Genomic DNA, 57,459 nt, shown 5'->3' on the forward strand with positions numbered 1-57,459 from the left:
GATGTCCTGTGGGCACTGCTGCGCGACGGCCGCGAATTCAGCGTCGAGACCCCGGCCCCGGCGGCCGCTGCGGCTTGACACGATCATTGAGAGTCCTTTCGTCCCCTGCGTTACCCGGCAGTGCAGTAACGCAGATCACCTTCTGGGTAGCACTCAGCTAATCGGACCACAAACGGGCTGTGAAGGGCCAGTTGGATAAATAAACTTCGGCGGCCTTGTCCGACTGGACAGACCAGGCCGCCGAGCCGGGGATCAGCGCTGGCTGCCCGGTCGCAGCGAGCGCAGGAAGAACGCGACATTGGCCGGGCGTTCGGCGAGTCGGCGCATGAAGTAGCCGTACCACTGATCGCCATAGGGCACATAGACCCGAACGTGGCGGTCTTCGTGGACGAGTCGGCGCTGTTCGGCGTCGCGGATGCCATAGAGCATCTGGAATTCGAAATCGTCGCGGGAGCGCCGGGCTGCTCGGGCGAATTCCCCAGCGGCCTCGATGAGTGCCGGATCGTGGGTGGCGACCATCGGATAGCCGGCACCGCTCATCAGCACCCGCAGACAGTCCAGATAGGACTGGTCGACCTCGGCCCGGCTCTGATACGCCACCGACGCGGATTCGCGATATGCGCCCTTGCACAGGCGAATTCGCGAGCCCGGTCCGGAAAAGTCCCGGCAGTCGGCCTCGGTGCGCCGCAGGTAGGCCTGCAGGACGGTACCGAGCGACGGGAAGTCGGTGCGCAAGTCCTGCACGATCGACAACGTGGAATCGGTGGTGGTGTGATCCTCGGCATCGATGGTGACCAGCACACCCGCATCCGCTGCGGCGGAGCAGATCTGGTGCGCGTGCTCGCGAGCGATCGCATGGCCGTCCGCGGGCAGGGATTGGCCGAGTGCCGAGAGTTTGAGCGAAACCTCCAGCGGCCCAACGGTTCCGGACTGGCGCGAGACCGTGAGCAACGACAGCAATGACAGATAGTGCGCCACTGTATTGCGTGCCTGCTCGATATCGGTGGTGTCCTCACCGAGGTAGTCGACGGTGACATACCGACCCGAACTCAGCAGATTCGCCACGGCCGCAACCGCATTCGGCTCGGACTCACCGGCGACGAAACGGTCCACCAGCTTCTTTGTGGTCGACATGCGAGTGATGGTGCGCTCCATGCGCGGTGAGCGCGAGGCGGCCAGCATGGCGGGGCGAAGCAGACCGGAAATGGTCATCAGATCTCCTCAGGCGCCTGGTGCGGATAGGTGTGCTCGGTCGGCGGGACGAAGGTCTCCTTGATGGTTCGGGCGGAGGTCCAGCGCAACAGATTCTGTGGTGAGCCGGCCTTGTCATTGGTGCCCGACGCGCGGGATCCGCCGAAGGGCTGCTGACCGACGACCGCGCCGGTGGGTTTGTCGTTGATATAGAAGTTGCCTGCGGCGAACCGCAGACTTTCAGTTGCCTGGGCCACAGCAGTGCGGTCGTCGGCGATGATCGCACCGGTCAGGCCGTAGGCCGAACCGCTGTCGACCAGTTCGAGGGTCGCCTCGAAGGATCCGGCCACCGAATCGTCGTAGACGTGGACCGCGAGAATCGGGCCGAAGTATTCGGTGCTGAACGCCTCGTCGGTGGGGTCGTCGCCGAGCAGGATGGTCGGGTCCACGAAATATCCGACGGTGTTGTCGGCACGTCCGCCGACCGCGATGGTCAGTCCCGAGGTGGCCTTGGCGCGGGCGATGGCATCGGCATTGCGATCGAAGGCGCGCTGATCGATGACCGCGCCACCGAAATGCGTGAAGTCGGTGACATCGCCGTAGCTCAGCGAGCCGACCTTATCGATGAGGTCGCGACCCATCTTGGCCCACACCGACTTCGGGATGAAGGCACGCGAGGCGGCCGAGCACTTCTGACCCTGGTAATCGAAGGCGCCGCGGATCAGCGCGGTGGTCAGCACATCCGGATCAGCGGAGCTGTGCGCGAGCACGAAATCCTTGCCGCCGGTCTCGCCGACCAGGCGCGGATAGGTGTTGTAGTCCGCGATATTCATCGCGACCGAACGCCATAAATGCTGGAAGGTCGCGGTCGAACCGGTGAAGTGGATGCCGGCCAGCCGCCGATCGGTCAGCGCGACATCGGAGATCTTCGGGCCCGCGCCGTGCACCATATTGATGACACCGGGCGGCAGCCCCGCGGCCTCCAGCAGTTTCATCGTCCAATATGCGGCCACCGCCTGGGTCGGCGACGGTTTCCACAGGACGGTATTGCCCATCAGGGCGGGCGCGGTCGGCAGATTGCCCGCGATCGCGGTGAAGTTGAACGGGGTGATCGCATAGACGAAGCCCTCGAGCGGGCGGTACTCGACCTTGTTCCAGACACCCGGGGTCGAGATCGGCTGGTCGGCCAGGATCTGCCGGGCGAAATGCACGTTGAAGCGCCAGAAATCGATCAGTTCGCACGGTGCATCGATCTCGGCCTGATACGCGGTCTTGGACTGCCCCAACATGGTTGCGGCGGCAATGGTTTCACGCCACGGACCGGACAGCAGATCCGCGGCCCGCAGGAAGATCGCCGCGCGATCCTCGAAGGACAGCGCCCGCCAGCCGGGTGCGGCGGCGGAGGCGGCGGCGATCGCGTCCTCGACATCGCCGGCCTCGGCGGTGGTCAGGGTGCCGAGTACGGCGGCATGATTGTGCGGCTGCACGATGTCGATGCTCTTACCCGAGGTGCGCCGGTGCGCACCGCCGATGACATGGTGGACCTCGGTCGGCGTAGCGGCCAGTTCGGTCAGTTTCGCCCGCAGTCGCGCGCGTTCGGCGCTCCCCGGTGCGAAGGTGCCGACCGGCTCGTTGGCCGGGCGTGGCGTGGACACGATGGCATCCATGAGTCCTCCTTACTGGTATATGACGGTGAGCCGAAGTCAACACCGCAAAACAGCGCGCAGAATCGGACAGGCGGACAAAGATGGGATGACCGGATTGGCGAGTCGTATGAAAGTGGGCAGTGGTCGTGGCTAGCGAGGGTGAGTTGGTGGCCGTGGACCTGGACTTGGACCTATTCGGATTGGCGCGGATGGTCGCCCAGAACGCGGGCGGAATGGTGTCCATCGAGGACCCGCAATCGCATGTGCTCGCGTATTCGGCGTCCGATCAGGCAGCCGACCAACTGCGGGTGCTGTCGATCCTCGGCCGGGAGGGGCCGCGCGACTATCTACGGGTGTTGCGCGAGTGGGGCGTCTTCGATCGGCTGCGTCGCACCGACGACGTCATCGATATACCGGCCCACGAAGAGCTGGATATCAAGCGTCGCCTGGTGGTGAGCATTCGGGACCATGCCGAGGGAAGTGCGCCGCGGGTGCTCGGGTCGATCTGGCTGCAGCAGGGCGACCGGCCGTTCAAACCGGAAGCCGCGGAGATCCTGCGCGGTGCGTCCGCCATTGCCGCCCGGCTGATCTCGCGCAGTCTGGACGCGCCCTCCACCGAGGCACTCCTGATTCAACGACTGTTCGGAACCGGTGGCGGCACCGCCGATGTGCCCGCGGTGGCGAGCGCGTTGAATCTGCCGCTGACCGGTCCGGCCGCGGTGATCGGTTTCGCGGTCGCTCCCGATGCGAAGTCGCGTGCCGCCCTGGGCAATATGCTTCGCCTGCGCGCCAGTTCATTTCGCGGTGATTCGGTGACCACCATCCTCGGCGACCGGGTGTATGTTCTGCTGCCGCAGTACCGATCCGCACATGCGGTGACCGCGTGGACCCATCAGCTGGTCGAACAACTCGAAGCCGAACTCGCACTGCGCGCCGCCATCGCCTGTCCCATTCCGGATCTGGCCCATGTCGCGGGCGCGCGCGCCGAGGTAGACCGGGTTCTCGACAGTACGGCCGCGACCTATCCGCGCGGCCGAGTGACCACGCTGGCCGAATCGCGTACCGCGGTGCTACTCGGTGAAATCCTCGATCTCGTCGGGACGCGGCCGCAATTGCGTGATCCGCGGTTGCGCAAGCTGCTGGACTACGACCGCAAGCACTCCGCGAATCTGTGCGAGAGTGTGCAGACCTATCTGCGTGAACACGGCGATGTGCGCAATGCCGCGACGGTGCTGCAGGTGCATCCGAATACCCTTCGCTACCGGATCCGGCGGGTCGAGGAAATTCTCGGGATGGACCTCACCGATCCCGCCGATCGCCTGCTGCTCGAACTCCAACTCGCGCTGCATTGCCGATCGTCCGAATAGGCGAGCACGCGAGCAATGATCATTTCGGCTCCAGTCCGTCTGATCTGGTGACGTGGCATCAACCACCTACCAAGGAGATACTGATGCGGAAAATCACTGCGGGACTGTTCATCGCACTCGACGGCGTCGTCGAGAATCCTCAGGATTGGCACTTCCCGTACTTCAACGAGGAGATGGGCACGGCCGTGGACCGTCAGCTCGGCGCGGCCGATACGCTGCTGCTGGGTCGCAAGACCTACGAGAGTTTCGCCGGCGCCTGGCCGGAGCGCGAGCTCGCGGGGGATATGGACGCCGAGATGGCCAAAAAGCTCGGCGACGCGCGCAAGATCGTGGTCTCGCATCAGGATCTCACCTTCACCTGGCGCAATTCCGAAGTGCTGAAAGGTGATCTGGTGGAAGCGGTCACGGCGCTGAAGAACGAGCCCGGCGAGGCACCCATCGGCATGAGCGGATCGGTATCCGTTGTCCGGCGGCTGCTCGAGGTCGGGCTCCTGGACGAACTGCACCTGCTTGTGCACCCGATCGCAGTGCGCAAGGGCATGCGACTGTTCGAGGAGACCGACTCCGTGCTTGCGCTGCAACTGCTTTCGTCCGATACCTTCAGAACCGGTGTCGTTCACCTGGTCTACGCCAAGGTGACGGCCGAAGGCACCGAAGGGTACGACTACGCGAAACAGTTTCTGTCCCAAGAGGATTGATGCCTTGGATGGCACATGGTTTCGTGACCATGTGCCACCCTGGGCGATCATTCTGCGTCGAGCACCTTGCGCGCACGGTCGTAATTCTCATAGCGCTACGGAGGCGTTTGCGGCTATTCGCCGGGAACTGTTGGCACTCTTGGGTCAAGCGTTGGCCGGGGCCTCGGGTTCGTCGGCGGGCGAAGCGTCCTCGACGGTGCGCTTGGGGCCGGTGAACCAACTCTTGGCCGAGACCAGCCACCAGATGCCGATCGCACCTACCACGCCGACCAAGGTGATCGGCGCGTAATTGACGGTGTTCCAGGTGAATTCGTTGTTCCACGGGTAGCCGCGATCATCGGTCGGCAGGATGAACAGCAGGCTGATCAACACGATCCAGATCAACGCGATAATGCCCACCGGTCGATACCAGGAGCCGAGTTGCCATGGGCCGGTGTCGAATCGGCTGCCGTGCAACTGGCGCAACAGGATCGGGATGCCATAGGCGATGTAGAGGCCGATGGTGGCGACGGATGTGGCGGCCGCATAGGCGGTCGGCGCGTTCTCCGCAGGCACCAGCATCGACGGGATCAGCAGGACGAACGAGAAGAACGAGATGAACAGCACTGCGTGCACCGGTACCTTGCGGGCCGAAAGTCGGGACCAGTAGGCCGATCCCGGCACCGCGCCGTCACGGGCGAAGGCGAACAGCATGCGCGAGGCCGAGGTGACCGAGGCGTAGCCGCAGAACAGCTGCGCGATCGCGGCGATGACCAGTAGCAGACCGGACCAGAACGAATTCAGCGAATTCTGCAGGATGTAGATCACCGGATAGCCACTGTTCTTGTTCGGATCCAGCGCATCGTCGAGATTCGGAATGGCGAAGGTCACCGCCATGATGAGTAGATATCCGGCAACGGCCGAGACGATGATGGTATTGATGATGCCCTTGGCCGCCGTGCGCGCGGCATCGTGGGTCTCCTCCGACATATGCGCCGACGCGTCATAGCCGGTGAACGTGTACTGCGCGTGCAGCAATCCGAGCAGGAAGCTGAACGCCACCCCACCGAAGCCCACCGCGCTGTTGTCGACGGTTTCGGTGAAGACGAAGCCGACGCTCTGGTGGTGGCTCGCGCCGAAGCCGAGCACGACGACGAAGATCGTCACCCCGCCAACATGCCACCAGGCCGAGATATTGTTGATGACCGCGGACAGATGCGGGCCGATCGCATTGAGGACGGCGTGCAGGACCAGGATCACGGTGAAGACCAAAAAGATTGCGGTGCGGTCGGTTCCGATATCGATGCCGATCACATTGAGCACCGCGGTGGTGAAGATGGCAGCGCCATAGTCGATGGCGGCGGTCACCGCGATCTGCCCGATCAGGTTGAACCACCCGGTGAACCAGCCCCAGACCGGCCCGCCCAATTCGGACGCCCACCAGTACAGACCGCCGGAAGTCGGGTAGGCCGAGGCCAATTCGGCCATTGCCAGGCCGACGAACAACACCATGACCGAGACCAGCGGCCAGCCCCACGCCATGGTGATCGGGCCGCCGTTGGCCAGACCGATGCCATAACTGGCCAATCCGCCGGTCAGGATGGAGACGATGGTGAAGCTGATGGCGAAATTGGAGAATCCGGACCAGGATCTGGCCAATTCCTGTTTGTAGCCGAGTTCGGCAAGGCGCCGTTCGTCGTCGGATGGTGTGGTCGCTTCGGTCATGATCGCTCCCGGGTGAAAACGCCGCCCTCATACTGCGTTTGCCAGAAGCTCAGTGTGAAGTGAGCGCTGGTCAATCGCAGGGAAATATGGAAACCGGGCCGTAATCTCTCGGCAATCGCGCATTCCGGGCGCGAATCGCGAAATCCGTGGTAGGCAGGACGGATGCGACCGATGCGCTCCTTCTACGACGTGGTGGTGGTCGGTGGTGGTCACAATGGGCTGGTCGCCGCCGCATACCTGGCGCGAGCCGGACGTTCGGTGCTGGTGTTGGAGCGGCGGGAGCATATCGGTGGGGCCGCCGTTTCGGCGCGGGTTTTTCCGGGCGTCGATGCGCGATTGTCGCGGTATTCGTATCTGGTGAGTCTGCTGCCGCGGCAGATCGTCGACGAGCTCGGGTTGCGGTTCGCGACGCGGCGTCGGCGGATCTCGTCGTACACGCCGGTCGGGGACGGCGGGCTGCTGCTCGATACCGGTTCCGAGGCCCGGACCAGGGAGAGCTTCGTGCGGCTCACCGGATCGGATCGGGACTTCCGGGCCTGGCAGGAGTTCTACGGCGCGACCGGGCGGCTCGCACGGCGGGTGTTTCCAACGCTGACGCAACCATTGCCGACGCGGTCCGCGCTCGAGCGGGTTGTCGATGATCGAGCCACGTGGGCGGCGCTGTTCGAGCGGCCGCTGGGGGAGACGGTCGAGTCGACCTTTGCCGACGATACCGTGCGCGGAGTCGTGCTCACCGATGCACTCATCGGTACCTTCACCCATGCGCACGATCCGGAACTGCGGCAGAACCGGTGTTTTCTCTACCACGTGATCGGTGGCGGCACCGGCGACTGGGATGTGCCGATCGGCGGTATGGGCGCGCTCACCGACGCACTCGCCGACGCGGCCCGCGCCGCCGGTGCGGAGCTGATCACCGATTGTGCGGTGACCGAGATCGAATCCGACGATGTCACAGCGCAAGTGCGCCATCGGGACGGCGTGATCGGCGCGCGACATGTGCTCGTCAATGCGGCACCGTATGAGCTCACCCAGTTGCTCGGTATATCGGGGGAGCCGAAACCCGAAGGCTCTCAACTGAAAGTGAATATGGTGCTGCGGCGGTTACCCCGGCTGCGCGACGCTGCGACAGATCCGCATGAGGCATTCGCCGGGACACTTCATATCGCCGAATCGTATTCGCAATTGGAGCAGGCCTACCGCGAGGCATCGCGTGGACGGATACCATCGGCTCCACCATCGGAGATCTACTGCCATACCCTGACCGATCCCTCGATCCTCGCACCAGGTTCCGACTTGCACACCCTCACATTGTTCGGATTACACACTCCGGCAAGACTTTTCGAGTCAGATCCGGAAGGGGCGAAGGCGACAGCCGTGAAAGCCGCACTCGACCAACTGGATGCGGTACTCGCTGAACCACTGCTCGATTGCCTCGCCGTCGACGCGAACGGTGCCCCCTGCATCGAAGCCAAGTCGCCGGTGGATCTGGAACGTGAGGTGGCTCTTCCCGGCGGTCATATCTTCCACCGAGACCTGGCCTTTCCGTATCGTCACGACCACGCCGATACGCCCGCGGCTCGCTGGGGCGTGGCCACGGACGTGCCGAATGTCTTCCTGTGCGGTGCGGGTGCGATTCGGGGCGGCGGAGTCAGTGGCATTCCCGGGCACAACGCCGCCATGGCCGTCCTCGAAACATGACCGAAGTTCTCGGACACTCACTCACTCAGTCGGGGCAGGGCTTCTACTACAGATTGTCGTTGATGCTCCGAGGATCAACTACGCTGTGGGGCATGACAGTCGTCTATAACCTGGTGGTCATCGCCCACCTGCTCGGTCTGGCTGCGGTGATCGGCGGTTACGCGGCCGGTCGGCCGAAGGTGTCGGAAGTGATGGTCTGGGGTGCACGCACGCAGATCGTCACCGGATTGATCTTGGTCGGCATGGCCGACGGCATCGGCTCGCTGGACAAGAATCTCGATATGGCCAAGATCGTGGTCAAACTGGTGATCGCGGTGGCAGTCGCCGGTCTGGCCGAGGTTGCGCACGCCGATGCCAAGCGCGGCAAGACGATTGCGTGGATGGCCGATGCTGCCGGATTATTGGCGATCGCCAATGTCTTCGTCGCCGTACTCTGGCACTGACTTTCGATATCAGTGTGCCGAGAAGGCAAGGTATAACGCCGCATCCGGGTCGAGGCCGATTCCGTTCCCGGTAGCGCCGTACTCCGGCCACCGCCGGAATACGGCACTGCCGACCATGTGGAGGTGATCGCCACTGCGGCATGGTCAGCCTCAGCTCTCGAACAGACTCTGCCCGATGTATCCCCCGGGTGCCGGCACGCCAGGAGGAATCACAAACACCGCCGATCCGACGGGTGTGGTCCAGGCATTGAGGGCATCGAATTCGGCCAGGCGGCGCTGCACCGGCAGATATTGCGTCGCGATATTGCGCTGATATGCCGCGAACAGCAGGCCCGAATTCGAGGTGGCACCCGGGGCAGGCGCGTCGTCGTAGTTGTAACCACGCCGCAGAAACTGCTCGGAATCGGAGGTGCGGTGGGCCCGCGCGATATGCGCCGAGGGTGGAATGACGGTGATGCCATTGGCGTCGACCGCCGCGAAGTCCGGATCATCGGATTCGCGGGTCCCGGTCAGTGGCGCGCCGGTCGCGATGCGGCGCCCGACACTGAGCTCCCGGCCCTCGGGATCGAGTTCGTCCCAGGTGTCGAGATTCATCGCGATCCGTCGCAGCACTATCGACGTCCCTCCGGCCAGCCACGGCAGCGCCGCACCGTCATCCCATACCAGCTGATCGAAGTCGCGCGTAGCGGGATCGATGTTCACCGAGCCGTCGAGCTGTCCCATCAGATTGCGCATCGTCTGCCCAGCAGCAGCGTTGCGGAATCCGCGCTGGGTCCAGTGCACCGTCACCAGCGAGCCCACACTTCTGGTCAGCGCCCGCACCGCATGCGCCACCGTCGTCGCCTCGTCCGCGCACACCTGCAGTAGCAGGTCTCCCTCACAGAACGCGGAATCGAGGCGATCGATGGCGAAAGCAGGCAGTTGAGCCAGCCACGGTGGCCGCGCACGCTCCAGCCCGGCTACCGTGAACAGCCGCGGCCCGAATCCGATCGTCACCGTCAGCCGGGCCGCGCGGGTGGCGAGCTCGGGTTCGGTATCGGCCAGCGGCGGCTCGCCCTGCGTGAGCCGGGCCGCGTCCTCGGACCAGATTCGCAGCAGCCCGGCGATGTCCTCGCGTCCGGTGCCCGGCTTCAGGTCGAGACCGATGAACGCCGCATGTCGTTGCGGTGTCGTGGCGATTCCGGCCTGATGTGGTCCGTAGAACGGTTCGCAGGCTGTCCCCGGATCGGCGGTGCCGCCCCCGCTTGCCCAGCGCTCGGCACCCAGTGTGAGTCCGGCCACCCCGGCCGCCGCAGCGCCGCCGCCCAGCAACCGCCGTCGTGACAGGCGCCGCTCAGCCACCGTGTGCGGGGGTAGAACCGTCCCCCGTCGGTGCGTAGTTCTCCTGGTTGCCGGCGAAATCGCGGACCTGGCCGGTGAACGTGGTGCTGGTACCGTCGGCGAACTTCACAGTGATCGGCGTCTGCGTTCCCGTGCGCAGCGGCGCCTTCAGGTCGATGAACATCAGGTGATCGCCGCCGGGTTTCAGCGCGGCGCTACCGTGTGCCGGGATCACCAGGCCGCCTGCTTTAGGGCGCATCACTCTACTGCCGTTTGCCTCGATGACCTCGTGGATCTCCATGCGTGCCGAGGCTGGACTGGTGGCTTCGACAATGCGGATCTCGTGATCGCTGCGATTGGTGAAATCGGCGAAAGCGGCCGACATCCCGGCGTCGGCCGCCTTGATCCACTGATTGCCGACCGTCACCGAATCGGCTTCGGCGGCAGCGGAATCGGTGCTGGACGAGCATGCGGCAGCAGTCATCGAGATCGCGGCGGCGGCAGTCAGAGCGATCACGCGCGACGATCGATAACGGCCCCGTGACGCGTGCCGGGTGCGGATATCCCTTGGCTCGGTTCGTGACCGGGCGGACATCGCAGGATCGGCACCGATACGGGTGAACGGCACATCGGGGCACTGTGATCGGGAATCCGGCTCGGTGACCCGGCGATGCCGATCGGCGTCGGCGTGACGAGAGTGAGTGAACATGAGTGAACTCCATGACTATTCGAAGTAGATCCACCCTGGTCCGGGCCTGACACCGTGACTGGTGTGTGCGGCGATCAGGAGTCCGTCGATCTGGCGACGCGGCACCGACCATGCGCACATCGCGATGGATCACCGAATCGAGTCGGTCACTGCCGCATGCGAATCCACGCCGGGTCGTTACACCTGGACGGGGTGGGGGAAAATTAGGACATTCGCGCGCGCCGGTGGCCCGCGTCGGCCGGTGCCCGATGCCAGGACGAGTCGCCGTGGCGCTGCCACTGTGTGGTTGCGGCCAGTGCCGATCAGCGGACCGGTAGCGCCGAGATGCGCGCCGACCGCGGTGACCGCGCGCCACACCCGCGAAATCGCCCGTCGCAGAGTTGTTTCCGCGCCGCGGATGAGGAAGGCGCCGACCACGACGGCGACCACATGTGCCAACAGCATCGGCCCGGTGAGTACCGCATTGTGGCAGTGCGGCGACAGCGATAACGCCGCATGTCCGATGATCTGCCCGGCAGCCAGCAATATCATCAGCCGGACCAGACCGGTGCGGGCATGGGCGGTGACGATCCCGATCACCGTGCACGCGGCCACGAGCAACATGACTGCCGACGATCCCGGCGCCACCGCACCGCCACCGGCGGCATGCGCGGCGATACTCACCGCACCCGCTGCCGCACCGACGGATGCGCCACGCAGTCGTGTCGTCGAATCCGTCGTTGGTCGCACCCGGACATCGTATCCACCGTCCGCGGCACCCCTGTCGATCAGGTAGGGGCCATCGGACGTGCCGTGACCCCGGTCACCTGGTCCGATGTGTGCTGCACAGCGCGTGGCGAAGCGTCGGGGCGATCCTGTTGCGGGAAAGGTCTACAGCAGCGGAGCCGACCGTGTCGAATCCGGCCGGAGGCCAGTCGGCGGAGCGTTATCGCCATTGCTCGCGGCGTGCTTGTCTGGAGGTAGGCCAGCACCCGGGCCGACGGGTGTGAATCCGGCCGTCACGACTGTCGACGGTGACACTTGTCCCAGCTTGCTGTTCAGCGCACCTCGCCGAGAATGCGCAACGCCGTATCGGCAGCCTGTTCGACGGTGTCGGCAACGTACATCAGATCGACGAAGAACTCTCGAAACCCGGTCTCGGCGGCCGCTGCCTCTATCGCTACGACGAGATCACCGGGCCCGGTTCCGCGCGCCGCATTGACCCGTACGATCGTCTCGACAGCAGCGGGATCGCGCCCGGCGGCCCGTGCGGCCGTGTCGACCGCGGCACGCCCGCGTCTCAGCGCCCCACCTTGCCCGGCAGGTCCCGGCACCTGCCATGCCGGCAGCCAGCCGTCCGCGCGGCGGCCGACCCGCGCCAACCCCGCGGGTGTGAACGCTGCGAGGTGGATCGGCGGATGTGGTTTCTGCACCGGGCCCAGCTCTCGTCGATGCTCCGGCACCGAGACGTAGCGCCCCTGATAGGAGGCCGGATCCGAACTCCAGATGGCGTGCAGCGCATCGAGTGTCTCGTCCAGGCGCGCCCCGCGCCGGGCGAAAGGCACCTCAGCCGCCGCATACTCCTCCGGCGACCACCCGATACCGAATCCGGCGATCAACCGGCCGCCGCTGATCACATCGATGCTGGTCAGCGACCGTGCGAGCAGGGCTGGTCGATACAGCGGCGCGATCAGCACATTGGTCCCCAGCCGCACCCGCTCGGTCGCAGCCGCGGCCACCCCGAGCGTCACGAACGGATCAAGTACCGAATGGAATTCGGCCGGAATACGATCCGTGCCGCCGTATCCGACAGTGGGATTCGTTGCGGCCAGCACGCGATCGCCCACCCAGAGACTATCCGCACCGGCTGCCTCCAACTCACCCGCGAACCACGCGATCCGTCGGCCCTGATGTGCCTGCGGCCCCAGCTGCGGAACCGCGAAACCGATCCGCAGGCCCTCACCGGCCATCACAGAACCTCCAACTTCGCCGCAGATGAGGTTGCCTGCCACCTCAGGTGTTGAACGACCATTCTCGATTCAGGATGTCGGAGACGATCGTCGCGATCAACACGCCGGACGCCCGCGCGGTCAACGTGAACGCGTACACCACTCCGGTGTCGACAAGCCAGGTGATCGCACCGACGACCGTGAATTTCATCAGCTCCCGACGCTCGTGCAACCGCTCGATAGCGTTCGGGCCCAGCATGTACCAACGACACCAACCCACCATAGCGGCGCACCGTGATACCGGCATCCGTTGGTGATGCCACCAGCACGGGCTTCAGCGCGGATCGAGCATTTTCGGCCGATGCTTCCCCGTTTTACGTTGGAGGGCAGTGCATCTGCGTTCATCGGCACAGAATGTGTACTTCGCCGAAGCGGTGAACATCGATGGCCGACACTGTTCCGGTAGGTGCACGGACGCCACGGTCGCCCAACCTCGGCGGCCCCATGAGGAGCCAGCCCGTCTGCTGGCCGCTTCGCATAACCAGGACGAAAGGCGTTGTGGTGGTGGCTGATTCATGATCGTTACGGCATTGGATATCGGCCCTGCGGAATTCGCCGCGAGCCGGGTGGATGCCGGCGTCGGCCTCCGGGATATCCAGCGAATCCCGATACCGGCGAATGCGGTGTGGGGCGGTTTCCGGGATCTGCTGCATCTTGTGTCAGGCAGCGTGCTGCTGGCATCGAATCCGTCTGCACGCGAATGACATTCGCTCCGGATGGCGGCAATGCTCGCAGGGTGGTTGCTCGATGGATCGCGACGTCGACCCTCGGTTTCACCACTGCCGCTGTCCTGGCTGTGGTCGCTACCTTCGCGGCAACAGCAGTCGAGTGATCAGGGCGGCCAGCTGCGCCTGGTGGCAGCCACCGACACCTTCCGCGCACTCGCCGATCCCACCCGGCTGCACGACGCTATTGGTGCAGGTCAGATGCCGGTTGGGAACAGACCGGACCCATTTGACATCCCGCGGTGCCGGGCCGAGTATGGGTTTGTCAGCACCTCGCTAGGCGAGGCTCCTGTACGAACATAGGCACCTGGTCCCACGACGTCGAGAGACGCCCAGGGCTGAGACAGATTTCCCCGGATTAAGGGGACATCCGAGGTGGCTTCCCCGCCGAGGGATACGTCGTGCAGTGCCGAAGCTCTGACGAGAGGGGTGCCCGGCCCGCCGGTCGGTGGCGGCTTTCCCTATCGTGCGCGGTCCTGACTGAACTGATGATGGTGACGCGTGTGCGTCTCGGCGGCAAGGAGGTGAGGGGCGAGATGAGTTCCGGCGAAAGTCCATATCCGAGTCCGGGGCGATACACCCTATCGTTCCCCGCTTGCCGCGGTCAGCTGACTGCCTGATACCGGAACCGACGTCGACAGCTGTGCCGTATGAGGGGGTCGATGACTGCTGTCAAGGGTTGTTCAGTGTGTCCGAAAACGGTTGTGGCGGCTAACTTCTGCGATGGAGTTACTGATGGCGGCCGTTGACGGTGCTGTCGGTACTGGGCACATCGGCTCGCCGGATGCGGGCCGAGCACCGCCTCACCCCGCATGGCGACACAACCCGTAGGCCACCCGCGGCCGGGCGGTCTTTCGCCGCGCTGGGCGCGCCCATCCACAAGTAGTCCATTTGCGCGACAGGGCGAAACCCCTGTGACGCAACCCGAATCGGGGGCGCCGGCGGATCGCGGGCACGACCCGGCAGGTTCGACATCGACTGCGGGGCGCGCACTCCGGCTCGTCACACCATCTTCGCGGTACCGCGCCACAACTGCCGTGCCACAACAGAATTCACAAGGAGGACGGGCCATGGCCTTCTTCTCGGGCGGCGGGTTCCGCCGCAACGGCTCGATCACCACGACCGCACCCGGTGTCGCCGGTACGGTCGCCGCTTCGGCGACGGCCGCTCCCGCGGCACTGGATTCGGCGCGTGTCGGTGACATCGTCGGCGCGCTGGGGACCATCGGCCGGCACGACAGCCCTGCGGGCGGTAGCCGTTGGCAGCGGCTGCGGATGCTGCTGGCGGTGATGGGTCCGGGCCTGATCGTCATGGTCGGCGACAACGACGCCGGTGGTGTCGCCACCTACGCTCAGGCCGGGCAGAACTACGGCATGGCGCTGTGGTGGACATTGCTGCTGCTCATCCCAGTGTTGTATGTCAACCAGGAGATGGTGGTCCGGCTCGGGGCGGTCGCCGGGGTCGGGCATGCGCGGCTGATCTTCGCGCGGTTCGGCAAGTTCTGGGGCGCGTTCAGTGTCGGCGACTTGTTCGTCGTGAACGCGCTCACCATCGTCACCGAATTCATCGGTGTTTCTATGGCTTTGGGGTACTTCGGGCTCCCGAAGACGATCTCGGTGCCGCTGGCGGCGGTGCTGCTGTTCGCAGTGGTTGCCGGTGGGTCGTTCCGCCGGTGGGAGCGATTCCTGTTCGGGCTCATCGCGATCAATATCGTGATGTTCCCACTGGCGTTGCTGGCGTATCCGAAAGTGGGCACGGCCGCCCAGGGCTGGCTCCCCTCGCTGCCGGGCGGCTTCAACTCGACGCTGCTGCTGTTGATCGTGGCCATCGTCGGCACCACCGTCGCGCCGTGGCAGCTGTTTTTCCAGCAGTCCAACATCGTCGACAAGCGCATCACCCCGCAGTGGATCCGCTACGAACGCATCGACTTGCGTATCGGCATCGTCGTGGTCATGCTCGGCGCGACCGCGATCATGGCCGCCACCGCGTTCGGACCGGCCGGAACCGACGCGGTCGGCAACTTCACCGACGCTGGCACGGTCGCCCACACGCTGTCCGACACCAAAGGCCGGACCGTAGGCACTCTGTTCGCGATCCTGCTGCTGGATGCCTCGCTGATCGGGGCCAACGCCGTCGCTCTCGCGACCACCTACACTCTGGGCGACACCTTCGGCAAGCGGCACTCGCTGCACTGGAAGATCACCGAAGCACCCGCCTTCTATCTCGGCTACGCACTGCTGCTCGGCGTCGCCGGCGCGATCTCCTTCAGCCCCGACAATGTGCTCGGTCTGCTCACCCAGGGCGTGCAGGCTCTCGCTGGTGTGCTGCTGCCCTCGGCCACGGTGTTCCTGGTGCTGTTGTGCAACGACCGCGCGGTACTCGGTCCGTGGGCGAACACCACCCGACAAAGCATCATCGCAGGCAGCATCGTCTGGTGCCTGGTGCTGCTCTCACTCACACTGACCGCGGCGACGTTCTTCCCTGACCTGTCGACCGGCACACTCGAACTCGGGTTCGGCGTCGGTGCGGCGATTGGACTCGCCGGTGGCGTCGCGCTGCTGGCCGCTCGGCATCAGGCCCGGCGTCATGAAGCCGAACAGACCGCCAAGGAACTCGGCGATCTCAACCCCGACCAGGTCGAGCAACTCGACACCACCGCGCTGACCCGCGCCGAACGCAAGACCATCCTGCAGCAGGACCGCGACGCCTGGCGCACTCCCGCGCTGGACACCCTCGAGCGCCCGGAATTCTCACCGCTGCGCAAGATCGGCCTGCTCACCCTGCGTGGCTACCTGGTCATCGCGGTGGTCCTGGTCGCCGTCAAGATCTGCCAAACCATCGGCCACTGACCGACACCGTGCGGGCGGCGGCGCGGAATCCGCACCCTCGGGATCGAAACCAGTCACGCGGTGAAGGAGCGCGCGGTCGAGTGAGGCCACGTTTCGAGTGATATGCGATACGGGGCGTGTCGTTTCTAAAAACCTCGCTCAATGGTGGTCAGCCTGCTCGCGGCCGCCCGCGTGACGAGCACTTGGAGCAGCGCATACTTGCCGCTGTCGAGTCGGTCCTGTCGGAGTGTGGCTACGACGGCGTCACGTTCGAGGAGGTGGCCCGTCGGTCCGGCGCCTCCAAGGCGAGCTTGTACCGGCGGTGGAAGTCCAAGCGGGACATGGTGATCGCCACGCTGAAGGCTGGGCCCGCTCGTCGCGACGGAGCCGACCCTGTCGACACGGGCAGCCTGCGCGGCGACTTGCTGATGCTGTGTCGTCGGCTCGACCGCACCATGCGAGCAGCCGACAGCCAGACCGCCATGCTGCTTCTGCAAGCAGGGCTCGAGGACCCTGAGCTATGCGAGGCCATCGAGACGTCTGTCGGACCGACCGGAGCCCGCCTGCCGCCGGAGGTGATCGACGCCGCCGTGCTTCGAGGTGAGCTTCCCCATGGCATCGACCTCTTCCCGTTCGAAGAAGTCGTGGGCGCCGCCCTGCTGATTCGCAGAGTCAACGGGCTGCTGGTCGACGATGAGTACCTTGACGCCCTGGTCGACACCGTCCTGGTGCCGTCCCTGCGAACGACCTCAGGACATGGCCGGCCACTGCCTGCCGGCATCTTCTCAGGCCGCCCGACACCCCTGCCGCCGCAGCACCCACTCCCCGAGCGAAGGAGAACCAGTGAACACCCCTGTCATCGAGGGCTTCGAGTACCGATTGATTCCAGGCGCCGACCAAGTCGGGATCAACGTCGCCGTCGGCGGCGATGGCCCGGCTGTCGTCCTATTGCACGGTTTCCCGCAAACCCATTACATGTGGCGCCATGTCGCTCGGAAGCTTGCCGACGCTCACACCGTGATCGTGCCGGACCTGCGCGGATACGGCAGCAGCGACAAGCCATCCGGCATCGATCCGGCGACGTACTCCAAGCGCACCATGGCCAATGACATCGTGAAGATCACCGGTTCCCTCGGGTTCACCCGGTTCGGCCTCGTCGGACACGACCGCGGTGCTCTCGTCACTGTCCGGGCCGGCTTGGACCACCCAGAGGCGGTCGAGTACCTCGGCATTCTCGACGTTCTGCCCACTCTCGACACGTGGGCGGTTCTCCAGGGCGTGAACGCCAAGGTTGCCTGGCACCTGTACCTGATGGCCCAACCCGTCGGCCTCCCCGAGAAGATGATCTCGGCCGTCGCCCCCGAATTCTTCGCATCCTTTCTGGATGCCTGGGACAACGACGGCGCGACCTTCACGGCGCAGGAGCGCGACTATTACGTCGAGAGTTCGGCCGCGGCCGTCGATTCGATCGTGGCCGACTATCGGGCTACCGCCAGCGTCGACCTCGAGATGGATCGAGCCGACCGTGCCCGCGGTGCTCAGCTCACCATGCCCGTTGCCGTCATCTCACAAGACTGGGGCTCACAGCTCGGCTTCGACGCCGCAGCCCTCTGGAAGGCATGGGCCCCCGACATGACCTACGAGGCCACCACCGCCGGCCATTTCATGGCTGAGGAGAACCCGGATGAGATCGCCGCATTCATCAGCGGCCTCGCCGCTCGCGCCAATCGCCAGCACTGAACCGGCATATAACCGCAGGCCCCGCCGATCGCATCGTCGGCGCCCGCGCACTGTTGCGGGGACCGTATGCCGCACCCCGACGCCGCTCACCCTGAAGCACCGGTTGCTCGTCGCCAAGCTCGTCGTCGATGATGGCTGGCCGATCGGCGAGGTCGCCGCCCGCTTCCAAGTTTCGTGGCCAACTGTGAAGCAATGGGCCGACCGCTACCTCGCTGGCGAGTCCGCCATCCGGCATTGGACGATCACTGGGTGCGTCAGCGCCGTCGGCGACGCAACCAGCGATGAGGTCGGCCCACCCCAGGGCCACCGCGGCGGCCGCCGAGCACAACCCAGAGCGTCAGGGCGATCAGGATCACCAAGAACAGGCCGGTACCGATCCATACCCCGGTTGGGGTGTAGGTGGGAACCGTGTCGGGACGGCCGCTGAGTATCACCGCATTCAGCGCGATATTCGTGTGCAGGCTCATTGCCTCGGGCCTTCCCCGCAGTGTCGGAATCGGTGACCAGACGATGGGGGTGTCATCGATACTCCGCCCTGTGAACCAGGGTATGCGTTGCGGCAAGATCGGCGTCGCGACTGGGCTCAGAGCCATGTGTTGTGGCGGAAGGCGATGGCGAACACCGGCCGGACCGGACCTCGAGGTCGCGCCGACATCGAAGCCGACCATATCCAGCACGTATGATCCGAGACAGATCGATGCGTACCGGGCGCGGGCCCGGGAGGTAATACGGGCGGAGGTCTGAGCCGATGAGTTTCTCCGATTTCGCCGCGCCGCTGTGGTTCGCATTCGCACTTGTCGTTCTCGCCCTCACCGTTGGCTACCTGCTCGTGCAATGGCACCGGACCAGGCAGACGCTGCGGTTCGCCAACATGGAACTGCTCGAGACCGTCGCCCCGAAACGGCCGGGACCGGCGCGGCATATTCCAGTGGCGTTGGGGCTGATCGGGCTGCTGGCATTGACGGTCGGGCTGGCCGGGCCGATGGCCGACAAACGCGTGCCACGCAACCGCGCCACAGTGATCCTGGTCATCGATGTGTCGTTGTCGATGCAGGCCACCGACGTCACACCGAGCCGGTTGGCGGCCGCGCAGAAGGCAGCCAAGGGATTCGTCGACGACCTGACACCGGGCATCAACCTCGGATTGGTCACCTTCGCGGGCACCGCGTCGCTGATGGTGTCTCCAACAACCAACCATGATCAGGTCACCACTGCGATCGACCACCTGCGTCTGGCCGAACGGACCGCCACGGGCGAAGGGATTTTCACCGCGCTGCAGGCCATCGAAACCTTCGGCAACCTCCTCGGCGGCGGGACCGAGCCACCGCCGGCGCGGATGGTGCTCGAGTCCGACGGCAAACAGACCGTTCCAGCCAACCAGGACGACCCCCGTGGTGGTTACACCGCCGCACGACTGGCCAAAAGCAAGAACGTCCCGGTATCGACGATCTCGTTCGGCACGACCTGGGGGAAGGTGGAAATCCCCCGCCAACAGGGCGACGGCGTCGACGAGGTACCGGTGCCCGTCGACGATGCCGCATTGCAGCAGATCGCGAACCTCTCGGGTGGGAATTTCTTCACCGCCGCCAGCCTGGCCGATCTGCGCTCGGCCTACAGCACCCTCAGCGATCAGATCGGTTACGAAACCGTACGCGGGGACGCGAGCCGCCCCTGGATGATCCTGGCGGCGGTGCTGATCGCGGCCGCCTACACCGCGTCGCTGGTCCTGCGGCAGCGAATTCCTTGACCCGGCAACCGAACTCCGCGGAGCGGTCAGCATGCCGACGATTCAGTTTGGTGTGGCTCGACCCGCCACCGATTACCGCATCGACCTTCCCGGACAAGGCACTAGCATTCTGATCTGTCACCAACCGACGAAGGGACGAAGTGATGTCCGAATCGAATTCCACGGTGTGGCCATCGTTGCGAGTCTCGGATTGGCAGGACACCCGCGAGACGTTGCACATGTGGTTACAGGTGGTCGGGAAAATCCGGATGGCGTATGCGCCGCTGCTGAATCACTGGTGGCAGGTGACGCTGTATGTGAGCGCGCGGGGGCTGACGACCTCGGCGATCCCCTACGACAATGCGGTCTTCGACATCGAATTCGATTTCGTCGACCATCGGCTGGTGATCCGTGCCGATGGCGGAAGTACGCGGTCCGTGGCGTTGGCGCCGAAGTCGGTGGCGCAGTTCTATGACGAGACGATGCGGGCGCTCGACGAACTCGGACTCAGCACCCGTATTCAAGGGCGACCCAACGAAGTCGAGGTGTCCATCCCGTTCGCCGAGGACACCCAGCACCGGTCCTATGACCCGGATGCGGTGTGGTTGTTCTGGCGCCAGCTGGTGCGGGCGAACAAACTGCTGAACGAATTCCGTGCCGGCTATGTAGGTAAGGTCAGTCCGGTCCATTTCTATTGGGGCGCAATGGATCTGGCATGCACCAGGTTCTCGGGCCGGCCCGCGCCCAGACATGGCGGCGGTGCGCCACACTGCGCCGACTGGGTCATGGAGGAGGGGTATTCGCACGAGCTCAGCAGTTGCGGATTCTGGCCGGGCGGTGGAGCGGAAGGCGCGTTCTACGCATATGCCTACCCCGAACCGGCAGGCTACGCCGACCATCCGGCAGGGGATGGGTACTACGACCGTGACCTGGGTGAATTCGTTCTTCCCAACGAAGTGGTCCGGAAATCGAACGATCCGGACGCCGTGGTTGCCGAATTCCTGCGCCGGACCTACGAGGCCGCGTCAACGCTCGGCGACTGGGATCGGGACGCACTCGAGTGCGATCCATATCGTTGGGCACAGCGGCGCGCCGCCACTCGCTGGTCGCGGCGATAGGGGCCCGTGCCAGTCGACGCTGTCCGGGTGCGACACGCTACGGGCCGGTTGCCTGACCGACCGGATCGAACACAGATGCGCGTGCTACTCCGTATCCGCTCGTCCGTGATTAGCGATGGGGTCGCGGTCATTGTCGGCGCGGTTCCAGTCGGATCTCGCTACGAACAAGTGATCGATCTCGACTCGGCCAGCCTGCAAACTTCGATGATTGACGGTGTCTCCCGTTCGGGCGGTGCAGCCCGCGAACTGGCCTTGTGGCGGGTCAGCCCCGCCGGGCGCACAGCAACCAGGCGGGAACCGACTTGCGGCCACCGGGTTCGTCGCGGATGCCCTCGAACCGGAACTTGGAGCCGTCGGGAGTCAATCCGATGTCGCCCTCAGGCAGGTCGCCATGGATTCGCGCCGGCCTGATTTCATCGACCACCCAGTACTTCTCAACCGCCTCGCGAAGCTCGTCGGCGGTGACCGGCGCCGGCCCGGGTACGGGGACTTCCGGCAGGGCGGTCCGGTCGAACACCAACGCGAAATACGACGCGCCGGGCGCGGCGGCGCGCGCGATCGACTGCTGATAGCCCGCCCGCGACTCGACCGGGATCGAGTGGAACAGCGTGCTGTCGACGATGGTGCCGAAGCGGCCGTCGTAACCGGTGAAGGAGCTGATATCGGCAACCTCGAAGGAGGCGTTGGTGAGGCCGCGCCTGGTCGCCTCGGCGCGGGCCAGCTCGATCGCGGTCGGCGACAGGTCCAGTCCCACAGTGGTGTAGCCGCGCTCGGCCAGATACAGCGAGATCGCCGCCTCTCCGCATCCGACATCGAGGACATCGCCATGGAACTTGCCCTGCTCGATCAGCGCGGCGAGTTCCGGCTGGGGTTCCCCGATACTCCACGGCGGTTTGACGCCCGGCCCGAACGGGCCACCCGTGCCTTGGTAGACGGCTTCGAACTCGAAATCATCCGGCGCAGTCATAGCATATGAGTATCAGTGACCGTGGCGTCTGTCAACGTCGTCGATGGCGGCTGAACAGGAACGGTAGTTCGCCCCCCTGGTTCTGTGGGGTTGGCGCCTCCCAGGGCTTGGATGCGACGCGCGACACCGCCTCTCGCATCGGAAGGCAAAGTCGAGACCTGCGTCGAGACCGTCTATGCCGTCACCTCGCTGTCGGTCGGCGATCGTCTCGGACTCGAACTGCGGCCGTCCTCAGGTTATGGCACCCCTGCGAAACATGGTCATCGGCATGCTCCCGCTGGCGGATGCGACAGCATCGCGAAGTTCTCCGGCCGGACGCGACCTTCAATGCCCCATCAAACTACTTCTGGCCAGCTGAAATGTGAATTTGCCTCGGCATGCAGCAGCCTCGAGCGTTGACTTGAAGCCCTTTGGAGGCAACAGCGCTGGAGGCATCAATCGTGAATGGTATATTCCACCAAACGGAAGGTAGAATTAATGGAGGCCGGCACTCGAGTCGGTCCGCTCGTCTTGCAGCCGAGAGGGTTGAACCATGGAGGAGACTGATCCGCGACCTCGCGTAGTCGCGCGAGATGGAGACGTATTCGTCGTAGGCAATCGATGTACAGCGTGTCGGTATCCCATGACATCGACTGCGCCCAGGTGTCCCATCTGCGCAAGTCCATTGGAGGTGGCCGAGTTCGCCCCCGAGGGGGAGATCTTCGCGTCGACGCGTCTGCATATAGCCGTACCGGGATACACCCCACCGTTCTCCGTGGCCTATCTCGTTTTGGACGACGGCCCTCGGGTGCTGGTCCACACATCTTCGGAGAGCCCGCTTCCGGTGGGCTCGCGGGCCCGGTTGATCGGTGTCACCGAAGGCGGTAATCCGTTGGCGCGCGCGATACACGCAGGAGTGGGCGAATGAACGCAGCGATACACGGGGTCGGCACGTCGATGTTCGGGCGCCAACCCCACATGAGCGATGTCAGCCTGGTTCAGCAGGCCGTCGTGGAGGCTCTCGATGACGCCGAAGTCGATAGGGTCGATGCAGTCTTTGCGGGAACGGTCTTCGGAGTGACCGGGACAATCCAGCGCTGCCTGCAGACTCTCGGCATCGTCGGAGTCCCGATCGTCACTGTTGAGAATGCGTGTGCAACCGGATCGACTGCCCTGTTCGAAGCCTTCCATGCAGTCGAGTCGGGGAGATACGAGAGCGTCTTGTGCCTCGGTGTCGAGACCATGAGTGCGCACTTCAGAGGTCCGATCACACCTGCCTACAACGACGCCGAGGGTGCAGCCGGCCTCGCGATGCCAGGAATCTACGGTCTTGCCGCCAGTAGGTACGGCTATTTATACGATGTCGAGCTCGACGATCTCGCCTTGATCGCGGTCAAGAACCGAGCACACGGTTCGTTGAACCCGCGCGCCCAGCATGGGAAGCAGACAACGGTCGAAGAGGTGCTCAACAGCCGAATGGTGGCAGATCCGTTGACACTGCTGCAATGCTGCGACATCTCGGATGCCGCGGCAGCCGCGGTGGTCGGACCTAAGCGAAAAAGCAAGCGGGACATCACGATACTCGCCAGCGCACTGCAGTCCGGGCAACTGTGGGATCACCGGTCGCTCCACCCGTGGGGGTTCGAACTCATGCAGTCCGTCGCACGACAGGCTTGGGAGACGGCCGGACTCGGTCCCACCGATATGAGCCTGTTCGAAGTCCATGATGCTTTCACGATCGGCGAGGTGACAGCCACCGAAGCGCTCGGACTCGCTCCGGCCGGACAGGGCCTCGAGCTGGTCAAGGCTGGTCACACGAGGCTCGGAGGTCACCAACCGGTGAACCCGTCCGGCGGGCTTTTGAGCAGAGGGCATGCCCTCGGTGCGACAGGACTTGCGCAGATCGCAGAAGCAGTGTGGCAGCTCCGGGGGGAGGCCGGAGCACGCCAGGTCGACGATGCCCGAACCGCTGCCGTGGAGACGATGGGCGGCGGTGCCGCCGGAATCGATGGAAATGGTTGCGTTGTCACCATTTTGGGAGGATGAGGAACCTATGGATCACGATATCCTGAGCCCGGACAGGCTTGCGGACCCCTACCCGTACTTCGCCGAGATGCGAGCAACATGCCCGGTGCACTGGAACGAGCAATACCGGGCTTGGTTCGTGTACCGGTACGACGACGTGGTGGCGGCATTGCGCGACCCTGCCTTCTCGTCGGATCGTGTGCGGCCTGTGTACAACGAGCGCCTGTCCGGCGAGCAGCGGCAGGCGAGGAAGGCCACCTACGACGTTCTCCAGCATTGGATGGTCTTCCTCGATCAACCTGATCACACGCGCATCCGGAAGTTGGTGATGCCCGCCTTCACGCCGAAAGCAGTTGCCTCGATGCGCCCGCAGGTTGAAAAGGTGGTCGAGGAGGCCGTGGGCGCGATCACCGATCGGGGCGATTTCGATCTGGTACGTGATCTCGCTTATCCGATCCCCGCAGTCGTGATCGCCGAGTTGATGGGGGTGCCGGCCCAGGACCGGGAGCTGTTCAAGCAATGGTCGGACGAGATCGTCGTGCTCGTCTTCGGCGCGAAGTCGACCCCGGATCGGCACGAACGTGCCCAGCGTGCCCTTACGGAGCTGACCGAGTACCTCCGTTCGCATATCTCGCGGCTGCGAAAGCAACCCGACGACAATCTGATCAGCCGCATTCTCGAATCCCGCGAGCAGGATCCGCCGCTGACCGACGACGAAGTGGTTTCCACCTGCGCGCTGCTCATATTCGGCGGGCACGAGACGACGACCAACATGATTGCCAACGGGACGCGCGCCTTCCTACAAAACCCGAGCCAGTGGGAGTTGCTGAAAGCGGATCCGGCCATGGCGAGATCGGCAGTCGAGGAAGTTCTCCGTTTCGACGGTCCGGCCAAGATGGCCATGCGCAGAGTTGCGAAGGATGTCGAGTTGCGCGGCAGCCGGATGCGCGCCGGCGACACGGTCTACCTGGTACAAGCGTCCGCGAACCGTGACCCTGCGGTGTTCGACCATCCCGACACGTTCGACATCACTCGCACCTCGAACCGGCACGTCGGATTCGGTTTCGGTCTACATCACTGCCTGGGTAACTTCCTGGCCCGACTCGAAGGCCACCTCGCTTTCGAGGCTCTGGCAACCGGGTGCCCTGACATCGAGATCGCAGACTCGGCGCAGCAGTGGCATCCGACCCTGATCAGCCGCGGCATGACGTCGTTCCCGGTCACCAATCGCTGAAGCAGTCCGTCCAGCGCGTCCAGGTGGGGGTGTCGAGATTCGATACCCCCACCGTTTCGTCAGGGTGCCGTCACAACGATGCCCGCATCCCTGCAATTAGAGTTGGTCACTGCACGCGGATCGCTTGGCATATCCGAGGATCTTGCGTTGGGTAACCCGGAGTGGAGACGACGCACTCCGCAATAGTTCGGCTACGGCCGTCGATGAGAGGGGACACGATGGTCCAGAAAGCGGCGAAGCGGGGCCGTCCGCGCCGTGGACCGGATGTCGAACGAGTTCAGGAAGTTCTCGACGCTGCGGCCGATGCTTTTCTGGCGAACGGATACGACGCCACCAGCATGCAGGACATTGCCGATGCGGTCGGCATCATGAAAGGCAGCCTGTACTACTACGTCGCATCCAAGGAGGACTTTCTCTTCCAGATCATCGAGCCTGCCTACATTACCGCCCTGGACGCAGTGGCACCGCTGTCCGAGGATCCCCGCGCATCGCTCGACCGTCTGACGGATTTCGTCCACTCACATGTTTTGTTCGTGGCCGCCAACCTGCGGACATTCCGGATTCGGCTACGTGAGTTCAGCCAGCTGTCGCCACTGCGCCAAAAGCAACTGAGCAGGAGCGAGGACGAGTATTACGCCGTGCTCATGGGGATCATGCGTGACGGTGTCGACTCCGGTGACATCGATCCGGATATCGATGTGAGGCTGTCCTCAGTGGCCATCATCGGGATGCTGAACAGCATGACCGAGTGGTACTCCGCCGGTGGCAAATACTCAGCACAAGAACTCGCCTGCCAGCTTGCCGGCATGGTCTTGACCTCGCTGGGCTCCGACGCGGCGGTGCTGGCCACGGGTGGCCCCGAAGCGCTGCGCCGCAGCCCACGCAAGCGGCTCCGGAGTCAGCCCGCGACCGACGCCGCGGACAACGCGTAGAGCTGCTCGCCGATCCACGTGCGGTAGTGCCCGCTGCGGCGGGGCATACCGATCAACACGACCCCGACCGGACGTCCCGCACGGTAGTAGCCGACCGCACACTCTCCGCTCAGCTGGCCCTCGAGCACCTCGCAACAATCGGCGATGCCGGGTGACCCGAACGAGTCCACTCGGACCGTCCCCTGGTCCGACCAGAAGGAGGGAAGTGGTTCAAAGGCGGGCAGTGCCGCTATCGGCGCCTCTGACAGATCGTGGATGATCGTGCGGGCCGCCTGACGAGCGGTGTCCACCGCCATCTGCCAGTGCTCGAATCGACGCGGCACGGTGTCGAACAATGTGTTGGGGAACCGTGCGACATCTCCGACCGCTGCGGTCGCCGCGACGCCCCCCAGTCGAAGCCATGAATCACACATCACTCCGTCGCTGGTATCGAGCCCGTTTCCGTCGAGCCACGTCACGTTCGGAGCCGAACCTACTGCTTCGACGACCACGTCCGCCGACAAGTAGAACCCGTCGTCGAGGACGACCCCCGACACTCGGTCGATGCCCTCGTAGCACTGGACCGTTCTACCTGGGTGGAAACGTATCCCGGCCGCGGTGTGTCTGCGTTGAATCGCGTGACCCACCGCGCGGCCGAGTGGACGGAGCATGGCGACCTCGTCGGCACAGACAACGTCGACCTCGCACCCCTTCGCGCGCGCGGCGGCGGCAACCTCACACCCGATGAATCCGGCACCGATGACGACCACCCGCCGACCGGGTCTTAATTCTCGGTGCACCGCTCGTGCGTCGTCGAGTGTCCGCAACGTGTGCCGTCCGGCGTGCGGTCCCGAGATCGGCAACGTCCGGGGAGTCACACCGGTCGCCGCGACGAGTGCATCGAACTCGACGACCTGCCCGTCCGACAGGTGCAGCCGCCTCTCGGCGAGATCCGCCTTGGTGACTGAAATGCCGAGCCGCCAATCGACGTCGTCGTCCGCTAACCGAGGGCGTAGTCGTACATTGTCGAAAGCGCCATCATCCGACAAGATCTTCTTCGACAACGGTGGCCGCGTGTAGGGCATACTCGCCTCGGATCCGATCACGATGACGGACTCTGTCCACCCTGCGCTGCGAAGGGCCTCGGCTGTGCGAAGGCCTCCGAGCGATCCACCTGCAACTGCCACGGTGCGCATATGCAGCCTCAATCGACAATCGTGATTGCTTGCATGGGGCATGCATCCGCTGCCGCCTCCACCGCTGCACGCTGATCATCGGCTGCTTCGACTCGGTACTGCAGCTTGCCGTCGCCGTCGAGATCGAATACCTCTGGCGCGGCGAAGACACACTGCCCGTAGTGCTGGCATGAGCTCATGTCGACGTTGACTCGCATGGGTCCTCCTCTGATTTCACGGTTAATACACCTTCCGTTTGGTAGATAGAATAACACGGTGCTTGACATCACACTTCGAGTGCGTCCATATTTCTACCTACGGTTTGGTAGAAATAATTCATCGGGAGAGTACGGCATGACCGACAGGCGAGACGAAGCTCAGCGACGCGCCCGCTCCACACGGTTCTGGGATGAAGCGCGCGAGACGATGCCCCGTCACGAACGCGACCAGCTGATCCTCGACCGGATTCAGCACCAGCTGCACTACGTGTACGAGAAATTGCCGTTCTATCGACGGCATTACGACGACCACGGATTCAAGCCCTCCGACGTCAAGTCCTTGGCGGACTTCACCGCGAAGGTGCCGGTGATCACCAAGAAGATGTTGGTCGAGAATCAGCAGCAGCACCCGCCGTTCGGCGACTACCTCGGTGTCCCGCGCAATCAGCTGGCCCGCATCCACGGCTCTTCGGGAACGATGGGTAAGCCGACGATGTATGGCGTCTCCCGCCGCGACTGGGACCGGGCCCGCGAGGCGTCTGCCATGGCATTGTGGAGCGCTGGCGTCAGGCCCGACGACATCGTCCAGATCACCTTCCCCTTCGCCCTCTTCTTCGGCGGATGGGGGATCTTGCAGGCCACTGAGCAGATCGGCGCGACGACCTTCCCCACCGGCTCGGTTGTCCCGACCGACAAGCAGATCGAACTCATGCACACTCTGGATTGCGATGTTGTCGTGGGAACGCCGTCATACCTCGTACACCTGGCCCAGCGCTCTCGCGAACTCGGCCTCGATGTCCGCGACAGTAAGGTCTCCCTACTCGTTGCCGGAGGCGAACCCGGTGCCAGCATTGCGTCTGTGCGAGAACTGCTGATGCAATTGTGGGCAAACCCCCTGATCGTTGACGCTTCCGCCGGCTCGACATCCGAGATGTACCCGTTCCTGTCCAATATCGGATGCACCGAATCGGACGGTGGAGTACACCTGTTCCAGGACGAGAACTACACCGAGATCGTCGATCGAAATGACCCGAACATCCTGGTACCCGCAGGAACGTCAGGAGCCACGGTGGCAACCCATCTGTGGCGAGAGTCCCAGCCGATGATTCGATTCTGGATGGGCGACGAAGGCGTCATCGACGACACTCCATGCCCGTGCGGACGCACCTATCCCCGTCTCCCGCGCGGCGTGTTCGGCCGGGTCGACGACATGCTCATCATCCGAGGAGCCAACGTCTATCCCAGCGCCATCGAGGCCGCGGTCCGCGGTGTCGACGGCGCTGGCGCCGAGTTCCGCATCTTCGTCGAGCGCGAGAACGCACTCGACGAACTTCGCGTCGAGGTCGAGCATGAACCCGACATGGACACCAAGGGCCTCGAGCAGTTGCGCCAATCGCTCGAAGCCGCGATCAAACTGTCAATTCAGATCAGGGTGCCGGTGAGCGTAGTCGCTCCGGGAACTCATGAACAGCAGACCTTCAAATCCCGCAGGGTCGTCGACAACAGGCCGAAGGCTTGAGGTGCTCGACCAGTCGCCGTCCGCGCAACATTCGCTGGTCAGGCGGCGGTGACGTGTGTTCGGGGCCGGCCCCGACGTTGCTGGCGTTCGCTGCGGATCCGGGCTCGTTCGCGGCGTTGGGCGGCGAGCACGTCGGGGGTGGCGGGCGTTGGCGTTGCGCCAGCGCAGGTAGTCCTGCAGGCGTCGGGCGAGCATGGTGTGGTTGGAATCGTCGGAGTCGCTCATGACGAAGGCGCGCAGCGGTCCGAACTGGGCCTCGGTCACCAGCCGCGCTTTCGCCGGCACCGGTGTTCCGGACGCCGACGACACCACCGTATGCTGCGGCTGTTCGAGAAATCGGCGAGGAACTGGGTCCGCATGTTTCACCTGTGGCGGATGTTCGGGATCTGGCGCATTCCCCGTACCTCGCTCGGTAGTGCGGCCGATGCTCCCTTCGGCCGCGCTGCGCCGAAGGGGCATCGGCAAGGCCGTGGCTTCAGATGGTTTTCAGTGCGCCTCCGTCGATGTACAGGTCGGTGCCAAGGATGCTGCGTGCGTGGTCGGAGACCAGGAAGGCGACCTGGGAGGCGATTTCGTCGGGCTCGATCAGCCTGCCGGTGGTCATGCCGACCGCGGCGGGTAGCTGGGGAAGGAAATCCTCGATTCCGACCCCGTTGGCAGCGGCTATTTTTCCGCCGGGTCCATCCGGCGATTCCCAGAATGCGGTGCGCACCGGGCCGGGGGAGATGGTGTTGACCCGGACGCCTTGCGGCCCGAATTGTTCGGCGAGTGCCTTGCTCAACGCGGTGAGCGCGGCCTTGGCGACGCCGTAGTCGGCGGTCGCCGCACCGGGTGCTCGGCCGACGATCGATGACATGTTGATCACCGTCCCGCGGCGTTCGATCAGGCTCGGCAGCGCGGCTCTGGTCACCCGGATCGCGCTGAAGAGGTTCACATCGAAGGTCCGCTGCCAGGTTTCGTCATCGATGTCGAGGAAACCGTTGATCGCGTTGAACTCCGCGCCCCCGACGTTGTTGACGAGGATATCGACGCCACCGAGCGTTTCGAGAGCCTGGGTGACGAGCTCGGCCGCGCCGGTGGGAGTTCCGAGGTCGACGGCGACCGTCGCCGCACCGGTCTCCCGCAGCTCTTCGGTGACGGTGCGGGCGGCCCCGATCACTCGAACGCCTTCCGCGATCAACCTCGCCACGATGGCCAGTCCGATGCCGCGGCTCGCGCCCGTGACGATCGCGGTACGTCCGTTGAGTCCCAGATCCATTTGTACTCCCTGTTTCTCAGTAGCCGACGGTGAAACGGCGCTGAACGAACCGCGGCTGCTCGACCTCGTCGAGCAGAGCGATGGCGAGGTCGGGTGCGGAGATATGGCTGGTGCCGTCCGGGCGTACCAGGATTTGGTCTCCGCCGATCCGGAAACGACCGGTCCGCTCGCCGCCTGGACGGATTCGCAGCGCCGACGGGCTGAGGTAGGTCCAATTGCGGTTGGACTGCCGGTAGAGGTTGAGCGCGTCCCGCAACGCCCGCACCACCGCCCCATACTCGACGGGTACTTCGAGGTCCTCGATCAGGCTCCGATCGAATTCCGCTCCGCCGTCGACGATCTGCTGTCCCGGCGCGATCTCCAGACTGCCCGCGCCGCCGACCATGATCACTCGCACCGACGGGTGCCGCTCCATCGCGCCGATCATCGCCTCGGCCCCGGTGACGAAGTTGCCCGCATGGGCAATGGTGTCTGGGACGCCGTATCCGGCGTTCACAGTGCTGATCGCCACATCGAGTCCGGCGATGGCCGCGGCGATGCTGTCGGTGTCCAGCCAGTCCGCGACCTGCCAGTCGACTTGGCCGCGGTCGGCGGGGAAGCGGGCTGCGTCGCGGGCAAATGCGGTGACCCGATGTCCACGCCGTTCGGCCTCGCGCACCGTCTCGCTGCCTATCACCCCGGTCGCGCCGAAGATTCCGATGTCCACGATACTCCTCTGGCTACACTGCGTTCATTTACTACACGCCGTTCAGTGACGACACTGCAGATATTAGTCGAACGGGGTAAAGTGTCAACCGTGGCCGAAGTTGTACAGCGTCGCCGGGAGCGCCTACGGGCGCAGACCGCCGAGGACATCAAGGCAATCGCGCTGCGGCTGTTGGCCGATGGCGGTCCCGACGCAATCTCGTTGCGCGCCATCGCGCGTCACATGGGCATGACCGCCGGTGCGATCTACGGCTACTACGCGACCCGCGACGACCTGATCACCATGCTCATCGGCGATGTGTACGGCAGGCTGGCGGATGCGGTGGAGGCCGCGCGCGACCAGGTTCCGGTGGATGATCCGGCCGGCCGCGTGGTGGCTTGGGGCGAAGCGGTGCGCGGCTGGGCCTTGGCGAATCCCGAAGGCTTCCGGCTCATCTACGGCGATCCAGTCCCGGGATATCAGCCACCACCGCGCGGTCCGGCGGCTGCGGCCGGGGCGCGAGCCTGCAACGGACTGGTCGGCCTGGTAGCCGCGGCCTGGCCCCACGCTGCCGCGCTGCAGGATGACCCCGCCGTCACCTGGTCCGATTTCGACGCCGACCTGGTCACTCACGTCCGCGCCGATTTTCCCGAACTGCCGCCCTCCGCCGTGGCGCTGGCGTTGCGGATCTGGGGTCGCATGCACGGCCTGATCGCACTGGAGATCTACGGTCATCTCGGCCCGCAATCCCACGATCCCGCAAAGCTCTACCACGCTGAGATGGTGGACCTGGTGCGTTCCCTGGGCCTGTAATCCCTCGGATCGCTACGGGCAGTGCGTTCGCCACGAACGTTTGCCTGTTCAGGCGAGTGTGGCGAACGTTCGTGGTCAGCGCACTAAGGAACGCTGACGGTTTGGTCGCAACTATCGGGTGGATCGACCAACCCGCAATCGACCGGTGCGCGGGTCGGACGATAGCCGGTGGGGACGCCGCCGGATTGGATGATGCCGCGGTAGGCGTCGACCGCATCGGTGGGTTTGCGGGCAAGGGTGGTATCGGTGCGGACGTCGACCGTGTACAGGCCGAATCGTGGTGTGTAGCTGCCCCATTCGTAGTTGTCGGTGAGGCTCCAGTAGTTGTAGCCGATGATGTTCATACCGTCGGCCTTGGCGCGCTGGATCCAGTAGACGGTGTCGCGAAGGTGATCGCTGCGGGTGTAGCCATCGGCGCGCGGTTTACCGTCCTCGGTGGGCATGCCGTTCTCCACGACAAATAGTGGGCGGTCGGGAAACAGCCGCGCGTAATGGCGCAGTGCATAGTAGATGCCCTCGGTGTGAATCGGGAGTTCCCACATTGCCGGACCCTCGTTCGAACCACCCTGTACCGCTCTATTCGCTTCCGGTACCGGCGCGAAATAGTAGTCGACGCCGATGAAATCGAGCTTATCGGCGATCCGGTCCACGATCGGCTGATTCACCTCGGTCTCGGCGCCCGCGACATAGCCGAGATTGCTGGTGACCTGCGCATCGGGCAGGTTGTGATGGATGGTGTCGTAGATAGCGTTGTGCGCCTCGGCGATTCGGTCCAGCATGGCCGGCGCCTCGTCCGGCGTAATGGCACCGATGCGCAGTTCGGTGCCGATATAGGCGGCAGGTTCGTTGAAGGTGACCCACAGTGGATTGCGAGAAGCATAGCGGTTCACCACCTTTCGCATATTGGCCAGCCAATCCTCGACCATGCCCGGATTGCGCCAGCCGCCGCGATCCGCGGCCCAGCCGGGATATACCCAGTGATCCAGGGTGAGCATCGGTCGCATACCGGCCGCGAGGATGCGCACTATCACATTGTCGTAGAAGCCGAATGCCGCCTCGTCCCAGGTATCGGGTTGCGGCTGTATTCGCGCCCATTCGATGCCGATCCGATACACCCGGGCCCCGAGATGTGCGGCCAGGTTGATGTCGGAGATGTAGCGCTTGTAGAAGTCGACGGAATTCTCGTAGTCGTCCCCGGCCTGGCCGGTTTCGATATAGCGGGTCCAATTGCTGCCCGGCGCATGGCCTTCGGATTGGAAGCCCGATGATGCGACGCCCCACAGGAATTCCCGGCCGAACGGTGTGACGGTCGCCTGTGCGGACGGCGTCGCGAGGCCGGACAGTAGTAGCGCGGTCGCGTTGATCGCGAGCCCGACCAGGGCGCGTCGGCGCCGCGGTGTTCGCATCGAACTCCTGTCCCCGTCCGGCACTGTCGGTCGTGCGCCACCGGGTGGGCATTGGCCGCATCCGGTGATCTGCCAGCGTAGCTGTCGGGTTGCTGAAATATGGGCAGCCGGTCGGCGTGTCGCGGGTGAGGTCGAAAGACCTGGAAAACCTACGCATGTACGCGTGGCTGCTATCAATTCGCGACAGAAGCGCGTCGTCAGCTCGCCCGCTCACCGATGCGGCGGGTGAGCTCATCGGCGGTGGACCGCACCCGCACGGCGAGACCGGACCGATCGGCAGCACAGGGATCTGCTCGCAGTGGTGCCGCAGCGCCATACTGATCGCCGCGATCGGCCGATGGTCGTGATCGAATGCCGGATAGGCGACCGGGGCGGATCCGGCGGTGACATGTCCGTCCTCGCCGGGATATCGCGGCTCGTTCCCATGCCACTGCCTCGGATTGTCTCGTATACCAGACAGAACCTGGCTCAGCCTCTTTCTCCACCCGCCCCGTGGCGGTGGAATGGGCATATGCCGGATACCACGCAGTCACCGCCCGTGGAGCTGGACGGGCCGCTGACCGTCGAACGCATCGTCGCCGTTGCCCGCGACGGCGCCCAGGTTCGATTCAGCGAGGCCGCCGAGAAGCGGCTGATCAACGCGCGCCAGCACGTCGACGCGCTGGCCGCGGGCACGGTCCCGACCTACGGCGTCTCCACCGGCTTCGGCGCACTGGCCACCCGGCACATTCCGCCGGAGAGCCGGGCCGCGCTGCAGCGGTCGCTGATCCGCTCGCATGCCGCGGGCGCGGGCGCCGTGGTCGAGACCGAGTTGGTGCGCGCCATGATGTTGCTGCGGCTGCGGACCCTGGCCACCGGACACACCGGGGTGCGGCTGGTGACTGCGCTCACCTTGGCCGAGTTGATCAATGCGGGCATTACGCCGGTGGTGCACGAGTTCGGATCACTCGGCTGCTCCGGCGATCTCGCGCCCTTGGCCGCGGTCGCGCTGGCGCTGATGGGGGAGGGCGAAGTCACGGACTCTTCCGGCAAGGTGACGATAGCGGCGGAAGCCCTGCGCGCCAAGGGAATCAAGCCCGTGACTCTCGCCGAGAAGGAAGGGCTCGCGCTAACCAACGGCACCGACGGCATGCTGGGCATGCTGGCGCTCGCCATCGATGACCTGCGCCAACTGCTCGATGTCGCCGACATCACCGCCGCCATGAGCGTGGAGGCACTACTCGGCACCGACCGGGTCTTCGCCGATGATCTGCAGGCGCTGCGCCCGCATCCGGGACAAGCGCGCTCCGCACGGCGCATGGCGGCCGCGCTCGCCGGATCGGAAATCGTTGCCAGCCACCGGGGTCCGGACTGCAACCGGGTGCAGGACGCGTATTCGTTGCGTTGCGCGCCGCAGGTGCACGGCGCTGCCCGCGACACCCTCGCGCACGCCGAATTGGTGGCCGAACGTGAAATGGCCTCGGCGATCGACAATCCCGTCGTGCTCGCCGATGGCAGGTTGGAATCCAACGGCAACTTCCACGGTGCTCCGGTGGCGTATGTGCTCGACTTCCTCGCCATTCCGGTCGCCGATGTCGCGAGTATGGCCGAGCGGCGCACCGATCGAATGCTGGATGTCGCACGCTCACACGGTCTTCCTGCCTTCCTCGCCGACGATCCGGGCGTCGACTCCGGCCACATGATCGCCCAGTACACCCAGGCGGGAATCGTCAGCGAACTCAAGCGCCTCGCGATGCCCGCATCGGTGGATTCGATTCCGAGCAGTGCGATGCAGGAAGACCATGTCTCGATGGGCTGGTCGGCCGGACGTAAATTGCGCAGGGCTGTCGACGGTCTGGCCACCGTTCTCGCCGTCGAATACCTCACGGCTGCAAGGGCATTGGACCTACGCGCACCGCTACGGCCGGCCCCGGCCACCGCGGCGGCACTCGCCTTGCTCCGCACCGAGGTCGACGGCCCCGGACCGGACCGACACCTCGCCCCGGAAATCGCCGCCGCCGCCGAATTGGTCCGCTCCGGCGAACTGCTCGCCGCCGTCACCCCTTACCTCGGCACCACAGGAGAGTGAGCTCCCTTGCCTAACCCGAAGCGGTCCGGTTCCCGCATAGCGAATCAGGCTCGCGCACAGGGTTTGCCTCGTGCGAGTCACCAAGAGCCATGCGACACCGACCTGCGGGCGGACCCGTTGATATGGAGGTAATTCGATGACACGGACGGTGCGCGCGGCGCGTGGCACGCAACTGACGGCCAAGAACTGGCAGACCGAGGGTGCACTTCGGATGCTGCAAAACAATCTCGATCCCGAGGTGGCGGAGCGCCCGCAGGACCTGGTGGTCTACGGCGGCACCGGTAAGGCGGCGCGGAACTGGTCCAGCTTCGACGCGATCACCCGCACCCTCACCACACTCGAGGCCGATGAAACCCTGCTGGTGCAGTCCGGTAAACCGGTCGGCGTATTCCGGACACACGAGTGGGCGCCGCGGGTGCTGATCGCCAATTCGAATCTGGTGGGCGATTGGGCGAGCTGGCCCGAATTCCGCAGGCTGGAATCGCTGGGCCTCACCATGTACGGACAGATGACCGCGGGTTCGTGGATCTATATCGGCACCCAGGGCATCCTGCAGGGCACCTACGAGACCTTCGCTGCCGTGGCGGATAAGCGTTTCAGCGGCACACTAGCCGGAACCCTCACGCTCACCGCCGGATTGGGTGGCATGGGTGGTGCGCAGCCGCTGGCCATCACCATGAACGACGGGGTCGCCCTGGCGGTCGAATGCGATCCGGCGCGTGCCGAGCGGCGAGTGCACGACCGGTATCTCGACGAGATCGCCACCGATTTCGATGATGCGGTGCGCCGGGTCGCCCAGGCGCGCAAGGAGCGAAAAGCCTTGTCGGTCGGTCTGATCGGCAATGCGTCCGAGGTACTGCCGAGATTGCTGGCGGCGGGTGTCGAGATCGATATCGTCACCGACCAGACCTCGGCGCACGACCCGCTCGCCTATCTGCCGCGCGGTGTCGCACTCGCGGACTGGGCCGACTACGCCGCGAAGAAGCCCGACGAATTCACCGACCGCTCCCGCGAATCCATGGCCGAACACGTCGACGCGATGCTCGGGTTCCTCGACCGCGGCGCCGAGGTCTTCGATTACGGCAATTCGCTGCGTGGCGAGGCGAAGCTCGGCGGCTGCGAACGCGCCTTCGACTTTCCCGGCTTCGTGCCCGCCTACATCCGGCCATTGTTCTGCGCGGGTAAGGGGCCGTTCCGCTGGGCCGCGCTGTCTGGTGATCCGGCGGATATCGCCGCGACCGACCGGGCCGTGCTGGAACTGTTCCCGGAAAACGGATCCCTGCGCCGCTGGATCACCATGGCCGGGGAACGCGTTGCCTTCCAAGGACTTCCGGCCCGCATCTGCTGGCTCGGCTATGGTGAGCGGCACCTGGCCGGGCTCCGATTCAACGAGATGGTCGCAAACGGTGAGTTGCGGGCTCCGGTGGTGATCGGCCGCGACCACCTCGATTCCGGCAGTGTCGCCTCGCCGTATCGCGAAACCGAGGCCATGGCCGATGGATCCGATGCCATTGCCGACTGGCCGCTGCTCAATGCGCTGGTCAACACGGCTTCCGGCGCGAGTTGGGTGTCCATCCACCACGGCGGTGGCGTCGGCATGGGCCGGTCCATCCACGCCGGGCAGGTCTGTGTCGCCGACGGGACCGCGTTGGCCGGACAGAAGATCGAGCGCGTGCTCACCAATGACCCCGGTATGGGCGTCATTCGGCATGTGGATGCCGGATACGAGCGCGCCGTCGCGGTCGCTGCGGAGCGTGGCGTGCGAATCCCTATGCAGGAGAACAAGTGACAGCGAATAGTCTGCTCACCGACGGCGGAATCCACCATGGGAGGGACAGATCATGCAGATCGCCATCGTCGTCTATCCGGGTATGACCGCGCTCGATGTGATCGGGCCCTACGAGGTGCTGCGGCTGCTGCCCGGCGCGCGGCTGCGTTTCGTCTGGCATGAGCCGGGACCGATCACCACCGACAGCGGTGTGCTGCTGCTCGGCGCGACGCATTCGCTCGACGAGACACCGTCGCCCGATATCGTGCTCATCGGCGGCTCGGGTCCCGCGACCGCGGCCACGGCCGCCGACGAGAAGCTGCTCGCCTGGCTGCGTCAGGTGCACGAGACCTCAACCTGGACGACCTCGGTGTGCACCGGATCGGTGATCCTCGCCGCCGCCGGAATTCTGCGGGGCAAGCCCGCGACATCGCACTGGGCCGGTTTGTCGGCGCTGAAAGCGTTCGGCGCTCAGCCACGCGCCGAGGAACGGGTCGTGCACGACGGCAAGATCGTGACCGCCGCCGGCGTCTCCGCGGGAATCGATCTCGGGCTGTGGCTGGCCGGTGAGATCGCGGGCAAAGATCAGGCCGAGGCAATCCAGCTGATGATCGAATACGATCCGCAGCCGCCGTTCGACAGCGGCCATATCCGCAAGGCGAGTCCGGCGACGCGGCGCAAGGTGGCCGGGTTGGTCGGTCGCGAGGGCGCCGATCAGCTCGTCGCCGACCCGCGCACCGTGGTGCGGGAGGCGAGCGCCATCGCGAAGCTGTCCTGGTCGATGGCCATCGAGCGAGCCCGCGCCCGTCGACGGCTCGGCAAGCGTTAGTCGCTGCCCGCGATCAGCACGGCGACCAGGGCGATCGCACCGGGCAGCGCTTGGACGAACAGGATCCGGCGGTTCGCGGTGGCCGCACCGTAGATTCCGGCGACGACAACGCATGCGGTGAAGAAGATCATTGCGGCGAATCCGACCGGATCCGAGGCGATGATGCCCCAGATCAGACCGGCCGCCAGGAAGCCGTTGTAGAGGCCCTGGTTGGCGGCCAAAACCTTGGTCTGCTCGGCGAATTCGGCGGTGTTGCCGAAGGACGCGCGCACCCGCGGTGTGGTCCACAGGAACATCTCCATGACCAGGATGTAGATGTGCAGCAACGCCACCAGGCCGACCAGCACCTCGGCTACTACGCGCATTCGATTGATCCCTTCACGCGAATTCGGCTCGTTGTCGAACCGGTGGTCCACAGGATGGAAGATCGGCGTCGAGTGTGTCGGAAGGCGCGCCCGATGAATCTCTCGCGCTAATTCTTGTGCAGAGTGCCGGTGATATCGCCGAGTAAACCGCTGAATCCGCCAGTGAAGCTATAGGTCACCGAACCGTCCGGTTGCAGGATGACCTTCGATGTCGACCCCGCGTCCATACACCCGCTCGCACCGCCGGTGAGCCGTGCCACGAAGGTGATCTGGGTGTCGGTGACGGCCGTCAGATGTTCGGCGCGTTCACACCGGCTGCGCGACGCCTGGCCGGTATTGGCCGAGGTGGCGACTTCCTCGCCGATCTCGCCGTCGCGAATGGTCAACTCGATATCGAAGGTGGTCAGCGCGTCTCTTGCGGTGCCGGTCCATCTGCCGACGAATGCTTCGGGTATCACGGACTCCGTGGGCGCCACTGTGGTGCTCGTCGCGGAGGTTTGCTCCACCGAGGTGGTCGTGGGCGCTTCGGAGGTGGCCACCGCCGAATGGTGCACCGTCGCCGCGGTATCGGCGGACTTGTCGGTGAGCTGCGCACCGATGATGAATGCGACGACCGCGACGGCCGCGACGATCAACGCGGTCCGACGGGAACGTTTCTTCGGCGCTGACTTGGACTGCCGGTAGTAGGCGGGTTGCGGTCCCGGCCGGTTCTGCGCGGGCGGAGATGGCGCGTACTCATGGCTCGGATTGGCTTGCGGCCGAGGGGGTCCGGATTGCCATGCCGTATTCCTGGACTGCCAGGCCACGGTATCCGGTGCGGGCCGGGACAACGTCTGAGGCGGTGTACGCGGCCCCGAATTCGATTGTGGCACCGGCCTGGAAATCGTCGGCGCCAGATCCGGCCCGATCGCCTCGACCGGCCCGGATTCCAGATCGAGCAGCGCGACCGCCCGCCGACTCACCTCTTCGAGCACCGGCGCGGGTAGCCAGCCGACGCGTTCCGGAACTCCGAGTCCGGCCAGGTGATCGAGTAGCTGATGCGGAGTCGGGCGCGCCGCCACATCCTTGTTCAGACATGCCGCGATGAGCGGCCGCAGCCGGTCCGGCACCGCCGCGAGCCGCGGCTCCTCATACACCACCCGATACAGCATCTGTACGGTCTCGCCGCCGCCGAACGGCCCCTGCCCGGTTGCCGCGTAGGCGAGCACACCGCCGAGTGCGAAGACATCGCCCTCGGGTCCCATGGTCGGCCCGACCACCTGCTCCGGACACATGAATCCCGGTGAGCCGATGACACTTCCGGTGGTTGTCAGCGCGCTGTCCTCGGCGGCCCGCGCGATGCCGAAGTCGATCACCTTCGGACCGTCCACGGCGAGCAGCACATTCGACGGTTTCAGATCGCGGTGCACGATCCCGGCGCCGTGCACGGCGATCAATGCCTCGGCCAGACCGTGCGCGAGCACCAGCAGTGTGTTCTCGTTGAACGTGCCGAACTGCTCGACCGCATCAGTCAGCGAGAATCCGGCGACATAGCCGGTCGCCAGCCACGGCGGCGTTGAATCCACATCCGCATCGAGCACCGGCGCGGTGAATTTCCCGCCGACTCGCCGCGCCGCGGTGACCTCGCGCCGGAACCGCTCCCGGAACTCGTTGCCGATCAGATCCGGTCGGATCACCTTCACCGCGACGGTGCGCCCGCCCGTGCTGCGTCCGAGGTACACCCGGCCCATACCGCCCGCACCGAGCAGGCCGAGTAGCCGGTAATCCCCGATCCGCGTGGGATCGTCTGTGCCGAGCGGTCGCATCGCGAACTGAGGTCCTCTCACCTGACGTTGAACACGCAAAGGCTACCCATGTCCGCGCTCGGCTGCCCTAGCCGGTAGCGGCCGGAACCGGTGTGGCAGCCGTGCGGCGCAGTTGCCGCGCCAACAAGTATGCGGCGATAGCGGCCGGAATATTCATCAGCACCCCATAGACCGCGGGCGGCACTGCCATCTGCGAATCGTGCAGCACACTGGTGGCCACCGCGATCGCCAACGCGCCGTTATGGATGCCGATCTCCATGGCCGAGGCGATCGCCTGATCGGTCTCCACTCGGAACAAGCGCGGCACGGTGTACCCGATGACGAAGCTCAGTGTCGACAGCAGCAGACTGAGCGTGGCGAGCTTGCCGATGTTCTCGGTAAGTGTGTCGAATTCGCGCCCCACCGCCGTCACCACGACCAGCAGCAGCACCACCGCCGAGACGATCTTGACGTTCTTGCGCATCCGCTCGGCCCATTCGGTGAACCGGCAATGCACCAACATGCCCACCGCGACCGGGACCAAGACGATCGCGAACACCTGGGCGAACTTATCCGGGCGCAGCCCGATCGCCGCGTTTTCGTCCATGAACAGCGTGAACGACAAGGTGATTACCAGCGGCAGGGTGAACACGGCGAGAATCGAATTGATCGCGGTCAGCGTGATATTCAGGGCCACATTGCCACCGGCGATATGGCTGAACAGATTCGCCGACGGCCCGCCCGGCGAGGCGACGAGCAACATCACCCCGACGGCCAGCGCACCCTCGAGTCGGAACAGGTAGACCAGACCCAGGCAGATCGCGGGTAGCACGATCATCTGGCATACCAGCGCGACCATCGCAGCCTTGGGATATCGCAGTACCCTGGCGAAATCGTCGACGGTCAAGGTCAATCCGAGTCCGAACATCACCAGCGCAAGGGCCAGTGGTAGGAACACGGCGAAAAACATTGAACCCATTCAGATCTCCTCATCAGGACTCGGACCGATATCGACGTTATCGACTCACCGTCCACACGACGACCCCACCTGCGGAGTCCGGATGGGCATGCGGTTCAAAGGATTCGGCGGCGCGATGATGATCGCAGGGCGATCGAGACAAAGCGCGGCGCTGCACGTGCGCCACGCGATGATCTGATCGGGGCGCACCCGGAGTGCGCCGGTAGGGAAGAGGCCGACGGTTTCGGGTCAATCCTGGTCCAGCTCATGGATTTCCAGCGGGAACGTCGACCCCGTCGAATGGACACTGACCAGTCTGCTCGACGGCATCACGGATCGTCGCGGGCTGCCGAAGTAGCCGCGGCTCAGTTCGCGGTGTCGAGCGGGACGTAGCGCACGAGGATGTTGTCGGAGTCGACGACCTTATGGATGGCGTTGTAGCGCTTCCCCGCCGGCGTGTACCCGTTGGTCGGAGCGCGGATCGGCGTTTCGACATAGTTCGACATGCGGTTCGGTCACGGTTCGATATCGCCGCATTGTTGGTTCGACGAGTCGGCGAGCGCATCCGACGAACCGAACGGACCGTGGCTAGCGGGATATTCGCCAAGGGGTTGCTATGGTCGTCGCGCGTCGATCAGCCGATCGTGTCTACATGCTGCGTACGAGTCGAGAAGGGATCATGTGTTGTCGGGGCATGGAGTGGCAACTGGGCTTTTGCGTGCGGTTCGACTGACGACTGTTGTCGCCGCCGTGGTGGCACTGGCTTCAAGTGGCGGTGGCTCCGCGACCGCCGAGCAAAGCGCCGGTAGCACCCTCGGTGAGCGGTGGACCGCTATGCACGACGGCCCGCAGGAATACGCCGATATCCATATCGACTGGGATGTGCCGATTCGTATGAGCGACGGCGTGATACTCAAGGCCAATGTGTATCGGCCCGTCGATGCGGCACAGCGGGTGGTCGACAAGCCGTTGCCGACGATCGTGAACCTCACGCCGTACACCAAGCTCATGAGCAATCTGGTCGATTCGGCATTCGCCACGCCCGGACTGCGGCCGTTCACGATGGATATGGTGCGGCGCATCAATTTGTCCGGTACGCCGATCAGCGGATTCGGCGAACTGATGCACGCTCTCGACGGCGGCATGATCCAGACCGTGCTCGGCATCGACCGCAATCTCATCCGTAGCGGGTACGCGCTGGTGGTCGCGGACGTCCGGGGCACAGGCTTCTCCCAGGGCAAGTGGAACACCCTCGGTGCGCGTGAACAGTTGGACACCCGCGAGGTGATCGACTGGGCAGCCGAGCAACCATTTTCCAACGGCAGTGTCGCGATGAGCGGCGGCTCCTATGCGGGCATCAATCAACTGCGCGCGGCCGAAAACGCCCCTGCCGCACTGAAAGCCATCTTCCCGGTGGAGGCGGGGAGCGATCTGATGCGTGATGTCGTCGCGCCGGGTGGCGGTGTAGGCACGACGTTCCTGCCGCTGTGGCTGAGCAATGTGAACCAGACGAAGGTGATTCCCGACGTGCAGTCGATGCTCAACGGCACTTTCGACTGGAAGTGGCTGCAGTCCAGGGTGGCCGATCCGGCAACCAATTCCGACCTGCTGGCCCAAGCGCTGCTCACCCCGTCGCTGGACCGGGTGCCGACGACGCTGGCCGCCGCACTCGACGACGACAGTGACTTCCGGCAGGGGATTCTGGGGCATCCGGACCGAATTACGGTGCCCACCTTCATGTATGGCGGCTGGCACGACATCTTCGCCAATAGCGCGTCCAAACTCTACAACGTGATTCCGCTGCCGCAGGCCAAGAAGCAGTTGCTGATCGGCGATACCTACCATGCGAATCCGGGCGCCGGTACCGGTGCGGCCGGTGCGCCACCCCGGCTGGACGTGCTGCAGCGGGTGTGGTTCGACAAGTGGCTCAAGGGCATCGATAACGGCATCGACAACTTCGGGCCGATCACGCTGTGGGAGCAGGGCTCGGGCTGGAAGACCATGGGGCAGTTCCCGGAAAACGGGGTCACACATCGCCGCGTCTATCTGTCCGCGGCGTCGAGCGATACCGCCGAGCATGCGGTGCACGACGGATCGCTGTCGGCGACGAAGCCGGAGGACCACATCGCGCTGCAGGTGGCGCCCGGGGTGACCATGGCGTGCTCACGCGATGCCGCACAGGGTTCCGCCGGTATCGCCGCGCCATTCGATGTCTGCGCCAAGGACTCTCGCGTCGCCGAGGGCAATGGGCTGACCTTCACCAGTGCGCAGGTGCGTCAGCCGACGGTGATCTCCGGGCCGATCAATGTGCACCTGAACGCGGTTCACGATGCGACGGACGGCTATTGGAACGTCACCGTCAACGATGTCTCGCCCGACGGCACGTCGACCGTGCTGACCACCGGCCAGCTCACCGCGTCGCTGCGCGCGGTGGACGAGGCGAAGAGTGTGCGCTCGGCGAGCGGCGATTACACCGCGCCGTACAACCCGATTACCCTGGACAGCATGCTGCCCGTCGCGCCGGGAAAGCCCGTGACACTGGATATCGCGGTCATCCCGACCCAGGCCGTTCTGCTGCCCGGCCACCGGCTGCGGGTGGATGTATTCGCCGGAAACGCGCCGAAGGCATTGGCTTTCGGGCCGATGCTCAACAACACCGAGCTCAAGCCGCAATACCTGCGACTCGATCCGGATGCGCCGAGCTTCGTCAATCTGCCGACGAACCTGCCCATCGCCTGACAGTCGAAATGCGGCCGAAATGTAGATCCTGACGCCGCACTACCTGGTCGACGACAAGATCCACGCCCGTTCGACCGGTCCGTACTCGATGATCACCCAGCAGCCGCTCGGTGGTAAGGCGCAGTTCGGTGGTCAGCGTTTCGATGAGATGGAGCGCTGGGCCATGCGGGCCTACGGCGCCGCCTACACGCTGTAGGAGCTGCTCACCATCAAGTCCGACGACGTGGTCGGTCGCGTGCACGTGTACGAGGCGATCGTCAACGGCGAGAGCATTCCGGAGCCGGGCATTCCGGAGTCGTTCAAGGTGCTCCTGAAGGAACTCCACTCGCTGTGCCTCAATGTCGTGGTGCTGTCCTCCGACGGCGCCGCCATCGAAATGGGCGGCGCCGACGAGAATGATTTCGATCGCGCGGCTGCGAACCTCGGCATCGACCTGTCCCGCAACGAGGCCGCCACCGTGGACGATCTAGAGCTGTGACATCACCTGGGCCGCAATGAGTTCCAGGTGCGCCAGATCGTCGAGGTCGAGGATCTGGAGATAGATACGGGACGCGCCGATCTCGGCGTAGCGGGCGATCTTGTCGACGACCTCGGCGGGGGTACCCGCGAGCCCGTTGGTCTTCAGTTCCTCGACCTCGCGGCCGATGGCGGCGGCCCTGCGCGCCACCTCGGCGTCGGAGGCGCCGACACAGGCCACCAGGGCATTGGAGTAGATCAGATCGTCGGGGCGGCGGCCGCGAGCCTCGGCGGCGGCGCGCACGCGATCGAACTGGCGGGCGCTGTCTTCGAGCGAGCCGAAGGGCATATTGAATTCGGTCGCGTAGGTGGCGGCCAGGCGCGGGGTGCGCGTCGCACCATGCCCGCCGATCAGCACTGGAACCGGATCCTGCACCGGCTTCGGCAGCGCGGGGGAGTCCTTGATCTGGTAATGCGCACCATCGAAGGTGAACGTATCGCCGACCTTCGTCGCCCATAGGCCGGTGATGATCGCCAACTGCTCCTCGAACCTGGTGAACTTGTCCTGCGGGAACGGGATGCCGTAGGCGGCATGTTCCTGGGCGAACCAGCCGCTGCCCAGTCCGAATTCGACTCGGCCGCCGGACATCTGATCCACCTGGGCGACCTGGATGGCCAGCGGTCCTGGCAGCCGGAAGGTGGCGGCTGTCACCAGAGTGCCGAGCCGGATGCGCTCGGTTTCCCTGGCCAGCCCGGCCAGGGTGAGCCAGGCATCGGTCGGACCGGGCAGGCCATCGATGCCGCCCATGGCCAGATAGTGGTCGGAGCGAAAGAACGCGTCGAAACCCAGATCCTCGGTGGCTTTGGCGACGGTGAGCAGCGTGTCGTAGCTCGCACCCTGCTGCGGTTCGGTGAAGATGCGTAGTTCCATGCCGACCATGGTGCCCGCTCGAGATTGATCTTGTTGATAGGGGCTGATGCACGCTATGTTGCTCGCCTCGGCGGGCGAGGACCGCACCATCCGACTGTGAGACCTCACCGATCGTGCGCGCCCGCAACTCACCGGCACGCCTTTGAACTGGGATGCCGCGGCGACCTCGGTGACATTCAGCCCTGACGGGAAACACCGCCCACGCCGGGCGAAGGTATCGGCGGTGCGGCGGCCTTGCTCCGCTGGGCGACGCTTGTGCCCTCGAGCGTGCTGTGCGGTATCTGGGGTGTGGCCTGTGCGGGTGTCGCCGTATTTCGATCATGTCACCCGGCAGGGGCTGGCATGACAAGGTAGCCAAGACTTTCGTCCTCGCGGCTTCATAACGCGGCTGCCGATAAGGGTCGCGGGGTTCCCGGCGAGTCACTGGAGGCCACATGGCGGCAGCACCGCGCAGCGATTCGATGACGGGTGGACCCGATCGGCCGGTTGTCGTCGTCATGGGCGTCTCCGGATGTGGCAAGTCCACGGTCGGTGCTCTGCTTGCCGAGACTCTGCGGGTCGAATATGCCGAGGGTGACGATTTCCATCCGGCCTCGAATATCGAGAAGATGGCGGCCGGTGTGCCACTGACGGATGCGGATCGCGCGCCGTGGCTCGATATCGTGGCCGCATGGCTGGGGGAGCGGCGCGAGCACGGTGGGGTGGTCAGCTGCTCGGCGCTGAAGCGCGGCTACCGCGACCGGCTGCGGGCAGCCGCACCGGAGACATTTTTCGTTCATCTGTCCGCGTCGCGCGCGGAACTGGCCCATCGAATGCAGACCCGTCGTGGCCATTTCATGCCCGCGACATTGCTGGACTCGCAGCTGGCCGCATTGCAGCCATTGGCCCTGGATGAATTCGGCATCACTCTGGACGCGACCACGGATCCCGCCGAACTGGTCCGCGCGGCGATAACCGCCTGGGAGTCGAGCTGACTCAGCTGTTCGTGCGTCGCCGCACCACTCGGGTCGCCAGCCAGGCCACACCGAGCACGAGCAGCGGGGTGAGCAGCAGCAGCGGCACCGTCGCCGCGCCCGCGATCGGATGCAACCAGCCCGCGATGGTGTCGCACATCGCGTCGATCAGGGTGCGAGCCAACGCCGCCACTGGCGAGTGCTCGTCCGGTCCGGTGCTGGCGTGGTCCGGCCATCGATTCACGGCCAATACCCTACGACATCGGATCGGTATGTTCGGTAGTTCCGCCGCGGGACACTCAGTAACCTCACAGCCTGGGGCTGGCATCGTGGGGGTATGACGAATCGCCAGCTGCCGATATGGGGCATCGCGGTGCTGACCGCGGCGGTTGTCGGCATCATCGGCAGTGTGCTCGGGCACGGTGGCATCACTGCGATCGATCAGCCGGGGATCGATTGGGTGGTCCAGCGGCGTACCGGGCTGGTGACACCGCTCGCGATCGGGATCAGCGACTTGGGTGGCACGCCGGCGATGACCGCGCTGGCGGTGGTCCTCTGTCTGGTGCTTGCCTGGCGTCGGTGCTGGCCGGAGGCGGTGCTGGCCGGTGTCGCCTCCATCGGTGCGGGCGTGCTCGTCGTGGTCGGTAAGCATGTCGTCGGGCGTACTCGCCCGCCTGCGGCGGACCACCTCGTCACCGCGACCAATCAGGCTTTTCCGTCCGGACACAGTCTCGGATCGACGGTGGTGGTCGGACTCCTTGCCGCACTGGTGCTTTCGCGATTGCACCGCCCGGCCGTCCGGCGCATCGCCGTGACCGCCGCGGCGGTATTCACTGTGGCCGTTGGTCTTTCCCGCTGGTATCTGGGCGTGCACTGGCCGACCGATGTGCTCGGCGGCTGGTGTATCGGCGCGCTGTGGCTCGCGCTGTGTCTGGCGGTGTACCGGCGCTATCTGGTCGGCAGGGCCGGTGTGGCGCAGGTGCCGCCGGAGACATTGGGAATGCAGACACCCGCGGCCTCGGAAAGCAACAGTGCCCCGCCGACCAGCGCAGCCACCGCGATGGCGCCGAAGACGAATACCCAGACCAGCCCCGGGATGTGAGTGAGCCGGGCGAGCTGATCGGCATCGGAGTCCGCGCCCTGCGGCATATTCCATCGGCGCACCCGCCCGCGCTGTAATTCGATCACCGGCCGGGTGCCCGCGAGCAGTAGGAACCACGCGCCGAGGTAGGCGAAACCGGCCTGCACGGTATCGGTTCCGAACCAGGACACAGCGAAGACGATGGCGCCCAAGCCGAATACGGTCAGCAGTCCGTAGATATTGCGTACCTTGATCAAGACGGCGGCGAGCAGGGCGATCGCGGTCCAGAGCATGAGGGTGATCCGGTTGGCGCCGAGCAGGGCGGCGAAGCCGAGACCGAGCAGCGGTGGCGATGGATAGCCCGCCATTGCGGTCAGAATCATGCCGAGGCCGTAGGGTTTTCCGCTCGATACGGTCAGGCCGGAGGTGTCGGAGTGCAGTGTGATGCTGTTGAGCCTGCGGCCGGTGAGCAGCGCGGTCAGTGCATGACCGCCCTCGTGCGCGATGGTTACCACGTTGCGGGTGATCCGCCACAGCGGGCTGTATCCGACCATTATCAGGGCCGCGGCAGCGGTCGCGAGGACCAACCACCACGGTGGTGCGGCCTGGGTTGTGGTGAGCCGGTCCGCGATGGAGGCTCCGCGCTCGACGAATTCCGCTGTTTGCACCGCCGCACCTTAACCGGCCGCGGCGAGCTTCGCTGAGTCGTCGCGAGACGGTCAGATGCTGACGAGCTCGCCTAGACCCGCCGATCTGCGCGCGGCGTCGAGCAATTGCAGGGTCGTGACGGCGTCGCGTGGGTCGACCGGAACGGGTGCGCCGTCCAGGAGTGCGGCGGCCATGCCGTCGTAGAACGCGGGGTAGTCGCCCGCGATCGTACGGACCGGTTCGGCGGCGGGTTCCGCGCCAAGCAAACCCCATCGTTCGGGTTCGACTGTGCCCCAAGGACCGGCACCTGGCCGATGGCCGGACCGCAGCGCTTCCTCCTGCGGATCCAATCCGTAAGTGAGGTAACCGGCTTCGGAACCGAGCACCCGAAAGCGCGGCCCCAGCTGCGGTGTTACCGCGCTCATCCACAGATGCGATCGCACACCCGAGATGTGGGTGAGGGCGACGAAGGCATCGTCATCGGTCTGGATATTCGGCCGTCGCCGGTCCAGCTCGCCGTACACCGTGCGCACCGGGCCGAATAACATCACCGCCTGGTCGATCAGGTGACTGCCGAGATCGAACAGCAGTCCGGCGCCCTCATCGGCGGAACCGACCTCGCGCCAGCCGCCCTTCGGCACCGGACGCCACCGCTCGAACCGGGACTCAAAACGGCGCACTTCACCGAGCCGCCCGTCCGCGATCAGCTGTCGAACGGTCAGGAAATCGCCATCCCAGCGCCGATTATGGAATACCGACAGCACCAGCCCCGCGCGGTCGGCTCGCGCGATCAGCTCTTCGCCCTCGGCCACGCTTACCGCGAACGGCTTGTCGACGACCACCGGCAGCCCAGCGTCCAAAGCTTGCCACGCCAGCGGCGCGTGCGTCGCATTCGGCGTCGCGATAACCACGAGATCGATACCGGCCGGTTCGGCGAATAATTCCGCCGCATGCGTCAATACCCGCACCCCGGGATGCGCGCGCCGCGCCTGCTCCGCCCGCTCGGACGACCCCGTGACAACCGCCGCCACCCGCATCCTCGGCTGCGCGCCGATCAGCGGCGCATGGAATACCGACCCGGCCAATCCGTACCCGACTATGGCGACCTGCAGGCTGCTCATCGCTGCGACGCTACCGGTGCCTCCGCCGCGGGAGTACCGCGGGCACTGCGCCAGCCATCCCAGTTGACGCCGTTTATGGAGTCGACACACCGAACCCCTGACTTGTTGTTGCGACAACAGATAGAACCGCGCTGATGAGCCCGGCGGCGGTTGATGATCATCGGCGTCGGTGCGAGCGTCGCGCTGAGCGGTACCAACTGAGGATCAAGCGCGGTTGGTGGTGTTCCAGAAGCCGATCCAGAGCGCGCCCCACCAGCATGCCTGGGAGATGAGAAGCGTCAGCGTCCCGCGGGCGATCAATGCTCGGTCGAGGATGCCGTCGCGGGCCGCGACTCGGTCGGTGAAGGCGGATGCTTGTAGACCGTTCAGTGTCAGGACCACGACCAGCGCCATTTTGGTTTGGGTGGTGTGGTTGGCGATATTCGGTTCGAGGAGCACCCCGCTGGCGACCAGACCGATGACGCCGAGCCAGATGGGTAGTTGCAGGCGGTCGGCGACGGTCAGCATTTCGCGCAGGGGCGTGCGGCGCAGGACCCAGGCCACGGCGAAATAGTCCACCACCAGCACCGCGCCGAAGCCCAGGACCAGCGATGCCAGGTGGATGAGCAAGGCCGCATGGTGCAGCGCCGGTGCGCAGTGCAATCGGGTCGACAACCAGATCGCCATCGCGAGCGCGGCGCAGGCGGCAGCCGTCCGGATCGCGAAACCACGTCGGGTACGTACCCCGTCCACCAGCGCCGTCATCGGCCCCACCGCACATCACGGCCCTGCATTGTCGATCCTCACTCGCACACAACTCACCCAACCTGATTAAGGTTAGGCACGCCTAATGTTAATGCCTCCGATTTCGGTCGAGATCGACAGGGGCAGTCAGCGGCGCGGTATGGCGGTGTACTCCTGTTCGGGGCGACCGGTGGTGCCGTAGCGCAGACGCATCCGAACGCTGCCCGCGGCGGCCAGGGCGGCGAGGTAGCGCTGGGCGGTGGCGCGCGAGATGCCGATGGCGGTGGCTACCTCGGCGGCGGACAGTGGTGCGGTGGCCTCGAGGACGGTATGCAGGACAAGGTCTTTGGTGGGGGAGGCGATGACGGGGGTGGCGGTGGGCGTCGAGATCGGGCGCAGCGCTTGGAGTGCGGCTTCGATGCCCGCGTTATCGACCTGCGGTGCGGCGAGGGTGCGGCGGTAGCGGGCGTAACCGGCCAGGCGGGCCGCGAGCATGGTGTGTGGGAAGGGTTTCACCAAATATGCGAGCGCGCCGGCAGTGAATGCGGCTCGGACGGTGGCGCTCTCGGTAGCGGCCGTCAAAACCATTGCTTCGCAATGTAATTCGCGCACCAGGTCGATGCCCGAACCGTCGGGCAGAAACACATCGACCAGCGCCAGGTCGATCGCGTGGGCGGCGTTGAGTTCGTGCGCGGCGACCAGGGTGTTCGCGGTGCCCGCGACGGTGAAACCCGCGATGGATTCGACGATTCCGGCGTGCAGATTGGCCACGCGAAAGTCGTCGTCCACCACCAGCACGGTCAGATCTGTTGCGGCCATGGCATTTCGCTGTCTACTAGCACTCCGGGGATTCGGGCGATGAATTCGGCTCCGGTGAGCGGTGGTGCACCACCGCGTGCACTGGCCAGCCGGACATCGCCGCCGTGCGCGCGAGCGATCTGGCGGATCAGTGCGAGGCCGACACCGCGCCCGCCCGGCACGCCGCGATCGTCGCGGGTGGAGGTGCCCTCGGTGAACAGGGCGTCGATCATTTCGGGTGCGACACCGTCACCGCTGTCCGCGACCGTGATGTGCAGTATCGAATCCTCCTGCACCAGTTCGACTTCCACCTGTTTGGTCGGATTGGCGGCGACGCGTGCCGCCTCGATCGCATTGTCGAGCAGATTGCCGAGCACCGTGGTGACATCGACGGGTTCGGCGAGATTGCCGTCCACCCAGGTATTCGGTCCGAGTACGAGTTCGACGCCGCTCTCGCGCGAATGCGCCGCCTTGGCTGCGAGGAAGGCCTGCAGATACGCGTCATGGATCGCATCGATGCCTGGCGTCGCCGCGCCGAGCGGGCCCGCGCCGATCAGCTCGTCGATGACATGGGACGCCTCCTCGGTTCGCCCACTGTGCAGCAGGCCGCTGAGCAGGTGCATCTTGTTGGAGAACTCGTGGCGCTGGGCGCGCAGCACGGTACTCATCGACTGCACCGCATCGAGTTGGCGGGTCAATGCTTCTACATCGGTGCGATCACGCACGGTGAGAACGGCACCGAGATCGCGCCCTTCGCGGGCGACCGGGTGGGCCGCGACCACCACGATATGCGAGCCGATGGTGGCGGGTGTCGGTTGTTCGTCGAGCGCACGGAAAACCTCTAGCACCCGTGGCGTCAAACCGATCTCGTCGACCGGCTTGCCGATATCGGCGCTGATACCGAGCAGCCGCCGCGCCTCGTCATTGACAAACGTTGTGCGCCAAGCGGAATCGACGGCGAGCACACCACGGCCGATGCCGTGCAACACCGCCGCCTGACCTTGGACGAGTTCGGTCAGTTCGGCGGGTTCGAGTCCGAGCGTCAACCCGCGCCACCGCCGCGCCAGAAATGCCGATCCCGCGACGCCGATCAGCAGCGCCACCGCGATCAACAGCGCCGCGGTGCGCAGATCCGAGAGTAATTGCCCGCGAATCGCGGTGGTCGAGATGCCGACGCTCACCGCGCCGACAGTGCGATTCGAATCGAGTTCCACCACAGGAACTTTCGCGCGCACCGAAGGTCCGAGCGTACCGCGCTCCTTGACGATCACCTCCCGGCCCGCCAGCGCCTCCGACGGATCGGTACTCACATGTTCGGTCAGGCGCGCCGCGTCCGGATGCGCCAACCGGATTCCGGCATCGTCGGTGATCACCACGAACAGTGCGCCGGTGCGCTGGGTTGTATCGATGGCGATCCGCTCCAGCCGTCCCGCGGTGAGCTGCGGCCGCAGTTCGGGCGTCACCGTGCCGGGTGCGTACCAGGCGACTTCCGCGCGCACCACCGGTTCGGCAGCGATGCTGCGCGCGATGGCAAGCGCGCGCTGTCCGTACTGATCGTTGAGCCGTTGACCGCTGACGTAGCCGAATACCGCGAAGGCGGCGGCGAGGGTCACCGTGACGATCACGATCTGCAGCAGCAGCACCTGGGTGCGCAACCGGAAGTGTCCGGTCGCGCGCCCTTGTGCTCTGCCGTCGCTGGCCATTTCCGCAGCATAAACCACGCGGACGGGCGTGAGCAGAATGCGCACAACCTTCGAATCGGTCGTTTGCTCCGGTTGTGCGCACAAGCCTCGAAGTGTGACCCGGCCCACGTAGGTTCGCTCTACCTGATCCGCTAGGAGCAAGAAAAATGACCGAACCACTCATCGAGCTGCGGAGCGCGACGAAGCGCTTCCCCGGCACCGGCGGCGGAATCCACACCGCCGTCCGCAATCTCGACCTCGCGGTGCAACCCGGCGAATTCGTCGCCGTCGTCGGCCCGACGGGTTGCGGAAAGTCGACGACGCTGTCGTTGGTCTCCGGGCTGGAACCGGCCTCGGCCGGGCGGACGCTGGTGCGCGGCAAGGATGTCCACGGCATCCCGGACGGCATCGGCTATATGTTCCAGCAGGACGCGGTGCTGCCGTGGAAGAGCGTGATCGATAACGTCGCCCTCGGCCCGCGCCTGCGCGGCAAATCCAAAGCCGAAGCACGCGAACAGGCCCGCGGCTGGGTGCGCAAGGTCGGTCTCGCCGGATTCGAGAGCTACTACCCGCATCAGCTCTCCGGCGGTATGCGCAAGCGCGTCGCGCTGGCGCAAACCCTGGTCAACGATCCCGAGATCCTGCTCATGGACGAGCCGTTCAGCGCGCTGGATGTGCAGACCAGGCAGCTGATGCAGGACGAACTGCTGCGCGTATGGGCGGGTACCGGTGCGGCCGTCATCTTCGTCACCCACGATCTGGAAGAGGCGATCGTGCTCGCCGACCGCGTTGTCGTCATGACCGCGAGCCCGGCGACGGTCTGCGGCAACTTCCCGGTCTCGCTGGAACGTCCGCGCGATGTCGAGGAGGTCCGGCTCACCAACGAATTCCGGGACATCTACAAGGAAATCTGGGAAACGCTGCGCGATCAGGTCGAGGCAGCCCGAGGCAAGGGAGCCTCCCGTGTCGCATAACGTGCTCGACGATGTGGCGAAGTCCGCACCCGAGGTCGAAACCGAAACCGAGGAGCAGATTCTCGCGCGCGTGCGGACCAGCCTCCGACGCAACCGGCTGCGCACCTGGGGCTTGCGGATCGCCCTGATCGCGGTGTGGCTCGGCGCGTGGGAGCTCACCGCAACGGTGTGGATCGATCCGTTCTTCTACTCCAAGCCCTCGCTGATCTGGGACCGTCTGGTCGAATGGTTCACCGAGGGAACGCAATTCGGCTCGATCTGGCTGCAGATGTACACGACCGTGCAGGAAGCAGTGCTCGGTTTCGTCATCGGGGCGGTGGCCGGTGTCGTACTCGGCACGCTGCTCGGCCGCAGCCGGTATTGGGCCGAGGTGCTCGCGCCGTTCATCAAGGCGCTCAACGCCGTTCCGCGTATCGTGCTGGCGTCGCTGTTCATCATCTGGTTCGGTCTCGGGCTCAGCTCGAAGGTCGCGACGGTCGTGGTGCTGGTGTTCTTCGCCGTATTCTTCAATGCCTTCACCGGTGCGCGTGAGGTCGACGGCAATGTCATCAATAACGCTCGTATTCTGGGTGCGAGCAAACGTCAGGTGCTGAGTTCGATCGTGCTGCCGAGCGCGACCACCTGGATCCTGTCCAGCCTGCACACCGCCTTCGGTTTCGCGCTGATCGGCGCGGTCGTCGGTGAATATGCCGGTGCCAGTAAGGGTTTGGGTCTGCTGATCAGCAATGCCCAGGGCACCTTCGATTCGGCCGGTATCTATGCGGGGATGATCATCATCACCGTTATCGCGCTGCTTGCCGAATGGGCGATCAGTGCGGCGGAGGGCCGATTGCTGAAATGGCGTCCGTCGCAGGCGACTTCGAGCCATGGGATCTGATCATGCGGTACGTCAAACATCTGACGATCATTGTCGGAGTCATCGCGGCGCTGCTGCTGGCGACCGGTTGTCGGGACTCGCGCACCATTCCGATGGCCAACGGTCGGCCCCAGATCGCCATTATGGTCGGCGGTCTGGAGAAGGTGATCTACCTGCCCGCCATGCTCACCGAGCGGCTCGGCTTCTTCGAGCAGAACGATATCGACGTCAAATTGCTCGGCGAGCAGTCGGGCGCGAGTGCTGAAACCGCGCTGTTGACCGGCGATGTGCAGGCGGTGGTCGGCTTCTACGACCACACCATCGACCTGCAGGCCAAGGAACAGTGCCTGACCTCGGTGGTCCAGTTCGCCGATGTGCCGGGCGAAGTCGAGCTCGTTTCCAAGGCGGATGCGGCGAGTATCAATTCGCTGGCGGATCTGCGCGGCAAGAATCTCGGCGTGACCTCGCTCGGCTCCTCGACCGACTTCCTCACCCAGGCGCTCACCGGGCAGGTCGGCATGACCACCGCCGACTACACCCGCGTGAAAGTCGGTGCGGGACAGACCTTTATCGCTGGCATGAACCACAATGGCATCGATGCGGGTATGACCACCGACCCGACGGTCGCCACCATGGTGAACTCCGGTGAGGCGAAGATTCTGGTGGATATGCGCACCGAGGAAGGCACCCGCGCCGCATTGGGCGGGCTGTATCCGGCATCGTCGCTTTACATGCGCTGCGACACCGTCGACGCGCATCCGGATATCGTGCAGAAGATCGCGACCGCCTTCGTGCAGACGCTGCAGTGGATCAAGACGCACACCCCCGAGGAGATCGCCGCCAAGATGCCCTCGCAATACGCGAGCGCGGGTCGGGATCTCTACGTCCAATCCATCCGTGACTCGATCGGCATGTTCAACGGCACCGGTCTGATGAAATCCGAAGGCGCCGAGAATGTGCTGAAAGTGCTCGGCAAGTACTCGAAGAATGTGGCACCCGTTCGGGACCGGATCGATCTGTCGAAGACCTACACGACCAAGTTCGTGCAGGAGGCGCTGCGCGCGAATCAGCAGTAGCGGCAGCACGAAATCCCATGGCGACCGGCAAACATCCGGTCGCCATGGGATTTCGGCCGCTCACCTGTTCGGCACAGTCTCGGTGTCCTGGGCCTTGAATTCGGCCTTCCACTCGCGGAAGCCCTCCTCGGTGCGGCCGCGCCGCCAATAGCCGGAGATCGAGGCCGCCCACTCGGCGCGGACGCCACGGTCGCGGCGCACGTAGCGGCGCAGATCCTGCATGACGGAGCGGGCCTCGCCGTGTATGAAGACCTGAACCTGCCCGTCGCGCCACGTCGCCGCGCGCACGCCTTCGGCCAGTACCTCGCCCGGCTCGCGGGTGCCGCGATGCAGCCAAGTCAGCTCGATGCCGGTCGGCTTGTCCAGCTCCAGTTCGTCAACGGGTTCGGCGACCTCGACGAACGCCAGCCCGGCCGCATCGGCGGGCATCCCCTCGAGCGCCGCCGCGATCGCGGGCAGCGCCGCCTCGTCACCGGCCAAAAGATGCCAGTCGGCGTCGGCGCGTGGCGCATAGGCTCCGCCCGGTCCGAAGCAGTCGATGATTTCGCCCGGCCGCACCGAAGCCGCCCACGGCCCGGCAATGCCCTCATCGCCGTGGTAGACGAAGTCCACGGCCAGCTCACCGGCATCCGGATCGATCGAGCGCACGGTGTAGGTGCGCAGCACATCGATCCCGTCGCGCGGGAAAATGAACTTCACATACGAGTCGGTGAACTCGCTCGGCCGAAATGTGGCGAATCCAGGTCCGCCGAAATACACCCGGATCAGACGCGGGGTCAACCGCTCGGTGCGCTGCACCGTCAGGGTGGTGCGGGGTCGTGCCAAGGTAACCTCCACTATTACTAATTAGGCTTGCCTTATCAACCGTACCCGGTTCTGTTCATGGTGCGGGTTACCGCGGACACGCGAGCCGTCGCGTCACAGGACGGCCCCAACCGGACCGAGCGCGTCCTGGCCCGCCTGGCTGCCGCCGCCAGCCGCAACGGCCGCCGCCACCAGGCTCCCTGGCGAATCACGGCTTCCGCCTGCCCTGAGCACGGCATTGTCCGAGGCGGGCGATTGTCCGGGGCGGGCGGCGTGCCGGTAGTGCGGCCGGTAGCGTGACTGGCCGATGGATCTCGAGCTCCATGGGAAGGACTGCACATCCATGACAGCCTCTGACCGTCAGCGACAAGCGGCGGCACCCACCGACCCCACGGTATCCGGCGAAGAGGGGTACTCCCGGGGGCTGAGCCCGCGGACCATTCAGATGATCGCGATCGGTGGTGCGATCGGCACGGGCCTGTTCTATGGTGCGGGCGGCGCGATCGAGCAAGCGGGGCCGGGGCTGATCCTGGCCTATCTCGCGGCCGGTCTGGCGATCTTCGTAATCATGCGGGCGCTGGGGGAGTTGCTGACCTATCGACCGATCTCGGGCAGCTTCGCCGAGTACGCGCACGAATTTCTCGGGCGCTTCGCGGGATTCGTCACCGGCTGGTCGTACTGGGCGGTGTGGGTGGCGACCTGCATGGCCGAGATCACCGTCGCCGGGAAGTATATGCAGTACTGGTTCGATATCGCGCCGTGGCTGACCGCCCTGGTGGTGTTGGCGGTGATGTTCTGCGCCAACCTGATCTCGGTGCGGCTGTTCGGTGAGGGCGAATTCTGGTTCTCCACCATCAAGGTCACCGCGATCATCGCGATGATCCTCATCGGCATCGGGGTGCTGACGATCGGCTTCGGCCATGCCGCCAATCCGACGGTCACCAATCTGTGGGCCGATGGCGGTGTATTCCCGAACGGGTTCGGCCAGTCGCTGCTGGCGCTGCAGATCGTGCTGTTCGCCTACGTCGGCGTCGAACTGGTCGGCGTGACCGCGGGCGAGGCACGGGACCCGCGCAAGACGCTGCGCAAGGCGATCAACACCCTGCCGTTCCGCATCGGCCTGTTCTATGTCGGCGCGCTGGTGGTGATCATGTCGGTGGCCAGTTGGCGCAACTTCCACGCAGGTAAGAGCCCGTTCGTCGAGGTGTTCGAGCAGATCGGCATTCCGGGTGCCGCCGGGATCATCAATTTCGTGCTGCTCACCGCGGCGCTGTCGTCGTGTAATTCGGGCATCTACTCCACCGGCCGCATGCTGCGCACCCTGTCGCTGCACGGGGAGGCGCCCGCGGGGCTGAACAAGCTCAGTTCGCGCGCGGTGCCGTACGTCGGTATCACCGCTTCGGCGGCCGCGATGGTCATCGGGGTGATCGTGAATGTGATCTCGCCGGATAAGGCGTTCAACTACATCACCTCGGTCAGCACCATCGGCATCATTTTCGTCTGGGGCGTAATTCTGGTGTGCCACCTGATCTATCGCGCCAAGGTCGGCCGTGGCGAACTGCCCGCCAGCGATTACCGCCTGCCCGGTGCGCCGATCACCACCTGGCTGGCGCTGGCCTTCCTGGGTTTGGTTGTCGTGCTGCTGTTCTGGACCGAGAGCGGGCGCACCGCGATTATTGTGGGAGCGGTCTGGGGTGTGCTGGTCTGCGGCGGCTATCTGGCGCTGACCAAACTCGGCAAGGGCGGCACGGTCA

49 protein-coding genes, 5 pseudogenes and 1 riboswitch (1 of these 55 only partly in view) are annotated in these 57,459 nt (G+C 65.1%); of the genes and pseudogenes, 27 read left to right on the forward strand and 27 right to left on the reverse strand.

The annotated features are described in order from the left end of the window. Window positions 1-252: 252 nt before the first annotated feature. Complete coding sequence (locus AB0L63_RS20350) at window positions 253-1,212, reverse strand: proline dehydrogenase family protein (protein WP_364502940.1); 960 nt, start codon at window positions 1,210-1,212, stop codon at window positions 253-255. Next, window positions 1,212-2,858 carry an L-glutamate gamma-semialdehyde dehydrogenase gene (gene pruA, locus AB0L63_RS20355; RefSeq protein ID WP_364502943.1) on the reverse strand — a complete coding sequence of 549 codons (1,647 nt, stop codon included), beginning with the start codon at window positions 2,856-2,858 and terminating at the stop codon, window positions 1,212-1,214. Before pruA ends, AB0L63_RS20350 begins: the two co-directional genes overlap by 1 nt. Window positions 2,859-2,989: 131 nt before the next feature. On the opposite strand from pruA, the pseudogene AB0L63_RS20360 reads away from it, so the two are divergent. Then, window positions 2,990-4,204, forward strand: a pseudogene (locus tag AB0L63_RS20360) (helix-turn-helix domain-containing protein); the annotation flags it as partial. Between the two features lie 83 nt (window positions 4,205-4,287). Further along, window positions 4,288-4,902, forward strand: a complete 615-nt coding sequence (locus tag AB0L63_RS20365; RefSeq protein ID WP_364502945.1) for a dihydrofolate reductase family protein — start codon at window positions 4,288-4,290, stop codon at window positions 4,900-4,902. Window positions 4,903-5,046: 144 nt separating this feature from the next. On the opposite strand, the gene AB0L63_RS20370 is transcribed toward AB0L63_RS20365, so the two are convergent. Further along, the gene (locus AB0L63_RS20370; RefSeq protein ID WP_364502948.1) at window positions 5,047-6,606 is read right to left on the reverse strand and encodes an amino acid permease; all 1,560 of its coding nucleotides are present in this window, start codon (window positions 6,604-6,606) and stop codon (window positions 5,047-5,049) included. Window positions 6,607-6,768: 162 nt separating this feature from the next. Here AB0L63_RS20370 and AB0L63_RS20375 point away from each other — a divergent pair, with 162 nt between their 5' ends. Together AB0L63_RS20375 and AB0L63_RS20380 are read left to right on the forward strand one after the other, a co-directional pair. After that, on the forward strand, window positions 6,769-8,304 hold the full coding sequence (locus AB0L63_RS20375; protein ID WP_364502951.1) for an NAD(P)/FAD-dependent oxidoreductase: 1,536 nt from the start codon (window positions 6,769-6,771) through the stop codon (window positions 8,302-8,304). A 92-nt stretch (window positions 8,305-8,396) separates the two neighbouring features. Then, on the forward strand, window positions 8,397-8,747 hold the full coding sequence (locus AB0L63_RS20380) for a hypothetical protein (protein ID WP_364502954.1): 351 nt from the start codon (window positions 8,397-8,399) through the stop codon (window positions 8,745-8,747). A 150-nt stretch (window positions 8,748-8,897) separates the two neighbouring features. On the opposite strand, the gene AB0L63_RS20385 is transcribed toward AB0L63_RS20380, so the two are convergent. From AB0L63_RS20385 to AB0L63_RS20405, 5 genes are all read right to left on the reverse strand, one after another. Beyond that, a complete protein-coding gene (locus tag AB0L63_RS20385) occupies window positions 8,898-10,088 on the reverse strand; it encodes a Dyp-type peroxidase (RefSeq protein WP_364502957.1) in 1,191 nt (396 codons plus the stop codon). Continuing rightward, window positions 10,081-10,584 (reverse strand): copper chaperone PCu(A)C, encoded by a 504-nt coding sequence (locus AB0L63_RS20390; protein WP_364502959.1) that lies wholly within the window; start codon window positions 10,582-10,584, stop codon window positions 10,081-10,083. Before AB0L63_RS20390 ends, AB0L63_RS20385 begins: the two co-directional genes overlap by 8 nt. A gap of 369 nt (window positions 10,585-10,953) precedes the next feature. Continuing rightward, window positions 10,954-11,505: a hypothetical protein gene (locus AB0L63_RS20395; RefSeq protein WP_364502961.1), complete on the reverse strand. Its 552-nt coding sequence runs from the start codon at window positions 11,503-11,505 to the stop codon at window positions 10,954-10,956. Between the two features lie 308 nt (window positions 11,506-11,813). Next, window positions 11,814-12,725, reverse strand: a complete 912-nt coding sequence (locus AB0L63_RS20400) for a TIGR03619 family F420-dependent LLM class oxidoreductase (protein ID WP_364502964.1) — start codon at window positions 12,723-12,725, stop codon at window positions 11,814-11,816. A gap of 43 nt (window positions 12,726-12,768) precedes the next feature. Continuing rightward, window positions 12,769-12,963 (reverse strand): hypothetical protein, encoded by a 195-nt coding sequence (locus AB0L63_RS20405; protein ID WP_364502967.1) that lies wholly within the window; start codon window positions 12,961-12,963, stop codon window positions 12,769-12,771. A 316-nt stretch (window positions 12,964-13,279) separates the two neighbouring features. Here AB0L63_RS20405 and AB0L63_RS20410 point away from each other — a divergent pair, with 316 nt between their 5' ends. The 5 genes and pseudogenes from AB0L63_RS20410 to AB0L63_RS20430 form a co-directional block, all read left to right on the forward strand. Further along, complete coding sequence (locus AB0L63_RS20410; protein WP_364502970.1) at window positions 13,280-13,468, forward strand: hypothetical protein; 189 nt, start codon at window positions 13,280-13,282, stop codon at window positions 13,466-13,468. 286 nt (window positions 13,469-13,754) lie between these two features. Further along, a riboswitch (M-box (ykoK) riboswitch) is annotated at window positions 13,755-13,925 on the forward strand. Window positions 13,926-14,667: 742 nt separating this feature from the next. Next, the gene (locus AB0L63_RS20415; RefSeq protein WP_364503435.1) at window positions 14,668-16,338 is read left to right on the forward strand and encodes an NRAMP family divalent metal transporter; all 1,671 of its coding nucleotides are present in this window, start codon (window positions 14,668-14,670) and stop codon (window positions 16,336-16,338) included. Between the two features lie 116 nt (window positions 16,339-16,454). Further along, window positions 16,455-17,030 (forward strand): annotated as a pseudogene (locus AB0L63_RS20420) (TetR/AcrR family transcriptional regulator); the annotation flags it as partial. Between the two features lie 145 nt (window positions 17,031-17,175). After that, window positions 17,176-18,057 carry an alpha/beta hydrolase gene (locus tag AB0L63_RS20425; RefSeq protein ID WP_364503438.1) on the forward strand — a complete coding sequence of 294 codons (882 nt, stop codon included), beginning with the start codon at window positions 17,176-17,178 and terminating at the stop codon, window positions 18,055-18,057. A gap of 91 nt (window positions 18,058-18,148) precedes the next feature. After that, window positions 18,149-18,280 (forward strand): annotated as a pseudogene (locus AB0L63_RS20430) (helix-turn-helix domain-containing protein); the annotation flags it as partial. 31 nt (window positions 18,281-18,311) lie between these two features. Here the strand turns inward: AB0L63_RS20430 and AB0L63_RS20435 are convergent. Beyond that, a complete protein-coding gene (locus AB0L63_RS20435; RefSeq protein WP_364503462.1) occupies window positions 18,312-18,524 on the reverse strand; it encodes a hypothetical protein in 213 nt (70 codons plus the stop codon). 281 nt (window positions 18,525-18,805) lie between these two features. On the opposite strand from AB0L63_RS20435, the gene AB0L63_RS20440 reads away from it, so the two are divergent. Beyond that, complete coding sequence (locus tag AB0L63_RS20440) at window positions 18,806-19,804, forward strand: VWA domain-containing protein (protein WP_364502973.1); 999 nt, start codon at window positions 18,806-18,808, stop codon at window positions 19,802-19,804. 143 nt (window positions 19,805-19,947) lie between these two features. Beyond that, window positions 19,948-20,901, forward strand: coding sequence for a DUF5996 family protein (locus AB0L63_RS20445; protein ID WP_364502975.1), 954 nt, complete (start codon window positions 19,948-19,950; stop codon window positions 20,899-20,901). 262 nt (window positions 20,902-21,163) lie between these two features. On the opposite strand, the gene AB0L63_RS20450 is transcribed toward AB0L63_RS20445, so the two are convergent. Then, on the reverse strand, window positions 21,164-21,868 hold the full coding sequence (locus AB0L63_RS20450) for a class I SAM-dependent methyltransferase (RefSeq protein WP_364502977.1): 705 nt from the start codon (window positions 21,866-21,868) through the stop codon (window positions 21,164-21,166). A 903-nt stretch (window positions 21,869-22,771) separates the two neighbouring features. Between AB0L63_RS20450 and AB0L63_RS20455 the strand changes: the two genes are divergently transcribed. The 3 genes from AB0L63_RS20455 (at window position 22,772) to AB0L63_RS20465 (ending at window position 26,038) form a co-directional block, all read left to right on the forward strand. After that, window positions 22,772-23,893, forward strand: a complete 1,122-nt coding sequence (locus AB0L63_RS20455; RefSeq protein WP_364502980.1) for a thiolase family protein — start codon at window positions 22,772-22,774, stop codon at window positions 23,891-23,893. Continuing rightward, the gene (locus AB0L63_RS20460) at window positions 23,805-25,106 is read left to right on the forward strand and encodes a cytochrome P450 (RefSeq protein ID WP_364502983.1); all 1,302 of its coding nucleotides are present in this window, start codon (window positions 23,805-23,807) and stop codon (window positions 25,104-25,106) included. Before AB0L63_RS20455 ends, AB0L63_RS20460 begins: the two co-directional genes overlap by 89 nt. A 218-nt stretch (window positions 25,107-25,324) precedes the next feature. Next, on the forward strand, window positions 25,325-26,038 hold the full coding sequence (locus AB0L63_RS20465; RefSeq protein ID WP_364502985.1) for a TetR/AcrR family transcriptional regulator: 714 nt from the start codon (window positions 25,325-25,327) through the stop codon (window positions 26,036-26,038). Here the strand turns inward: AB0L63_RS20465 and AB0L63_RS20470 are convergent. Continuing rightward, complete coding sequence (locus AB0L63_RS20470) at window positions 26,005-27,255, reverse strand: NAD(P)/FAD-dependent oxidoreductase (protein WP_364502988.1); 1,251 nt, start codon at window positions 27,253-27,255, stop codon at window positions 26,005-26,007. The genes AB0L63_RS20465 and AB0L63_RS20470 overlap by 34 nt on opposite strands. Further along, window positions 27,222-27,410, reverse strand: coding sequence for a ferredoxin (locus AB0L63_RS20475; RefSeq protein WP_364502991.1), 189 nt, complete (start codon window positions 27,408-27,410; stop codon window positions 27,222-27,224). Before AB0L63_RS20475 ends, AB0L63_RS20470 begins: the two co-directional genes overlap by 34 nt. A 136-nt stretch (window positions 27,411-27,546) precedes the next feature. On the opposite strand from AB0L63_RS20475, the gene AB0L63_RS20480 reads away from it, so the two are divergent. Next, the gene (locus tag AB0L63_RS20480; RefSeq protein ID WP_364502993.1) at window positions 27,547-28,929 is read left to right on the forward strand and encodes a phenylacetate--CoA ligase family protein; all 1,383 of its coding nucleotides are present in this window, start codon (window positions 27,547-27,549) and stop codon (window positions 28,927-28,929) included. A 475-nt stretch (window positions 28,930-29,404) separates the two neighbouring features. On the opposite strand, the gene AB0L63_RS20485 is transcribed toward AB0L63_RS20480, so the two are convergent. Beyond that, entirely contained in the window at window positions 29,405-30,187 is a 783-nt protein-coding gene (locus tag AB0L63_RS20485; protein WP_364502996.1) for an oxidoreductase, read from the reverse strand. A gap of 16 nt (window positions 30,188-30,203) precedes the next feature. Next, window positions 30,204-30,893, reverse strand: coding sequence for an NAD(P)H-binding protein (locus AB0L63_RS20490; RefSeq protein ID WP_364502999.1), 690 nt, complete (start codon window positions 30,891-30,893; stop codon window positions 30,204-30,206). 90 nt (window positions 30,894-30,983) lie between these two features. On the opposite strand from AB0L63_RS20490, the gene AB0L63_RS20495 reads away from it, so the two are divergent. Then, window positions 30,984-31,685, forward strand: a complete 702-nt coding sequence (locus AB0L63_RS20495; protein WP_364503002.1) for a TetR/AcrR family transcriptional regulator — start codon at window positions 30,984-30,986, stop codon at window positions 31,683-31,685. A gap of 83 nt (window positions 31,686-31,768) precedes the next feature. On the opposite strand, the gene AB0L63_RS20500 is transcribed toward AB0L63_RS20495, so the two are convergent. After that, window positions 31,769-33,091 (reverse strand): family 1 glycosylhydrolase, encoded by a 1,323-nt coding sequence (locus tag AB0L63_RS20500; protein ID WP_364503005.1) that lies wholly within the window; start codon window positions 33,089-33,091, stop codon window positions 31,769-31,771. A 511-nt stretch (window positions 33,092-33,602) separates the two neighbouring features. Here AB0L63_RS20500 and hutH point away from each other — a divergent pair. The 3 genes from hutH (at window position 33,603) to AB0L63_RS20515 (ending at window position 37,756) form a co-directional block, all read left to right on the forward strand. Further along, window positions 33,603-35,159 (forward strand): histidine ammonia-lyase, encoded by a 1,557-nt coding sequence (gene hutH, locus AB0L63_RS20505; RefSeq protein WP_364503008.1) that lies wholly within the window; start codon window positions 33,603-33,605, stop codon window positions 35,157-35,159. Window positions 35,160-35,295: 136 nt separating this feature from the next. Continuing rightward, on the forward strand, window positions 35,296-36,948 hold the full coding sequence (gene hutU / locus AB0L63_RS20510; RefSeq protein WP_364503011.1) for a urocanate hydratase: 1,653 nt from the start codon (window positions 35,296-35,298) through the stop codon (window positions 36,946-36,948). 52 nt (window positions 36,949-37,000) lie between these two features. Further along, window positions 37,001-37,756: a DJ-1/PfpI family protein gene (locus AB0L63_RS20515; protein WP_364503014.1), complete on the forward strand. Its 756-nt coding sequence runs from the start codon at window positions 37,001-37,003 to the stop codon at window positions 37,754-37,756. Here the strand turns inward: AB0L63_RS20515 and AB0L63_RS20520 are convergent. The 4 genes from AB0L63_RS20520 to AB0L63_RS20535 form a co-directional block, all read right to left on the reverse strand. Further along, window positions 37,753-38,121 carry a DUF1304 domain-containing protein gene (locus tag AB0L63_RS20520; RefSeq protein WP_364503017.1) on the reverse strand — a complete coding sequence of 123 codons (369 nt, stop codon included), beginning with the start codon at window positions 38,119-38,121 and terminating at the stop codon, window positions 37,753-37,755. The two genes, AB0L63_RS20515 and AB0L63_RS20520, sit on opposite strands and share 4 nt — an antisense overlap. A 107-nt stretch (window positions 38,122-38,228) precedes the next feature. Further along, window positions 38,229-39,947: a protein kinase gene (locus tag AB0L63_RS20525; protein ID WP_364503020.1), complete on the reverse strand. Its 1,719-nt coding sequence runs from the start codon at window positions 39,945-39,947 to the stop codon at window positions 38,229-38,231. A 46-nt stretch (window positions 39,948-39,993) separates the two neighbouring features. Then, a complete protein-coding gene (locus AB0L63_RS20530; RefSeq protein ID WP_364503023.1) occupies window positions 39,994-40,884 on the reverse strand; it encodes a bile acid:sodium symporter family protein in 891 nt (296 codons plus the stop codon). A 344-nt stretch (window positions 40,885-41,228) separates the two neighbouring features. Beyond that, the gene (locus tag AB0L63_RS20535) at window positions 41,229-41,369 is read right to left on the reverse strand and encodes a hypothetical protein (RefSeq protein ID WP_364503026.1); all 141 of its coding nucleotides are present in this window, start codon (window positions 41,367-41,369) and stop codon (window positions 41,229-41,231) included. 193 nt (window positions 41,370-41,562) lie between these two features. Between AB0L63_RS20535 and AB0L63_RS20540 the strand changes: the two genes are divergently transcribed. After that, entirely contained in the window at window positions 41,563-43,602 is a 2,040-nt protein-coding gene (locus AB0L63_RS20540; RefSeq protein ID WP_364503028.1) for a CocE/NonD family hydrolase, read from the forward strand. 37 nt (window positions 43,603-43,639) lie between these two features. Continuing rightward, window positions 43,640-44,080, forward strand: a pseudogene (locus tag AB0L63_RS20545) (DNA-directed RNA polymerase subunit beta); the annotation flags it as partial. Here AB0L63_RS20545 and AB0L63_RS20550 read toward each other — a convergent pair. Further along, the gene (locus tag AB0L63_RS20550) at window positions 44,069-44,989 is read right to left on the reverse strand and encodes an LLM class F420-dependent oxidoreductase (protein ID WP_364503031.1); all 921 of its coding nucleotides are present in this window, start codon (window positions 44,987-44,989) and stop codon (window positions 44,069-44,071) included. The pseudogene AB0L63_RS20545 and the gene AB0L63_RS20550 overlap by 12 nt on opposite strands. A gap of 461 nt (window positions 44,990-45,450) precedes the next feature. On the opposite strand from AB0L63_RS20550, the gene AB0L63_RS20555 reads away from it, so the two are divergent. Next, window positions 45,451-45,963: a gluconokinase gene (locus AB0L63_RS20555; RefSeq protein WP_364503441.1), complete on the forward strand. Its 513-nt coding sequence runs from the start codon at window positions 45,451-45,453 to the stop codon at window positions 45,961-45,963. Between the two features lies 1 nt (window position 45,964). Here AB0L63_RS20555 and AB0L63_RS20560 read toward each other — a convergent pair whose 3' ends face one another. After that, on the reverse strand, window positions 45,965-46,186 hold the full coding sequence (locus AB0L63_RS20560; protein ID WP_364503034.1) for a hypothetical protein: 222 nt from the start codon (window positions 46,184-46,186) through the stop codon (window positions 45,965-45,967). A 288-nt stretch (window positions 46,187-46,474) separates the two neighbouring features. On the opposite strand from AB0L63_RS20560, the pseudogene AB0L63_RS20565 reads away from it, so the two are divergent. Further along, a pseudogene (locus AB0L63_RS20565) lies at window positions 46,475-46,876 on the forward strand (phosphatase PAP2 family protein); the annotation flags it as partial. Window positions 46,877-46,890: 14 nt separating this feature from the next. Here the strand turns inward: AB0L63_RS20565 and AB0L63_RS20570 are convergent. The 5 genes from AB0L63_RS20570 to AB0L63_RS20590 all read right to left on the reverse strand — a co-directional run bounded on the left by AB0L63_RS20570 (window position 46,891) and on the right by AB0L63_RS20590 (window position 52,016). Beyond that, a complete protein-coding gene (locus tag AB0L63_RS20570; protein ID WP_364503037.1) occupies window positions 46,891-47,691 on the reverse strand; it encodes a M50 family metallopeptidase in 801 nt (266 codons plus the stop codon). A 51-nt stretch (window positions 47,692-47,742) separates the two neighbouring features. After that, on the reverse strand, window positions 47,743-48,792 hold the full coding sequence (locus AB0L63_RS20575; protein WP_364503040.1) for a Gfo/Idh/MocA family oxidoreductase: 1,050 nt from the start codon (window positions 48,790-48,792) through the stop codon (window positions 47,743-47,745). Between the two features lie 204 nt (window positions 48,793-48,996). Continuing rightward, window positions 48,997-49,536, reverse strand: a complete 540-nt coding sequence (locus tag AB0L63_RS20580) for a hypothetical protein (RefSeq protein ID WP_364503042.1) — start codon at window positions 49,534-49,536, stop codon at window positions 48,997-48,999. Window positions 49,537-49,662: 126 nt separating this feature from the next. Further along, entirely contained in the window at window positions 49,663-50,334 is a 672-nt protein-coding gene (locus tag AB0L63_RS20585; protein ID WP_364503045.1) for a response regulator, read from the reverse strand. Further along, window positions 50,316-52,016, reverse strand: coding sequence for a sensor histidine kinase (locus AB0L63_RS20590; protein ID WP_364503048.1), 1,701 nt, complete (start codon window positions 52,014-52,016; stop codon window positions 50,316-50,318). Before AB0L63_RS20590 ends, AB0L63_RS20585 begins: the two co-directional genes overlap by 19 nt. Window positions 52,017-52,162: 146 nt before the next feature. Between AB0L63_RS20590 and AB0L63_RS20595 the strand changes: the two genes are divergently transcribed. From AB0L63_RS20595 to AB0L63_RS20605, 3 genes are read left to right on the forward strand one after another with little or no spacing between them, the layout of a single operon-like run. Beyond that, window positions 52,163-52,969 carry an ABC transporter ATP-binding protein gene (locus AB0L63_RS20595; protein WP_040695968.1) on the forward strand — a complete coding sequence of 269 codons (807 nt, stop codon included), beginning with the start codon at window positions 52,163-52,165 and terminating at the stop codon, window positions 52,967-52,969. After that, window positions 52,959-53,846 (forward strand): ABC transporter permease, encoded by an 888-nt coding sequence (locus tag AB0L63_RS20600; RefSeq protein WP_364503052.1) that lies wholly within the window; start codon window positions 52,959-52,961, stop codon window positions 53,844-53,846. Before AB0L63_RS20595 ends, AB0L63_RS20600 begins: the two co-directional genes overlap by 11 nt. Next, complete coding sequence (locus tag AB0L63_RS20605; protein ID WP_364503054.1) at window positions 53,807-54,901, forward strand: ABC transporter substrate-binding protein; 1,095 nt, start codon at window positions 53,807-53,809, stop codon at window positions 54,899-54,901. Before AB0L63_RS20600 ends, AB0L63_RS20605 begins: the two co-directional genes overlap by 40 nt. 60 nt (window positions 54,902-54,961) lie before the next feature. On the opposite strand, the gene AB0L63_RS20610 is transcribed toward AB0L63_RS20605, so the two are convergent. Then, on the reverse strand, window positions 54,962-55,726 hold the full coding sequence (locus tag AB0L63_RS20610) for a siderophore-interacting protein (protein ID WP_364503057.1): 765 nt from the start codon (window positions 55,724-55,726) through the stop codon (window positions 54,962-54,964). A 322-nt stretch (window positions 55,727-56,048) separates the two neighbouring features. Here AB0L63_RS20610 and AB0L63_RS20615 point away from each other — a divergent pair, with 322 nt between their 5' ends. Continuing rightward, window positions 56,049-57,459, forward strand: the 5' portion of a protein-coding gene (locus AB0L63_RS20615; protein WP_364503059.1) for an amino acid permease. Its footprint extends 17 nt past the window's final position; 1,411 of the gene's 1,428 nt are visible here — the first part of the coding sequence; it begins with the start codon at window positions 56,049-56,051; its stop codon lies beyond the right edge, outside the window.

This window comes from Nocardia sp. NPDC051990, from assembly GCF_040680755.1.
Taxonomy (GTDB): Bacteria; Actinomycetota; Actinomycetes; order Mycobacteriales; family Mycobacteriaceae; genus Nocardia.

Excerpts from the sequence above, each read along its gene's own strand:
- AB0L63_RS20375 (WP_364502951.1), top strand. The coding sequence starts at position 6,769 with ATGCGACCGATGCGCTCCTTCTACGACGTGGTGGTGGTCGGTGGTGGT.
- AB0L63_RS20365 (WP_364502945.1), top strand. The coding sequence starts at position 4,288 with ATGCGGAAAATCACTGCGGGACTGTTCATCGCACTCGACGGCGTCGTC.
- hutH (WP_364503008.1), top strand. The coding sequence starts at position 33,603 with ATGCCGGATACCACGCAGTCACCGCCCGTGGAGCTGGACGGGCCGCTG.
- hutU (WP_364503011.1), top strand. The coding sequence starts at position 35,296 with ATGACACGGACGGTGCGCGCGGCGCGTGGCACGCAACTGACGGCCAAG.
- AB0L63_RS20445 (WP_364502975.1), top strand. The coding sequence starts at position 19,948 with ATGTCCGAATCGAATTCCACGGTGTGGCCATCGTTGCGAGTCTCGGAT.
- AB0L63_RS20405 (WP_364502967.1), bottom strand. The coding sequence starts at position 12,963 with ATGCTGGGCCCGAACGCTATCGAGCGGTTGCACGAGCGTCGGGAGCTG.
- AB0L63_RS20350 (WP_364502940.1), bottom strand. The coding sequence starts at position 1,212 with ATGACCATTTCCGGTCTGCTTCGCCCCGCCATGCTGGCCGCCTCGCGC.
- AB0L63_RS20575 (WP_364503040.1), bottom strand. The coding sequence starts at position 48,792 with ATGAGCAGCCTGCAGGTCGCCATAGTCGGGTACGGATTGGCCGGGTCG.
- AB0L63_RS20555 (WP_364503441.1), top strand. The coding sequence starts at position 45,451 with ATGACGGGTGGACCCGATCGGCCGGTTGTCGTCGTCATGGGCGTCTCC.
- AB0L63_RS20520 (WP_364503017.1), bottom strand. The coding sequence starts at position 38,121 with ATGCGCGTAGTAGCCGAGGTGCTGGTCGGCCTGGTGGCGTTGCTGCAC.
- AB0L63_RS20500 (WP_364503005.1), bottom strand. The coding sequence starts at position 33,091 with ATGCGAACACCGCGGCGCCGACGCGCCCTGGTCGGGCTCGCGATCAAC.
- AB0L63_RS20535 (WP_364503026.1), bottom strand. The coding sequence starts at position 41,369 with ATGTCGAACTATGTCGAAACGCCGATCCGCGCTCCGACCAACGGGTAC.
- AB0L63_RS20400 (WP_364502964.1), bottom strand. The coding sequence starts at position 12,725 with ATGGCCGGTGAGGGCCTGCGGATCGGTTTCGCGGTTCCGCAGCTGGGG.
- pruA (WP_364502943.1), bottom strand. The coding sequence starts at position 2,858 with ATGGATGCCATCGTGTCCACGCCACGCCCGGCCAACGAGCCGGTCGGC.
- AB0L63_RS20380 (WP_364502954.1), top strand. The coding sequence starts at position 8,397 with ATGACAGTCGTCTATAACCTGGTGGTCATCGCCCACCTGCTCGGTCTG.
- AB0L63_RS20465 (WP_364502985.1), top strand. The coding sequence starts at position 25,325 with ATGGTCCAGAAAGCGGCGAAGCGGGGCCGTCCGCGCCGTGGACCGGAT.
- AB0L63_RS20515 (WP_364503014.1), top strand. The coding sequence starts at position 37,001 with ATGCAGATCGCCATCGTCGTCTATCCGGGTATGACCGCGCTCGATGTG.
- AB0L63_RS20435 (WP_364503462.1), bottom strand. The coding sequence starts at position 18,524 with ATGAGCCTGCACACGAATATCGCGCTGAATGCGGTGATACTCAGCGGC.
- AB0L63_RS20440 (WP_364502973.1), top strand. The coding sequence starts at position 18,806 with ATGAGTTTCTCCGATTTCGCCGCGCCGCTGTGGTTCGCATTCGCACTT.
- AB0L63_RS20585 (WP_364503045.1), bottom strand. The coding sequence starts at position 50,334 with ATGGCCGCAACAGATCTGACCGTGCTGGTGGTGGACGACGACTTTCGC.
- AB0L63_RS20470 (WP_364502988.1), bottom strand. The coding sequence starts at position 27,255 with ATGCCCCATGCAAGCAATCACGATTGTCGATTGAGGCTGCATATGCGC.
- AB0L63_RS20455 (WP_364502980.1), top strand. The coding sequence starts at position 22,772 with ATGAACGCAGCGATACACGGGGTCGGCACGTCGATGTTCGGGCGCCAA.
- AB0L63_RS20460 (WP_364502983.1), top strand. The coding sequence starts at position 23,805 with ATGCCCGAACCGCTGCCGTGGAGACGATGGGCGGCGGTGCCGCCGGAA.
- AB0L63_RS20370 (WP_364502948.1), bottom strand. The coding sequence starts at position 6,606 with ATGACCGAAGCGACCACACCATCCGACGACGAACGGCGCCTTGCCGAA.
- AB0L63_RS20475 (WP_364502991.1), bottom strand. The coding sequence starts at position 27,410 with ATGCGAGTCAACGTCGACATGAGCTCATGCCAGCACTACGGGCAGTGT.
- AB0L63_RS20410 (WP_364502970.1), top strand. The coding sequence starts at position 13,280 with ATGATCGTTACGGCATTGGATATCGGCCCTGCGGAATTCGCCGCGAGC.
- AB0L63_RS20480 (WP_364502993.1), top strand. The coding sequence starts at position 27,547 with ATGACCGACAGGCGAGACGAAGCTCAGCGACGCGCCCGCTCCACACGG.
- AB0L63_RS20595 (WP_040695968.1), top strand. The coding sequence starts at position 52,163 with ATGACCGAACCACTCATCGAGCTGCGGAGCGCGACGAAGCGCTTCCCC.
- AB0L63_RS20590 (WP_364503048.1), bottom strand. The coding sequence starts at position 52,016 with ATGGCCAGCGACGGCAGAGCACAAGGGCGCGCGACCGGACACTTCCGG.
- AB0L63_RS20605 (WP_364503054.1), top strand. The coding sequence starts at position 53,807 with ATGGCGTCCGTCGCAGGCGACTTCGAGCCATGGGATCTGATCATGCGG.
- AB0L63_RS20485 (WP_364502996.1), bottom strand. The coding sequence starts at position 30,187 with ATGGATCTGGGACTCAACGGACGTACCGCGATCGTCACGGGCGCGAGC.
- AB0L63_RS20530 (WP_364503023.1), bottom strand. The coding sequence starts at position 40,884 with ATGGGTTCAATGTTTTTCGCCGTGTTCCTACCACTGGCCCTTGCGCTG.
- AB0L63_RS20450 (WP_364502977.1), bottom strand. The coding sequence starts at position 21,868 with ATGACTGCGCCGGATGATTTCGAGTTCGAAGCCGTCTACCAAGGCACG.
- AB0L63_RS20580 (WP_364503042.1), bottom strand. The coding sequence starts at position 49,536 with ATGACGGCGCTGGTGGACGGGGTACGTACCCGACGTGGTTTCGCGATC.
- AB0L63_RS20550 (WP_364503031.1), bottom strand. The coding sequence starts at position 44,989 with ATGGAACTACGCATCTTCACCGAACCGCAGCAGGGTGCGAGCTACGAC.